The following is a 53,865-nucleotide window of genomic DNA, read 5'->3' as shown; positions in this document are numbered from 1 at the left end:
GTGCGACAACCGTGATGCCGAGTTCGCGCGCGAAGCCGATGCTCGAGAGCTCGTCCTGTTCGGGGCTGCCCTGGATGTAGCCGCCGCCGTGGACCCAGAACAGGGCCGGCGTCGCACCGGTCGCGGCCCGCGGCCGGTAGACGCGGAGGGAGACGGTGTCGGTCGTGACATCCTCAATCGACATGTCGTCGGGAGTGGCCGGGACCTTCGGTTTCGCGCCCGTCAGCAGCTTCGCGATGCGCGGACCAAAAGACAGCGGCGGGATGAACCGGCCGAGTGCGAGATCGGGATGAAACGCGGTCATGACTCCTCCTTGAATCGCCCCATCTTCGCAGGTGTCAACTAAGTTGACAAGCAGCCCGACGAGGCGCAGACTCATGCTGGATCGCCGCGGACCCGCCCGCGATCCTTCGTGGAAGGAACCCTCATGGCCAAGGCCGACAAGCCGCTCACCGGCAAGACCTCGATCGGCGACTGGCTCGCCCACCCGGTAGGCGGACCTCTGATCCGCGACATGCTGGCCGCCGCCGGACAGGACGAGAAGGCCCTCAAGCCGGTGCGCCTGTTCTCGCTGCAGCGCCTCGTCGCGCTCAGCCAGGGCCAGATGCCGCAGTCCCTCGTCGACGAGCTCGTGCTCAAGGCCAACGGTGGCGAGGTGCCCGTCGAGGAGGAGGACGAGGTCACCGAGACGAGCGCCTGGGTCGAGCGCATCACACCGGGCCGCTTCGACGGCCAGACGGTCATCGTGACCGGCGCAGGCTCGGGCATCGGCCGCGCAACGGCATCCCGAATCGCCCGCGAGGGAGGCACGGTCGTCGCCGTCGACATCTCGGACGAGCGCCTCGCCGACCTCTCCGCCGAATTCGACACTGTGGTCACCGTGAGCGCCGACATCACCAGCGTGGACGGCGTCGAACGCATCGTCGCTGCCGCGAACGGTCGCATCGACGCGCTCGCGAACGTCGCCGGCATCATGGACGACATGACCCCGCTGCACGAGGTCAGCGACGCGGTCTGGTCGCGCGTGTTCGCGGTCAATGTTGACGGGATGTTCCGGCTCACCCGCGCCGTCATCCCCGTGATGCTGGCTGCCGGCCGTGGGTCCATCGTGAACGTGGCCTCGGAGGCGGCGCTGCGCGGCTCCGCCGCCGGACTCGCCTACACGGCGTCCAAGAATGCCGTGATCGGCATGACGAAGAGCTCGGCGTTTATGTACACGCAGTCCGGGATCCGCGTGAACGCTGTCGCTCCAGGGCCGGTTGCGACCAACATTCAGGCCACCTTCGCCTCGGAGCTCGGACAGTCACGCATCGGCGCGCTGCTCGAGGTGATCCCGCCGGTCGCGGAGCCCGCGCAGCTCGCGGCGTCGATCACGTTCCTGCTGAGCGACGACGGCACGAACGTGTCGGGCGCGGTGCTCGCCTCGGACGGCGGCTGGAGCGCGCAGTAACCCTTACGGCGTGATCAACGCCTGGAGCAGTGCGCCGTAGCGGCGTACGATGTCGCGGTGGTCGGTGGCAGCGAGAATCTCGTCGCCGACCACCCATAGGCTGTAGAGCAGCCCGCCCACAAGGGCGGCGGCGAGGCGCGCGCGCAGCTCGGCGTCATCCCCTTCTAGACGGCCCTTGATGGGTTCAACGAACGAGTTTTCGTGGGCGGCGCGTAGCTGCGAACCGATCTCGCCGGAGTCGCTCGCGCGCATCAGCGCGATGAACACGGACCTGACCTGGTCGTCGGCGCTGAGCATCTCGTCGATGAAGCGTTCGCCGAGCGTCTCGATCGGACCCTCGAGCAGCGGGTTGTGGTCGAGCTGCATCGTGTCGATGAACAGCTGCTCCTTCGACCCGAAGTGCCGGATCACGAGCGACGGGTCGACACCTGCGAGCGCCCCGATATCGCGCACCGAGGTCGCGGCAAAGCCCTTCTCGGAGAACAGCTGCGTCGCGGCTGCCCAGATCGCCGAGTGGCTCGGGGGTTTACTCGGGGTCTTCATCGTTGACGAGCCTAGCTCGTTGTGCACTATGTAGACAGTGTCTACATTCGGGGCTATGGTTGCCGCATGCGAACCCTGATAGCGGTAGAGAACGTGTCCCTCGATGGCGTGATGCAGTCACCCGGTCGGCCCGATGAAGACACCCGCGATGGGTTCTCTCGCGGTGGGTGGGCCGCCGAGCTGCTCATGAAAGACCAGGAAGCGGCGATGGCCGCGATGAGCGGCCAGGGCAATGTGACCGGCATGGTCTTCGGCCGCCGCACCTACGACGACCTGGTCGGCTTCTGGCTGTCGAACCCGAATCCAAACCCATTCACGGAGATCCTGCGGAACACGCCCAAGCACGTGGCGACGTCCAACCCCGAGCTGCCGCATCCGAACTCGTTCGCCCTCGAAGGCGACCCCGTTGCCGCAGTCACCGCGCTCACAGCGTCGGACGAGGGTGAGTTGGTCATCCTGGGCAGCGGGATGCTCGTGCGCACGCTCGCGGACGCCGGGTTGATCGATCGCTACGTCCTGACGATCCTGCCGGTGGTGCTGGGCAGTGGAACGCGTCTCTTCGGCGAGACCTACGCGCCGATGAACGTGCTTTCGAGCTTTACGTCACCAACAGGGATAGTCGTGGCGACGTATGAGGTCACTCGCTGATTTCGATGCGGCCGCGGGCGGCCTACTCAATCAGCCCGGGGGCAGCACGCGGCGTAACACCAGAATGACGCCGCGATAAACTTGAGCCCTCCGCTTTCCTGCCCGAAAGGTTTTTCCCGTGGCGCTCACGTCTCTTCCCATTCTCGACATGTCGAAGTTGAAGGGCGGCGCTGAACAGGCGGCCGAGTTCCGCGCCGAGCTGCTGAAGGCCACCCACGAGGTCGGCTTCTTCTACCTCGTCGGGCACGGGGTCGACCAGCAGCTCGTGGACGACCTGCTCGCGACATCCCGACGCTTCTTCGAACTGCCGATCGCCGACAAGCTGGCCCTCGAGAACGTGCACAGCCCGCAGTTCCGCGGCTACACGCGCGTCGGCGGCGAACTGACCGCCAACGAGGTCGACCGGCGCGAACAGATCGACATCGGGCCCGAACGTGAAGCCGTCGACGGCGCGCGAGACAAAGCGGACTACTGGCGCCTCGAAGGCCCCAACCTATGGCCCGCGGCTCTGCCCGAACTGCAGGCGCTTGCCACGCGTTGGAACCAGGAACTCTCCACCGTCGCCCTCGAACTCATGCGCACCTGGGCCGTGGCCCTCGGCACGGCGGAGGACACGTTCGACGAGGCGTTCGCCGAGAAGCCCTTCCCGCTGATGAAGATCGTGCGCTACCCGGGCGAATCCAACCCGGATCCCGTGCAGGGCGTCGGCCAGCACCGCGACGGCGGCGTGCTGACCCTGCTGCTCGTCGAGCCCGGCAAGGGCGGACTGCAGGTCGAGTACGAGGGGGAGTGGATCGACGCCCCGCCCGTCGACGGTGCCTTCGTCGTCAACATCGGCGAGATGCTCGAACTCGCGACCGGCGGCTACCTCAAGGCCACCCTGCACCGCGTGCTCTCGCCGCTGGTCGGCACCGACCGCATCTCCGTGCCATTCTTCTTCAACCCCTCGCTCGACACGGTGATGCCCCGCCTAACCCTCAGCCCAGAGCTGGCTGCCGAAGCCCGCGGGGTCTCGTCCGACCCCGAGAACGCGCCCATCCTCGAGACCTACGGCGACAACGTGCTGCGCTACCGCCTGCGCGCGCACCCGAACGTCGCCGAGGCGCACCACAAGGACCTGCTGGCCTAACCGCCGCGCCTCTCGTCAGCGGCGGTAGGCGGCGACGAACAGCTCGCCGCGGATCTCGCCCAGCCGCTCCTCGATGCGGTCGATCAGCTTGTCGGTGACGCTCGCGGCGACGATGTCGTGCGGACCGAGCGGCTGCAGTTTGCCGATGCGGATGCGCACCACCTCCCATCCCGACGCGCGCAGGATGCGATCCTTGCGGCGGTCGATGGCCTCGCGACGACCGACGTGCTCGAGCCCGTGGCGACCGACGGTGTCGTATTCGAGGGCGACCCGCAGCTCGCCGATCACGATGTCGGGCCAGATCTCCATCCTCTCGAAGAAGGGCTGCGAGACCCGGATGGCGTTCGGCGTCAGGTCAAAGTCGAACCGCTGCGCGAGGCGGTGCCGCAGGTCGGCCTCTGCGGCCGACGCGGGTTTGGGCGCCCGCTCGCTGAGGAACGGCTCGCCGACGGTGCCGGGCTTATCAACGAGGGCTTTTGTCATCAGCGCGCGTCTGGGTCGCGGCGCACTGTTCGCAAAGTCGCGCGCTGATTCGCGAACCCGCATCGGCTTGGCGCCGGCGAGGCAGTCGGGGCACCAGCTGGACCGGCGCCGCTCGCGTCCGGGGCGCATCCGCTGCTCTTCGGGGGTCGCGACGAAGAGGTGTCCCACGTCACATTGCCACACAAGAAAGACCTCGGCGGCGGGCGGGATCTGCGTGAGCGTGATCATCGAGTTGAGGTCGGGGTGGTACTGCCGGATGAGGGCCGGGTACTGCGCCCAGTCGCTCCGAAAGGTGCCGATCGGGTAGGGCACCTCGCAGCCCTTGGACCACTGGCGTCTGGCCCACCACGCTCCGACTGTCTCCGGCACCTTTCAGAAGCTACGCGCCGCCACCGTCACGGAAGGATCGAGTCGACGTATCCGCCGTCCACCCGCAGCGCCCCGCCCGTGGTCGCCGAGGCCTGCTGTGAGCTCAGGTAGACGACCATGTTGGCGATCTCCTCTGGCTCGATGAGCCGCTGGAGCAGCGACTGCGGGCGGTGCTTCAGCATGAATTCGTGCTGCGCCTCATCCCAGGGCAGGTCGCGTGAGACCAACTCGTAGACGAAGTCCTCGACGCCCGCGGTGTGCGTGGGGCCGGCGATGACCGAGTTGACCGTGACGCCCGATCCCGCGGCCTCTTTGGCGAAGCCGCGTGAAACCGCGAGCAGGGCCGTCTTCGAAACGCCGTAGTGAATCATCTCGGTCGGGATGACGATCGCGGAGTCGCTCGCGATGTTCTGGATGCGCCCCCAGCCTCGCTCCATCATCTGCGGCAGGTACTGGCGCGTGAGTCGCACGGCGCTGAGAACGTTGACCTCTAAGTAGCGCCGCCACTCGTCGTCGTCCACCTCGAGGGCCGGCTTCGCGCCGAAGATACCGAGATTGTTGACCAGGATGTCGACCCGCGGCACCACCTCGAGCGCCTTCGCGGCGCCCTCTGCGGTGGTGACGTCGGCCGCAAGTTCCACGACGTCGGCACCGTCCACCGCAGCGCGGATCTCGCCCGCGGCGCGCTGCACCGACCCATCGCTGCGTCCATTGACCACAACGCGCGCACCCGATGCGGCCAGGCCCGTCGCGATGGCGAGCCCGATTCCCTGCGTGGATCCGGTAACAAGGGCGGTCGTTCCAGTCAGGTCGATTCTCATGTCTCCTCCAACGGTTGCGCCGGTGCGCGAATTCCGGCTAGCCGCGCAACGCGATCGCCTGGCTCACCCAGAAGCTGTACTGCTGCCACGGGTCATCCACCCCTTCGCGTAGTTCGGCGATATGTCTGTCGAGTGCGGGATGTGGTGCGAAGTACTCCGTGCGCGCGTGCCGGAACTCCCCGAACTGCTTGTGCCGACGCTGCTCCACGGGTCGCCCGCCCCGCTCGAACGCGAGCAGCTCGTCGTGCCACAGCTGGGTGAAGCGTCCCCTCGGGTTGCCGGATGTGCCGATCTTGATCGTCTCCCCGACCCGCAGGTAGTAGACGATGTCAACGCGCGGCGGCACCGGGTCGTCGTCGGGCATCTCGCCGACCCTCCAGTCGCAGATCGCGCACACCCACCCGCTCGGGTAGCGCACCCCGACCCGTGATCCGCAGGCAGCGCACGGCTGGGGCAGCACGTCGGTCACGCCGACCGCCCCTGACACCTGGTCGTACGCAGCGAACAGGTGCCGCGTGCAGAGCTGCAGTGACGATCCCGCCTCGGCGGGCACCTCGCATCCCGGCAGCGCGCATTCCATGCCCGCAGGCTACGCGCGACCGCCGACGCTGGGCCCGACCAGCCCCGCTGACACCCGGCTGAGAGCGCACGCGCAGCAAAATAGACTCGTTCCATGACCTCCCTGCTGTCCCCGCTCGGCCGGGAATTCGTCACCGAACGCCACCTCGCCACACTCTCCACGTTCGCGAAGGACGAGAGCCTGCACGTCGTGCCGGTCGGGTTCACCGTCGACGGCGACCTCGCCCGCGTGATCGCGAGTGGCACGTCGCAGAAGGTGCTCAATATCCGCCGAGACGGTCGCGCAACCATCTGCCAGGTCGAAGGCCGCAACTGGGTCACCCTGATCGGCACGGCAGAAATCCTCGAGGAGCAGGATGACGTCGCCCGCGCCGTCGAGCTCTACTCCCAGCGCTACAAGGCACCCCGCGAGAACCCGCTGCGGGTCGCCATCGCCCTGAGAATCACCAAGATGATGGGGTCCCCGGGCATGCTCGCTGGCTAGGCTGGCCCCATGTTCGGACGCAAGAAAGCCCCGCCGGAGTTCCTCAAACTCGACCCGTATGTCACCTTCATCGAGAACGCGGGTGGATCGGTAGTGACCAACAACATCCTGACCGGCGTCGGCAAGGTGCGCTGGGCATCCCGCGAAGAAAGCAACAACCCGGTCGACAACGGGTGGCGCTTCATCTCCGACATCGACGACCAGCAGTACCTCGACGACTCGAGCAACAGCAGCATCGCCGATTTCAACACCGTCGCCAACATCGAACCGGCCGTGTTGAAGCTGTACACCTATCCCGTCGGAACCGATGTCACCCTCGAGCGCGACGGCGACGCTGTGCGCTGGGTGCACAGCGACACCGGCCTCGAACTCGGCAACGAGAACTAGCGCCTCACCCTCAGTGCCCTCTCGATGAGCGTCGCGAGCACCGTCGGCAGGTCCATGCCGGTCGCGCGCAACATCGTCGGATACTGGCTGAGGGAGGAGAGTCCGGGCAGCGTGTTCACCTCGTTGACGACGGCCGAGCCATCCGGAGCCACAAAGAAGTCGACGCGCGCGAGCCCGTCACAGCCGAGGGCCTCGAATGCGCGTTTGGCAAGCAGTTCGAGGTGCGCGGCGACGCCGGGGGGAAGCACCGCCGGCACCTCGAACTGGGCTCCACCCACCGTGTACTTCGAGTCGTAGTCGAAGAACCCGAAGTCGTGCCGCACGCGCAGCGGCGCACCGGCACGCAGGGAGCCGTCGGGCAGCTGCAGAATGGCGATGTCGATCTCGACGCCGTCCATCACCGGCTGCACCAGGGCGGAGTCGTCGCACTCGAGCGCGTACGCCAGTGCCTCCGCCAGCTCGGCCGGCGTGGTCGCGAGCGATGCCCCGACGCTCGACCCCGACCGGTTCGGCTTCACGAACAGCGGCAGCGCGTGCTGCTCGAGAAGCGGCGAAGACCGAGTCACCACGACCGATTCGATGCTCGGGATGCCCGCTGCCGCGAGCAGCGCGCCCGCCCGGCCCTTATCCATCGCCAGTGCGCTCGCGAGAACACCGCAGCCCACGTAGGGAAGCCCCATCAGCTCGAGGAGTCCCTGAACCGTGCCGTCCTCGCCGAAGCGCCCGTGCAGCACGGGGATCACAACGTCCACGTTCTCGAGCGGCGGCAGGCGTGTGCCGAGGCTCGTGCCGGCGAGCTCATCGACTGACCCGACCCGACGCCAGAGTCCGTCGCGGGAGGCACCGATGAGGGTCACGTCGTACACGGACGGGTCGAGGGCCTCGACGACACCGAGCGCCGACTTGCACGAGACATCGTGCTCCGAGCTCGCGCCGCCGAACAGCACGGCGACCCGCATCACGAGCGCGCCTCGCTCTCGACAGCACCGATGCGCGCGCCGAGGCCGGTGAGGATCTCGTGCGGGATCGTGCCGGTGAGAGCCGCCCACTCCGCGGCGGTCGGCTCACCGTGCCGCCCGTCGCCGAGCAGCACCACCTCGTCGCCGAGTGCGACGGAGGCGTCGACCTCGACGACGAGCTGGTCCATGGAGATCGCACCACGAATGGGGAAGCGGTGACCGCCGATGCTGACCGATCCGCCTGTGGACAGCGCGCGGGGCAGACCGTCGCCGTAGCCGACCGGAACCAGCGCGAGTGTCGCGGCCGAGGGCGCGACCCAGGCGTGGAGGTAGCCGACGCCGGTCCCGGCCGGAACCTGCCGCAGCTGTGACACCCGGGAGGTGACGCGCAGCGCGGGCTCGAGCCCGAACTCCGCACCGGTCACCGTCTCGATGCCGTACAACGCTGCGCCGGATCGCACCATGGTGAGCGCCGTCGCGGGGTGCGCGAGGGCGCCTGCCGAGTTGGCGAGATGCACCCAGCGCGGGTCGAGGCCGGCGGCGTGGGCCGCGACGACCCCGTCGCGGAACGCCGATAGCGCGCCATCGACATTGCGGTCGCCGAGGAGGCTCGCGTCGGCGAGGTGGGACCAGACACCGGTGATGCGCGCGGGGGAGACGGCGGCCGCGGCGCAGAGCGCGCCCCACTCCAGAGGCGAGCAGCCGCCCCGGCTCATCCCGGTGTCCAGTTCGAGGTGCACGTCGATCGGGAAGTCGATCGCGGCAAGAGTATCGAGGTTCGCGACGGAGACCGTGATGCCGGCCGCTGCCGCCGCGCGCAGGTCGACCCACGGGTCGACGAGCCAGGCGAAGATCGGGGCCTCGATACCGGCCGCGCGCAGTTCGAGCGCCTCGTCGATCGTCGCGACGCCGAGCCAGGTCGCGCCGGCCGCGAGGGCCGTGCGCGAGACAGCGACCGCTCCGTGCCCGAACGCGTTCGCCTTGACCACGGCCATGAGCTCGGTGCCGCTGCCGTCGAGGATGCGTCGCGCGTTGTGTGCGATCGCCGCGTGGTCGACGACGCGGGTCGCGAGCGCGCGGGAGCGGGTGCCGATCATGCCGAGACCCCGGCGAGTCGGTCGCCGACGAAGCGCAGCCCGGCCGACTTGGACGACTTAACGAGCACCACGTCGCCGTCGCGCAACCAGGCGTCGAGCAGGTCGTGGGCGAGGTCCGGGGTGTCGACGAACGCCGTGTGACCGGTCCACTCGGACACAGCGGCCGCAGCGTCGTGCGCCGAGCGCGCCGCGGATCCGACGACGACGAGCTCATCGACGCCGAGGGCCGCGGCCAGCCGTCCGATGTCGGCGTGGTGCTCTGCGGACGCGTCACCCAGCTCCGTCATCTCCCCGAGCACGGCGATGGAGCGCCCGAGCGCCGGTCGCAGCTGCACAAGGGTGCGCAGCGCTGCAGCGGTGGAGTCGGGGCTCGCGTTGTACGCGTCGTTGATGATCACGGCACCGGATGGAGCGGGCAACACCTCCATGCGCCAGCGTTCGGCACGGTGCATCCCCTCGAGGGCTGCGACCGAGTCGGCAAGGTCCAGCCCGAGTTCGCGCGCAACGGTGAGCGCGGCGAGCGCGTTCATCACGTGGTGCTCGCCGACGATGCGCAGCTGCACGGTCATCTCGCGCTCGGGGGTGACGGCCGTGAAGCTCGTGCCGGTGGCCGAACCGCGCACGTGGGTTGCGCGTATGTCGGCCAGCGTGCCGAGTCCGAACCAGCGCACCGATGCCCGTGTCAATTGGGCCATGGATGCCACGCGTTCATCGTCAGCATTCAGCACAACGACGGCGTGCTCACCGAGGCCGGTGACAAGTTCGGACTTGGCGGCCTGAGTCGCCTCGACCCCACCGAACTCGCCGACGTGCGCGAGCCCGACCTTCAGCACAACGGCCAGGTCGGGGAGGGCGATGCCGGCGAGGTGGGCGATCTCGCCGCAGTGGCTGGCCCCCATCTCCACGACGAGGTAGCGGGTCTCGAAGGAGATGCGCAGCATCGAGATGGGGGCGCCGATGTGATTGTTAAAGGAGTCGTTGGGGGCGACCGTCGGGCCGACTCGAGAGAGGATCGCGCCGAGCATGTTCTTGGTGGTGGTCTTGCCGTTGGAACCGGTGATGGCGACCACGGTGAGGTCACCCGAGGATCGCACCCGGGTGACAACGGCCCGCGCAAGGTCAGCCAGGGCGGCCACCCCGTCGGACACAACGATGACCGGGGCGTCGAGCTCAATGGGCCGCTCGGCGATCACGAGCGCGGCACCGCGGACCACTGCGGCGGGGGCGTACAGGTAGCCGTCGGTCTCCTCGCCCTGCAGCGCGAAGAAGAGGGATCCCGCCTCCACCAGCCGCGAGTCGGTCTGCACGGAGCCGTCGATGACCAGGGTGGCGTCGACGCCGGGAGCGATCTCGCCTCCCACGATGGTGGCTATGTCGGCGATGGTCAGGGCGATCACGGGTACTCCTAGGTTTCGGGGTCGTCGACCCCTCACTTCGAAGGTATTCAGCCGCCCCGACCGCGACATCGGCCGCAAGCATGGGCCCGTGTCATCCCTCCGGACCAAAGTCCGCGGCAGACCGAACAGTTTTTTCGGACCTGTCAATAGGCTTGACGATTTTGACCTCCGCACAATTCGGTGCTTGGGTTGAACACGGCTCGTTAACTGATTCGCGTCGTATTCAGGAAAGAGCCAGTGCATGGACTGGGCGTTTGCGAACCGCGAGCTGATTCTTTCGCTCGCCCTTACCCACGTGTCGCTGTGCATCATCCCGATCGTGGCCAGCTTCGTGCTGTCGATTCCGATCGGCTGGCTGGCGAACCGCAGGCCGTGGGCGCGAACCCTGATCATCTCGGCCGGGAGCCTGCTGTACACGATCCCGTCGCTGCCGCTTTTTGTGATGCTGCCGTACCTGCTCGGCACCCGCATCACCGATGCGGCGAACATTCTCGTCGCGCTTACGATCTACGCGATCGCGATGATGGTGCGCTCGGCATCGGACGCGCTCGCCGCGGTTCCGGCCGACGCGATCAACGCGGCGACCGCCATGGGGTACTCCCGCTGGGGCCGGTTCTGGCGCGTCGAGTTCCCTCTCGCGGGACCGGTGCTGCTCGCCGGCGCCCGCGTCGTTTCCGTCTCGACGATCGCCCTGGCCTCGGTCGGCGCGATCATCGGATCCGCGAACCTCGGCTACCTGTTCACCAACGGCAAGCAGCGCGACTTTCTCGACGAGATTCTGGTCGGCATCGTCGCGACCCTCGTGATCGCACTCGTCTTCGACCTGATCCTCGTGCTGTTGGGCCGCATCCTCATGCCCTGGAATCGCGCGAAGCGCACCCGTCGCGCCCGAACGGCGGTGGCGTAACCGTGCAGTTCTTCCTCGACGCCATTGCCTGGCTCTTCAACCCGGCCAACTACATCCCGGGCACGCAGAGCCCGCTACCGATTCAGGACCGCATCGGCGAGCACCTGCTCTACACCGCGCTCTCGGTGCTGGGGGCGGCGATCATCGCCCTGCCGCTCGGCTTCTTCATCGGGCACACCGGCCGCGGCCGCCAGTTCGTCATCGCCTTCACCGGCGGTATGCGCGCCGTGCCGACGCTCGGTCTGCTCATGGCCCTGTTCCTGATCGTCGGCAGCACCGTGCCTTTCACGCAGGCCGCGTTCGTCGCCTCGATCATCGCGTTCGTGATCCTCGCGATCCCCTCGATCCTCGCGGGCGCGTACGCGGGCATCGAGTCGGTGTCGCCGGCCGCAGTCGACGCCGCGAGAGCGATCGGGATGACCGAGCTCCAGATCCTCTTCCGCGTCGAGATCCCGCTCTCGCTGCCCCTCATCATCGGCGGCATACGTGCCTCGGTGCTGCAGGTCATCGCGACCGCCGTCGTCGCCTCGTATATCTCCCTGGGCGGAATCGGCGCCATCATCTCCAGCGGCATCGGCCTCAACGACAACAACCGCATCCTGGGTGGCGCGATCCTCGTCACGGTTCTCGCCCTCGTGATCGACGGACTCTTCGCGCTCCTGCAGCGCTTCACCCGGACGCGCGGTCTCGACCCCGCGCCCATAGACCTCCGCGCCCAGCCAGTAGGGCTGGTCGCGGTGACGGGCGTCCCCGTCGACGAAGGGAAGAACAATGTTCACAGCTAGCAGCAAGGCACGTGGCGCCGTCGGCGTCATCGCGGTCGGGGCGATACTCGCCCTGGCAGGGTGTGCGACCACCGATCCGACCGGACCGGCCGAGGGCGGCGAAGCGAGCGGAGACACGATCAAGATCGGCTCGTTCCAGTTCCCCGAGAGCGAGATCCTCGGAAACATCTACGCGATCGCGCTCGAGGACGCCGGCTTCGACGTCGAGACCACGTTCAACATCGGACCGCGCCAGGCCACGATCCCCGCGCTCGACGATGGATCGATCAACCTCATCCCGGAGTACAACGGCAACCTGATGTTCTTCTACGACACCGAGGCCGAGGCTCGCTCGACCGAAGAGGTCGACGCCGCGCTCGAGGAGCTCGTGCCCGAGGGCTTCCAGGTGCTCGACTCGTCGGCCGCCGAGGACAAGGACGCCTACGTCGTCACCCAGGCCAAGGCCGAGGAGTTCGGTCTCAAGGAGATCGGCGACCTCAAGAAGCTCGAGCCGCTGACGCTCGGCGCGAACCCGCAGTTCGGTGAGCTCGGCTATGGCGTTCCCGGACTCGCGTCCGTCTACGGCGTGACCAAGGTCACCTTCCAGTCGATCGAGGACTACGGCGGACCCGACACGGTCAAGGCGCTCGTCGATGACGCGGTGCAGGTTGCCGACATCTACACGACCTCGCCCGACCTGGTCGCGAAGAAGCTCCTCGTTCTTGAGGACCCGGAGAACCTGATCGCCGCACAGAACGTGCTGCCGCTGCTCAACAGCGACATCTACAGCGACAAGCTCGCCGAGGTTCTCAACAAGATCTCGGCCGAGATGACTACCGATGATCTGATCGCCCTGCGCGACCGCGTCGAGGGAACGGAGAAGGCCCAGGCCTCCGCCGCCGCTCGTGACTGGCTCGTCGACAAAGGCCTGATTACCGAATAGGTCGATGGATGTCGCGGCGCCGGGACCACGCGCCGCGGCATCCCATCACCAGCTCAGCGCAGGGCCCACCGAATGGTGGATCTCACGAATAGCGCCGTGAACCCGAGGCCGAAGACGGCGAGGGCGGCGAGCCGGATGACCTCATCTTCATTCACCGCGACGATCGCGGCCCACGCATCGGGTTCTCCGAATGACAGCGGACCGAAGCCGAGGAGCATGGCTGCAACGAGATAGCCGGCGGGAGCGATGAACGCGTAGCGCCCAGCTCCCACAGCGAACGCGATCATGGCCAGCCCATAAGAGGCGGCGAGGTTGCGCGCGAAGATCTCCGACAGGGCCCCGGGCGCGATCAACCAGACGGCGATGGCCAGGACCGTACTGGCCAGCGGGATGAGCGCGTCCAGCCAGAAGAGCCGCCATGGCACGAGGGAAACGGATTCTCGTGAGCCGTCACCGCGCTGTCGCCCCCAGAGCCACACGAGCACGGGCGCGCAGGCGAGAACGTTGGCGAACTCCGTACTGCCCAGGCTCCCGCCCGCGCGCAGCGAGGGGAACAGGAATGTTGCGTTGCCGAGTGCTGCCGACAGTCCGATTGCAGCGACCAGAGTCACCAGATAGGCGGGGAGGGCGTGGGACCGCGCCCACCATCTCACGGGTTCGCCGCGCTCAGGTCTGACCCTCGCAGCACCGAGCGGTAGGCGTTCTCTGCGCGTGCCGCGGTGTCGACGCCCGCGTGATCGTGCGCCAGGAACTCGTCGACCGATCCGCAGAATCGTGAAGTGCCATCGGCGATGATCACCACCGACCGGTACACGGTCGCCAGATCCTCCGTTTGGTGAGTCGAGGCGATCACGGACGTGTCTTCGGCAAGCTCGGCAATCAAATGGCGGACGTGCCCGCGCTGTTCCGGATCCAGTCCGGCGTACGGTTCGTCGAGCAGCAGCGTCGACGGCGCATTGACGATCGCCTGCGCAATGCCCAGGCGACGGAGCTGGCCGCCCGAAAGCCGTCCCGCACCGACCTTCTCCTGATCCTGCAGGTCGACCCGGTGCAGCGCGACCTCCGCTGCGTCCCAGGCCGCACCACGTGACATCCCCTTCAGCCAGCCGGAGTAGGCGACCTGTTCCCTCGCGCGCAATCCGGGAATCGGGATGACGGTCTGCGGCAACCAGCCGATCTGCGAACGGAGCGCCCGGCGGCCGCCCCGAGTGGCGGTGGAGTCTCCGTCCAGGGTGATCGAGCCTCGGCGCGACAGCAGTTGCGTGGTGAGCAGTCGCAGGAAGGTGCTTTTGCCTGCACCGTTCGGCCCGAGGATGACCAACGGAAACGCATCGACGGAGAACGTGAGGTCGCGCAGCGCCTCGGTCAGGGGGAAGTAGGTGTATCGCAGGTCGCTCACGGTCAGATTCACGGTCATTCCTTCTTTCCGGGACAGTCGGACTGAGCCGTCGCCCATTCGGTATACACGGCAGCGGCTGAATCGGGCGAGACGTCGAGCGACGCGAGTATCTCCTCGGGGGACATCAGCTCCGGTTCCTCGTCGGCCGCGCTCACCACGTAGAGCTCGGGCAACACGTCGTTCGGCCCACCGCCCATCGTCAGCGCGAGAGCATAGGAGGCGCGCGTCAGGCGCTGATACCCCGCTTCGTCGAGGTTGTCGTACCCGCAGACGCGTGAACTGGTGATCGCATCGGCGTAGGCGACGATCACGGCGGGTGTGTCGGCGGGTCCGGTGTATCCGAAGTAGGTGATGTCGTCGCCGGAGGAGGGCTCTTCGGGTCGGATGGCCGCCGTCACGGTTGCGGGAAGCTCGATGCCTCGGGATGCGGCGCTCGCGAAGGCAGTTCGCAGAGTGTCGCTCACTGCAGCGCCATCCGCACCACCGGCCTGTTCTGGCCACGTGCAGATGATCGGGGAGTCGCCCGCGCAGACCAGATCGTTCACCGGTCGGCTTGCGGAGGAGTTGGCCGTCATCCCGGACGTCGTCACAAAGGCCCCGGCAACGAGGATCGTGCCTGCGACGAGCGCACCCAGTCGCACGACGACCTTGTTGCCCGCGGACAGGAAGGCGAGGGCCAGAAGCGCAAGGGCGAGAGCCACGAGCACGGGAGCGAGCCAGGCCTGCCAGGCGATCGTGTAAGCGAAGGTCTCGCAGCACTCGTGCAATCCGTACCCGGCCATGTGCCGCCAGCCCAGGTTGTAGCCGTCGGAGCGCGGAACCGTGACCCAGAGGAAGGTCAGCACGACCGCGAGCGGCACCGAGAAGATCACGTGCATGGTGAGGCCGAGAACGGCGCCGAACGCCAGCGCCGCGACGATCACGGCGAGCACGGCTGCGAGGAGCGCGGGGCTCGGATAACCCGCGGACGGAACCCCGCCGCGCACGACTTCCACGGCCACGAGGCTCAGGTATCCCACGGCGGCGATGGCGAATCCGGGTGCAGAATGCGCGACGAACAGGCGAAGGGCGGACCGCGTGATCACCACGGAGCGCAACACCCGACCGCTGCGCAGGCGGAAGAACTCAGCAGCGTTGACCGCAGCAACGAGGGGCAGCCCGAACCAGAAGGCGTTGGCCGGCCGCGAGAATGCGGCATCCCAGTAGGGCGCGCCCGGGCCGGTATAGAAGTTCAGGTATCCGAACCACATGATGAGAATGATCGGGACGAACGCCCACGTGGCGGGGCGCACGCGAAGGGGAAGCAGTTGTCGCATGGGTACTTTTCCGTGGGGAGAGGCAGCGCCGCCTGTGGCGCTGCCTCTCGGATGAGCAGGTTACGGGTTGGTCGCTACCACTGAATAGTCACAGGGTTGGCGGCGAAGCAACAGATGGTTGTGCTCGATGAGGTGGACGTGCTGGTGTAGTACACGTTCAGCTGGAACTTGTAGTCACCGGAACCCGGGTTGGCCCAGGTCGACCAGGATCCGCAGTTGGTGGTCTTGTTGCCGTAGCTGTCGTAGATGCCGATGATGTTGCGCTTCTGCAACTGGATGATCTGCTTCGGACTGTTGCCCGACAGGGTGGTTCCCACGAGCGTGTAGTGACAGTTTGAGAGCTTGACCCGGGTGGCATCGGTGTCATGGCCGCCATCCGCCCACGGCTTGCTCTTCGAGCCAGAAGCCCAGTCGCTCAGGGTCGTGGGCCTGGTCCCTTCGGCGTGGGCAGCGCCAATGCTGCCTCCGATGGCGAGGGCGAACGCGAGCATCGCCGTCGATAGTATTTTCATTCGCTTCACTGTTTCCTCCAGAGGGTCGAATAGGCCACCGTCCGTGGTCTGCTCGGAAGCTTAGGGCCCGAGAACAGCGCAAAATCGACTATTCCTTATTCCTTTGGAGTAGACCATAGTAGGAAGCTCGCGTCGGTGCACAGACAGTTCCGTCTACCCGACATCTGACGGCTTAAGTGGCCTGTCGCAGCCAGTCGAACGCTAGCGGAACGGCGCTCAGAACCGACACGTGGCCGTCGCGCGGGCGCGACCAGAGCTCGGCGGTCGGGATGTGCTTCGACATCCACTCGGCATGCGCGGCGGGAATCACGCGGTCGTCGCCGCCCTGTATGAGGAGGACGGGCCGATCGATCGCACCGAGGGTGAAACCCCAGGGGCTCGCGAACGCCACGTCGTCATCGATGAGACCGTCGTCGCCCCACTTTTCCGATCGGCCGACGTCGTCGCCGAGGGACTTCCACTCGCCGTCGAGAGCCGCGTAGTCGAGCGTGTTGAAGCTGTTCGGGTCGAACTCGTCCACCTCGCCGAAGGCTGCGCGGGCGCCTCGCGAGACAAAGGCGGAGCGCAGCCCGTCGGGTGCCGCCATGCCGTCGAACCAGTCAAACCCGGTCGTGAAGGGCGCGATGCCGGCAAGGGTGACCGCTGCTGTCGCCCGGCCCTTCAGGAGCGCGGCTGCGGCGAGAGCGTGCGGGCCGCCGCCGGACGCACCCATCGTGGCGAAGGTGTCGAGCCCCAGCGCATCCGCGACCGCGAGCGTGTCGACCGCCGCATCGGCGACCGTGCGGCCCGGCTGCGGGGACGAACCGCCGTAGCTCGGACGAGCGTAGGAGACGAGGCGTATGTCCCGGCTCTCGGCGGCCTTCGGTACCGGCTCGAGCGGAGCACCCGTCTGCGGTGACCCGTGGTGCCAGAAGACGGTCGTCGACCCTGCGCCGGTGTCGAACACGTGGACCGTGCGGCCGTCCGCGGTCGGGACGTCCCGCTCTATCACGGTCGCTCCACGGGCTGCAGCGTCGGGATCTTCGGCTCGCGGTTGTCTCCCGAGGAGCGACCGGTCAGTCGCCGACCGATCCACGGCAGCACGTACTCGCGGTAATAGGCCGCCGTCGGCTGTCTCGGGATGTGCGGGATCTCGGGGTCGTCCACGGCCGGTAATCCGAGCGCCGCCAGCACGTTGGCGGCCACCCTGGCGTGGCCGAGAGGGTTCAGGTGGAGTTTGTCGCGGGACCAGTAACGTGAGTCGCTCAGCTCGGTGTCGACCCAGTTGTTGACGTGCGTGACATCCAGAGTCTCGAAGCGCTTCTCGACCGCGTCTGCCAGCTGGTTGCCGCGCTTCTCGATGGCGGCACCGAGCGGCAGGTGGCGGGTCGGGTTGCCGCCGCTCACGAACAGCACGCGGGTGCCGGTGGAGGTTGCGCGATCCACTGCGGCCGCGATGCGATCGGCGACGCCCTCGATCGAGACCTTGGGGCGCATCACGTCGTTGCCGCCGCCGTTGATGCTCAGCAGCTCGGGTCCGAGCGCGAGGGCGGGCTCGAGCTGGGTGCCGACGATGGGGCCGAGCAGACGGCCGCGAATCGCGAGGTTGGCGTAGAGCACCGTGTCGTCGCTGCTCGCGGCGAGGCCGGCCGCGACGAAGTCCGCCCAGCCGCGCACGCGTCCGTCGGGGAGTTCGTCGCCGACGCCCTCCGTGAAACTATCGCCGATGGCCACGTAGCTGCCGAAGGTTTCCATCCGGATAGTCTGCCCCCTTTCGCCGGTCGGGGGCCGGGTCTAGCGTTGTTGCATGTGCCGAAACATCCACACCCTGCATAATTTCGAACCGGCCGCCACGAACGACGAGGTGCACGCTGCCGCGCTGCAGTACGTGCGCAAGATCAGCGGGTCGACGAAGCCGTCGAAGGCCAATGAGGAGGCGTTCAATCACGCCGTGGCCGAGATCGCCCACATCACGGGGCACCTGCTCGAAGACCTGGTCGCCTTCGGCCCGCCCAAGGACCGCGAGGTCGAGGCGGAGAAGGCGCGCGAGCGGTCGGCGAAACGCTTCGCTACTGCTTGAGTTTTTTAGGAACGCAGGCTGTACTCGAGCAATTTTTCGAGCGGCTTCGGGATGACGTCGAGCGCGTTCACGAGGGCCTCAGCGTAGAGCGACTTTCGGCCGCTCATGGTGCCCATGAACCGTCGCAGCTGCTGCTCGGCTGTGCGGCTGCGCTGGAAGGGCTGGTTCTTGAAGGTGCGCAGGGTCTGCAGCTGCCCGAGCTCCTCGACGACTCTCTCGACCCCCTCGACACCCAGCGCGCGGATGAACTCCTCCTCGAGGTCGCGCTCGCAGACGAAGAAGCCGAGTGGTTCCATCGCGGCGCGATCGGGCACGCCCAGGGCCTTCAGGAAGAAACGCTCCTCGCCGGAGTCGCACAGCCCGGCGACGTCGGTGTGGTTGTCGAGCGCCCTGCGGATGTTCGTCACCCCGCCGAGCGAGACCACCTGCCAGTGTGGGCTCACGCCGACCTTGCGCGCGAGGGTCTCGAGCGCGACCTTGTCGCTTTTGCCCTCCACCAGCACCGTCAGCACAGTGACAGTGTGCCACCGGGCGGGTAACGTGTGGCGTGCTCCTGCGTCGCGCGCTACTCAACCCGCGCTGGTTGGGTGCCCGCGGCCGTATCGAAACCGGTTCGAATTGCGGCAACTGGGGAGTTCGAGGCCCCGGATCGCCCAATCGCCGCAATTTGGGGATGCCTGATTGAGCCTATCGAAGTCAGATTGAGCTTGCCGGGATCCGGAGTCAGGCGCTCGTCCGCTCGAAGGTGCCCGTGAGCCGCCCGCGCCCGAGCACGGTGCCGGGGTCGCGCAGGCTCACCGGAACACGGTCGAGGGCAAAGATCTGAAAGACGTAGTCGTGCGGGCCGTGATCGACGATGGGCCGCGGGCCGGAGTAGCCGAGACCCTTGATGGAGCCGTCGAGCAGGGTGATACCGGGGGAGTCGTGGTCGAGCATCCCGAGCGGAATGCGGTCGAGAATCGGGGCGATCACGGCCGCCACGTGCAGGATCGGCCGGGGCAGCGGCACGGTCGGATCCTCCATGACGACCAGCAGGGCGGCGGTCTGGGCGGGTACACCCGTCCACGCGAGTTCGGGCGAGGTGTTGGCTCCGACGCCCTCCGCTGCATGCGCGCGCGGGATGACGCCGCCCGGCTCGAAGTCCGGGCTGGTCAGCGTGATGCTGTCCGGTCCTACGAGGCGCGCCCAGGCGAGGTGCGTGTCGCCCGCGTGGACGTTCCGCAGCATCCGTCCGAGCAGTCCCATGTTTCGAGACTAGGTTTTGGGGGCGGGCGCCCCCAGCCCCCTTACGGGAGCAGTGCGCTGATCGTCCAGCTCGCGGAGGTTGTGTCACCCGGCTCGAGGATGACGAGATCCGTGCCCGAGTTGAACGCGTCGGGCGGACAGGTCATCGGTTCGACCGCGAGCCCGAGCCGGTTCTCGGCGGGGATGGGGCGGTCGGCGGTGTGCACCTGCAGCCAGGGGCACGCGGCATCCCACTGCATGACCACACCGCTGCCGTCCGCGACAGTAAGGGTGGCCGAGCCGCCGAGGCCGGTGAAGGCGTGGTCGATGAACGTGTCACCGATGACACGCGGCGTGCGGAAGTCGAACTCGGTGTCCCCGATGTCCACCAGGCTGACCGGGATCAGCCGCTCCTCGGTGACGGCGAGAACCTGTGCGGCGTCGAGGCTGAGAGTCCAGTCGTCGACGCGGCCGGGCCCGGCCACGAGGTAGGGGTGTGGTCCGGTGCCGAAGGGAGCGGCATCCCGACCCTGATTGTCCGCGGTGACCGTCTCGCGCAGGCCTGTGGACGAGAGGACGTACTCGACCGTGACGAGCACGCGGTGCGGGTAGCCGACCTGCGCCTCGATCGTGGTGGAAAGAGTCACCGATGTGGCGGAGGACTCGACGACGTCGAACGACGTCCAGGCGACCAGCCCGTGAAGCGCATGCCCGCGACGGGGCTCGGTGAGTGCCAGCTCGTGTTCGACGCCGCCGAACGTGTAGCGCCCGTCGACAACGCGGTTCGGCCACGGCGCGAGTGTCGCACCACGGAACGCGGGGCGCACCTCGTCCGCGTCGAACGGAACAACGAGGTCCCGTCCGCTGTGGCGCAGCGCGCGCAGCGAGGCGCCGACGCTGGCGATCGTCGCGGTGTAAGCGCCCGAGACGAGCTCGTGCTGGGTTCCGGAGAGCGGGGAAGTCATCCGCCCATTCTGCACCCGGTCAGTGCCCCGCGTCGTAGCGGGCCAGGGCGTCGGCGTCGCGCAGGTGGGTGACGGCGCGGCGGGCCGCGTCGAGAGCCTCGACCGGGTCGGCCCCGGCGGCCTGCGCATCGATGAGCTCGCGCTCGGCCTGGGCGAGCCGGGTTCGCGCGTCCGCACCGACGCGACGACCGCCCACGGCGATGAACGCGCTGATGGCCGAGAACTGACTCTTCGCCGAGGCGAGGGTTCCGCCGAGGGCGCTCACCGCGTGATCGAGGCGCTGCTTCTGGTTGCGTGCGCTCGCGAGGGCGGCGTCGAGCACGGCGACCGCGGCACCGATCGCGTCGAGCGAGGTGATGGGGTCGGTCGGCGGCTTCGCCGAGGCGACCCCGGCCAGAGCCGCCTCGACCCCGGAGATCGCGTCGTTGATGGCCTCCGAGGTGGCGGGGTCCGGTGCCGCCTCGCGCTGCACCCGCGCTTCCGTGAGGTCGGCGCGCGCCGTGGCGACAAGAGTGCTGAGGGCGGCAGTCGCGGCGTCGAGCTCGGTGGCCCGGGCATCCACGGCGTCGAGCAGGCGCACCGCGCGGCGGACGGCGTCCTCCGCATCCACCAGAGAATCGTTCACCGCGTTCACCCCCGCGGGCGAGAGCTGGCCGGCGGCGGCATCCGCAACCCCTTCGGCCGTATCGAGGAGAGCCGTTGCATCCGCCACCGCCGTCTCATGGGCGCTGAGCAGTGAAGGCGCGTAGTCGTCGGCGAGGCGGGAGAGCGTGGCGAGGGAGGGTGTGAAACGTCGGCGGGTTGCAAGGATGCTGGACTGCACGTCGGCGAGACGCTCGGGGGCGGCCACTTCCTCGTCGCGCAGGGCTGTGAAGGAGTGGTCCTGGCCGGCGAGCAACGCGATGGCCGACTCGCAGAGGGCGACGATCTGCAGGGTCCACTCGCGCTGCTTCTGAATTGACTCGGGAAACGCGTCGTCGAGCTCGTGCCGCAGTTGGAACGCGCGGGTCACCTTCGATCGTGCCTCGGTGACCGCGGCACCGAACTCGCGCGAGCGCTCGCCGCCGAACTGGGCGATCGCGAAGCCGAGCTCGTCGTCGCCCGCCTTGACCGCCTCGTCGGCGCGTACCAGCAGAACATTGGCCTGCGTGCGCAGTGTGGTGAGACCGGATGCCGCACTGGGGCGAGCCCCGTCGCGTCGCCGGAACAGCAGGACCAGGCCGCCGCCGACGAGCACCGCTACGGCGAGAACCGCCGTCACGCCCCCCGCCACGAGACCGCCAACGAGGTCCCCTGCCGCCTGAATGGACGAGAAAGCGACATCGAGGCGGGGCATGCCCAATATTTTACGGTGTCGCGACTCGCCCAAACCCGGCGTATCCTCCACGGTTTCTGCAGGTTTCGCCTTTACTGTTGCCCTGTGTGGCGTGCCGATAGAACTGACGACGACTTCCCCGGGGGAGCCGAGGACAGCCATGTCCTCGTCGAACCCCAGGTGACCGCTCCCCATGTCGTGAGCGTTGGCGACCCGAGAGTCGAGGCGGTGAACGTGGCAGAGCCGGTGTGGTCCGAGTGGCGCGACGAGCTTGCCCGCGTCGGTGGTCGGTCCTCGCTGCTGCACTTCATCGATACCCCGCGCACGCGCATCGAACTGTCGACCACGCACCCGGGCGGTCTCGCGACCTTCATCACCGGAAAGTCGACCCTTCTCTCCAACCTCATCCGTGACGACCTCGCGCTCCGCTCCGCCAAAGTCGCGGCCGGCCTCATCGCGTCGAAGGGCGTCGAGCTGTCGACAGCCCGCGGCATCGACGCGGTACACCTCGGCATCGGCATGGCCGAGTGGCAGTTCGAGGGCGAGGACTTCTGCGGCCCCGTGCTGCTGCGCCCCCTCGCGATCCGCCGTCACGGTCGTGACTTCGAGGTCAAGCTGCTCGGCGCAGCCTTCCTCAACCCCGAGCTGGCCCGTGCCCTGCGCGCGCAGTTCGGTGTCGAACTCGACGCCGAGGCGTTCGTGCGCCTCACCGATGACGATGGAACCTTCAAGCCCAACCCTGTGATCGACCGCCTGCGCGGCCTCACCGGTCACCTCGACTGGTTCAATGTGAGCCCCCGCCTCGTCGTGTCGACCTTCGTCGATGTTGCGACCGGGCTTCGGGATGACGCCAACGACCTCGAGCACCCCGTGCTGGACGCGCTCGCCGGCAACAGCAGCGCAAAGTGGAACGTCCAGGAGAGCTTCGCTCCCGTCGAAGCGCAGAACGCCGACGCCCGCCCGCCGCAGACCGACACCCTGCTTCTCGACGCGGACGCCGAGCAGGAGAACGTGATCGCCCAGATCGCCTCCGGCAACTCGGTGGTCGTCAAGACCCTCCCCGGCACCGGCGGAACCCAGACGATCGTGAACGCGATCGGCTCCCTCGTCGGACAGAACAAGCGAGTTCTCGTTGTGGGTGCGCGCCGCGCCTCGCTGCAGGGCATCTCGCAGCGCCTGAGCGATGTCGGCCTCGCCGGTGTCGCCGTCGCTCCGCGGTCGATGCGCCGCGACATCATCCGCTCCATCTCCCGCAACGAGAAGGCGAAGCAGCCCCTCGTCGCCGAGGTGGATGAGGCCCTCGTGCGCCTGCGCAAGGTGCTGCTCGACTACCGCGGTGCGCTCGGGCGCCCCGACCCCATCCTCGGCATCTCGGTTCTCGAATGCGTCACCGAACTCTCGCGCCTGTCGCTGCTGCCGGTGCCGCCGACCACTACCGCCCGCCTCACCCGCAGCGCCGTCGAGTCGCTCGCGCACGACCGTCACGTCGCCGCGCAGACCATGGTCGCGGCCGCCAACCTCGGCGAGTTCAAGTACGGACCCGGTGACTCGCCCTGGTACGGCGCACAGTTCCTCACGAGCGAAGACGCGAACAAGGCGCACGAGCTCGCCAAGTACCTGTCGAACGAGTCGGTTCCCGCCCTCCTCGATCGCGCCAACATCCTCGTCGGCTCGACGCACATGCGCCCGTTCTCGACGATCCGCGAGCTGGGCACCTACCTGCGCCTGCTCACCGACCTGCGCGATACGCTCGACCGCTTCCTTCCCGTCGTCTTCGACCGCTCGATCAGCGAGCTCGTCAACGCCACCGCCTCACGTCGCGACAACCCCGAGATGTCCGGCGCCAACCGTCGCCGCCTGCGCAAGCTCGCCCGCGAGTACGTGCGCCCCGGTGTGCACGTGAGCGACATGCACGAAGCGCTTACCCGCATCCAGGCCCAGCGCGTGCTCTGGCAGCGCTTCGTCGCCGAGGGTGCGACCCCCGAGGTCCCCGTCGGCATCGCCGACGTCCAGGTCGCGTACCAGCAGGTCGAACAGGACCTCTCCGAACTCGACCAGCCGCTCGGCTCGTTCAGCCAGGACACCCAGCTCGGTTCGCAGCCGATCCCGATCATGGTGGAGAAGCTGCGCGACCTCGCCGCCGAGTCGGACGTGCTGCACAACCTGCAGGAGCGCACCGCCCTCGTCACGACCCTGCGCGACCTCGAACTCGACCCGCTCATCGCGGACCTGGCCCAGCGCCACGTGCCCGAGCAGCAGGTTGCCGCAGAGCTCGAACTGGCCTGGTGGAAGTCGGCGCTCAGCTCGCTGCTCGAAGCCGACCGTGCTCTCCTCGGTGCGAACACCTCGGTGCTCGATCGTCTCGAGGCCGATTTCCGATTGGTGGACGAAGCGCACGCGGCCGGAAGCGCGCAGCTCCTCGCATGGCAGCTCGCCGAGAACTGGAAGATCGGGCTCGTCGACTGGCCGGATGAAGCACAGCTGCTCAAAAACCTGCTGCGCCGCCAGCACCTCGACGCGTTCGACCTGCAGACCACCGCGCCTCACCTGTCGCGCTCGGTTGCACCGGTCTGGCTCGCGTCGCCCTACGAGGTCTCGACCATCTCGGACAGCCTGCCGTTCGACGCGGTCATCCTCGTCGACGCGGGAGCCACGACCCTCGCGGAGAACGTCGGCGCGATCCGGCGTGCGCGCCAGGTCATCGTCTTCGGTGACCCGGTCACCCAGACCCCGGCAGCCTTCAGTGTGTCGATCGATCCGGGGGAGAGCGCGCCATCCCCTGAAGAAATCGACGACGACTGGCTCGATGGACTGCACGACCAGTCGGCACTCGCGCGCCTCGGCTCGCTGCTGCCCACCTTCTCGCTCACCCGCAGCTACCGCCCGGGCGGCGAGGACCTCGCCGAGCTGGTCAACCGCCGCTTCTACGGCGGTCGCATCGAGTCCCTGCCGTGGGCGGGCAGCTTCCTCGGGCACGGCAGCCTCGCCATCGACTATGTCGAGGCCGGGCACGGAATGCCCGACAGCTACACCGGCGCCGTCGAGAGCGTCGACGCCGAGGTGGCCCGCATCGTCGAGCTGGTGCTTGCGCACGCGGCCGACCGTCCGCGCGAATCGCTCATGGTGATCACCGCCTCCGCCCTGCACGCCGTGCGGGTGCAGCAGGCGGTGCTGACCGCCGTTGCCTCGCGCCCCGAGCTCAGTGACTTCATCATCGGCGACCGTCCTGAGCCGTTCGCGGTCATGACGATCGACCAGGCCGTCGCCGAGAGCCGCGACCGCGTACTGTTCTCGATCGGCTTCGGCCGCACGCCGCACGGTCGGGTGCTGTCCAACTTCGGTGTACTCGGTCAGCCCGGCGGGGAGCGCCTGCTCGCCGTCGCCATGACCCGCGCCCGCCGCTCGATGGTGATCGTGACCTGCTTCAAGCCGGAGGACATCGACGACTCCCGCATGAGCCACGGCGCCGTCGCGCTTGCCGAACTGCTGTCCGAGGCGGATGCCCGGCTCGCCGTCATCCCGCTGCCCGACGACAGCGATCCCATGCTGGTCGACCTGGCTCGCCGTCTCGAGGGTCGCGGAATCAACGTCGCCCTCGGTCACCGCGGCAAGCTCGGTCTGGTCGCCTCGCACGGCGGTGTCTGCCTCACGATCGAGACGGATTCGCTGCTGCACCGCGGCACCCTGCGCGAGTCGCTGCGCCTGCGTCCGGAACTGCTGCGCCGCCTCGGCTGGCACTACCTGCGCGTGCACTCGTTCGAGCTGTTCAGCGACCCGGATGCCGTCGCATCCCGCGTCATCACGATGCTGGGCGCCGACCGCACGGCCCAGGTCACCGAGCCGATCACGGTCATCACGCGCTAGTGACTTCGTCAGATGTGCGGGATGACACGGCTCCCGAGCCGCGTCGCCGAAAGCACCGCCGCGTGACAACCTCACCGGTTCCGGGCTCCGACCCGAACCCGACCCCGGAGCCGCCGCGCAGCTCGGGCACCGAGAACGACGCGCAGCTCAAGCAGGACGTCCCGCCGCACTGGGGTTGAGCGCGCGGTGGAGCCGAGCTGGTTGAGTAGGCCGACCGCGGCCGTATCGAAACCCGGTCCGCAGATTTCGATACGCGTGCTCCTTCGTCGCGCGCTACTCAATCAGCTCGGAACAGTGATCCACGTTCTCCGTATCCCAACTCCAGTTGGGATACGGAGAACGGGATCGCCGAGTGTGGCGCAGCGTCATCCCGAATCAGCGCGCGCTTGTGCTAACAGGGCGCACTCGCGCGAGGCCGCGCGGATAGCAAACGACCGCGCGGATAAGGGTTACGGCGTGTGCTTGCCGTGACCGTCGGAGGGCTGCACCTTGGCCCCGCCCGCGAGCAGGTCACGGATCTCGACCAGCATCTCGAGCTCGGTCGGCGGCGAGGGCTCCTCGGGGGAGGGCTGGGCCGGAGCCTTGAACGCCTTCTTCTTGAGGTAGTTGATGGGCACGATGAGGGCGAAGTAGACGACAGCCGCGACCAGCACGAACTGGATGATCGAGGAGGCGATGATGCCCCACTGCAGCACGATGGCGTCGTCGGCACCCGGGGCGGATGCTTCGCGGATGGTCGTACCCACGCCGGCGAGCGAGTCCGCGTCGAAGAGCAGCGCGATGACCGGGTTGAACAGTCCGGTGACGAGCGCGTTGACGATGGCGGTGAACGCCGCGCCGATGACAACGGCGACCGCGAGGTCGATGACGTTTCCGCGGAGGATGAACTCCTTGAATCCCTTGAGCATCAGAACTCCTAACTAGCTGGTCGCTGCCGGCTTTGCGGGTGCGGGGGCCGGTGAAGCTGCGGGGGCGGATGGGGTCGACGTCGTGGAGGTGCTGGACTTCCCGGCGGACTCAGAAGACGACGTCGTCGAGCGGGAATCGTTGCGGTAGAAACCGGAACCCGTGAATGTCACGCCGACGGGGGAGAAGATCTTGCGCAGCACGCCACCGCAGTTCGGGCACACGGTGAGGGTGTCATCCGTGAAGGCCTGGTGAATGTCGAACGCCTTCTCGCACTCGGTGCACCGGTAGGAATAGGTGGGCACAATCTCTCCAATGGGCTGCGTCAGGCAGCGGAATTCGGCTGGGTCGAGGGGAGGGCTGTAATGCCGCTCGGGGTCACAACGCCGTTGACTTTCTGGTCGTGCACCTCGCTGGGCACGGAGTCGACGAACTCGTTGTCGAATATCACAGCATAGACCGGGGGGCAGCGCTCCATGCTGCCGAGGGTCTTGTCGAAGTAGCCGCGACCCCAGCCCATGCGCATGCCCGTGCGGTCGACGGATGCCGCGGGCACAACGATGAGGTCGACCGAGTTGATCGCAATCGGTCCGAGAACTTCTGTGGTCGGGGTCGGCATCCCGAGCAGGTCTTCGTCTTCATCGGTGCCGTCGTAGGGCGCCCAGTCGAGCAGGCCGTCTTCACGGGAGATCGGCAGCAGCACGCGGATGCCCGAGTCGCAGGCCCAGTGCAGGAACTCGCGAGTGCTCGGCTCATCAGGCGTGGAGAGGTAGGCGGCGATCGATTTCACGCCAAGGCCCGAGGTCAGTTCGATGAGATTCGCAGTGACCGATTGTGTGGATGCCGCGCGCTCAGCGGCCGTGATGGTGCGGCGTCTTTCGCGCAGTTCCGCTCGCAACGCACGTTTCTCACTCGTTACGTCTGGGCTCATACCCCCAATTGTAGGAGTGATGGCGGTTACCCTTGTCCTATGGCACTCAGGATCACAAAGGCAGTAATACCCGCGGCGGGACTCGGAACCAGATTCCTTCCCGCAACCAAGGCGATGCCCAAGGAGATGCTCCCGGTCGTCGACAAGCCCGCGATCCAGTACGTGGTGGAGGAGGCGGTCGACGCCGGCCTCACCGACGTGCTGCTCATCACCGGCCGCAACAAGACCGCCCTCGAGAACCACTTCGACCGCATGACCGAGCTCGAGGCGACGCTCGAGGAGAAGGGCGATGTCGATCGCTTGAAGAAGGTCGAGTACTCGAATGATCTCGCCGATGTGCACTACGTGCGCCAGGGTGATCCCCGCGGTCTCGGTCACGCCGTGCTGCGAGCCAAGGCGCACGTCGGTAACCAGGCATTCGCGGTGCTGCTCGGTGACGACCTCATCGATGCTCGGGATGTGCTCCTCAGCCGCATGATCTCGGAGGCGAAGAAGCGGGGCGCGAGCGTCGTCGCCCTGCTCGAGGTGGACCCCTCGGTCGCCCACCTCTACGGTGTCGCCACCGTGGAAGCCACTGACGTGGACGACGTTGTGCGCATCACGGGTCTCGTCGAGAAGCCCGCGAAGGGCACGGCGCCATCCAACCTCGCCATCATCGGCCGCTACGTGCTGCAGCCCGAGGTGTTCGAGGTGCTCGAGACGACCGAACCCGGCAAGGGCAACGAGATCCAGCTGACCGACGCGCTGCTCACGATGGCGGAGGGCGACATCGCCGGGGGAGTCTTCGGACTCATCTTCCGCGGACGCCGCTACGACACCGGCGACCGTGTCGACTACATCAAGGCGATCGTGCAGCTTGCCGTCGACCGTGAAGACCTCGGTCCGGAGCTGCGCCCGTGGCTCAAGGAGTTCTCGGCGAACTTAGACTAGGCGCATGGCCGTCATCCCGACCCTCCGCGAGGGGGATATCGCTATCCGCCCGATTCGGGGCCGGGACGCGCGAGTGCTCGAACGTGAGCTGCTCGCCAACCGTGGATGGCTGCGCAAGTGGGAGGCGACCAACCCCGTCGGACCAATGAGCTTCGACGTGCGCGGCAGCATCCGTCACCTGGAGTCGAACGCACGCGCCGGTCTCGGCCTTCCGTTCATCATCGAGTACCAGGGCGAGCTGGCGGGCCAGCTCAACGTGTCGTCGATCAGTTACGGCTCGCTGTCGTCGGCGACGATCGGCTACTGGGTGAGCGAACGGTTCGCCGGCCTCGGCCTCACCCCGACTGCCGTCGCCCTCGCGACCGATCACTGCTTCTTCAACGTGGGCCTGCACCGCATGGAGATCTGCATCCGCCCCGAGAACGAGCCGTCGCTGCGTGTGGTCGAGAAGCTGGGCTTCCGTTATGAGGGGCTGAGGCGCCGCTACATCCACATCAATGGGGATTGGCGCGACCACTTCTGCTTCGGACTCACGGTGGAAGAGCTGCCGACCGGGGTTCTGCGGCGCTGGCTCGACGGCAAGGCGCCGGCGGATGCGGCGTTCATCCCCGAGCAGGATCGCGTCGCCGCGGCCAGGCCGTTGCTGCCCGGTCGTTAGGTCTTCCCTCTGGCTCAATGCCCGAACACACCCGCGCCGCTGACGGGCAATCCGGTGCCGCTCTCGTACCTTTAGGGACATGGATATCGGAGGCTCAGCCGGCGGCGGAATCATGCTCGCGCTTGCGGCCGGGCTCTGGCTCGCCTACCTCGTTCCGAGCTGGCTGCGCAATCGCGAGTACGTCGCGACCGAGCGCAACGCCGTGCGGCTGCAGCAGACCCTGAGGGTGCTCGCCGAGACCGCCGAAGTGCCCGCGGCCGTGCGCGCCGAGACCACAGCTCGCAGCGTTGCGGCCCACCAGCGAACCCTGCGCCAGCAGCGTGCGATCGAGGATGCCGCGGCGCGCGCCCGCGAAGTCGCCGCCGCCCGCACTGCCGCCCGTCAGCTCGCGGCCGTCCAGCCGGCGATCGCTGCAGTCGTGGCGGTGCGGAGCCGTGCGGCCCTGCGGTTGCGTCGTACGCGCGCCGTGACCTCCGTCGTCCTGCTCGGAGCTCTCGCCATCGTCGTCGCCCAGGGCGTGCTCATGGCGACCACCGGAATCGCCCCCGCCGCCCCCTTCGTGCTGGGCCTGGGTGGAGCGGTCGTCGTCTCCAGCCTCGCCATGCTGGGTCGCCTGGGCGCGGTCAGCCGCGCCCGTGCCGCCGTCGGAGTCGTGCAGCCCGCAGCGGCGAAGCGTCGCACCTCACTGGATCCGTACGAGCAGCAGGCGGCTCCCGCCGTGCCGCGTCGCGACTGGACGCCGGTGCCGGTTCCCAAGCCGCTCTACCTCTCGCGCACGAGCATCGAGCAGCCGGTGTTCGACGTCAGGTCGGCCGTCGCCGACCTGCAGGCCGCTGCCGCGCGTTCTGACTCGGCGCTGCGTGCAGCACAGGCGGCCCCCGAGGTGGTGCCGTTCCTGCGCAAGGTTGAGCCGGTGAACCCTCCCGCCGCTTCGGCCCCGACGAGCCGCTTCGCCCGCATGGGAATCGTGGATGCCGACGAGCAGTCCGCACCCGACGTGGACGCCATGCTGCGTCGCCGTCGCGCAGCCGGCTAGCGATGTCGAGCTTCCGCCGGAAGTGATAACGTAGCTACGCAACATACGGGCCCTTGGCGCAGTTGGTAGCGCGCCTCGTTCGCATCGAGGAGGTCAGGAGTTCAAATCTCCTAGGGTCCACAGTTGTGAGAATGCCGCCAGAGATGGCGGCATTCTCTGTTTAAGGGCAGTTCTTCCCCTCCCGAACACGACTTGCGCTGCGTCATCCACAGCGATCGCCGGAATGTCGCCGCACCCCGCTACCTTTCCTGAACGCGACACCGGTTCGGTGCTGCGGAGGGAGGTGAGCATGGGCAGGCGGGTGGCACGCCACGCGTGTCCGCGGTGGTGTGTGGCCGATCACGCCAGCGAAGACGAGTTCGGTGAGGTGCGGCATCGCAGCGCGACCGTCACGGTGCCGGTGGTCGCCCGGGCACGCGCCGGGCCGACCGCAACCGACATGATGATCGAGCTGTGGTCGCGAGAGCGGGATGCAACGGTCTGGCTGTACCTCGGCGACGGCTCCGACCAGCGGCTTGAGGTCACGCTCGAGAGCGCCGGGTTGCTCGCGGCCGCCCTCGCGCGGCAGCTCAGGACTGCAGCAGGGTGACGGCGTCCACCCCGAGTTTCTCCGCAATGCGCTCGACCGACTTCAGCGTCAGGTTGCGCTCGCCGCGCTCGATGCCGCCCATGTAGGTGCGATGTACCTCGAGCAGCTCGGCGAAGTCCTCCTGGCTGAGGCCACGCGCCTGGCGGTAGGCGCGAAGGTTGCGTCCAAGGAGCTTCTGCAGGTCACCTTCCACAGTTCCCAACGGTTGTGGAATGATACTTCCCAGTCTACAGACTTATGAGTATCATCCTTCCAACACCCCACGAAGGAGGAAGTAACCATGAACGAACCCATCCCCAACCGCATCCCCGAACCCGTGCGTCCGTCGGTGACGATTCCGCCGGTCGCCATCCCGGCGGCGTCGCCCCGCAGGAGGCGCGATGTCGCGCTTGTCGCGGTCGGCGCGACGGCCCTGGTCTTCGGGGCGGCACTGCCGACCACCCCGGCTGCCGCTGCGCCAAACGACTGGCTCGCAGAGATCCCACTGTCGTCGGAGCTCAGCACACCGACCGTCGCGAGCGGTGAACTCGCCGCCGCCTCTGGTGCACCCGCTGCGGCGGGCCTGCCGGTTGTGCTCTACGGCTGGCCGAGCACCGACGTGCTCGGCGCCATGCAGGAGGGCGACACCGTCAAGCTCACGCCCGTGGGCAAAGCGGTGACCGACGCGTCCGGTCGATTCGACCTGCGCATCGAGAATCCCGCCGAGGCCGCCCGACTCGCCGGAGCTGACGGCCTCGTCAACCTCGAGATCCAGGCGTTCTCGCCCGAAGGCATCGCATCCCACTCCTTCTCGAAGCGCGTGACGACCGGGGGCGACCTTGCTCCGGTGGACGAGGATGAACCCGGCACCACAGTGAACGAGGCGACCGCGACGAAGCTCGAGTTGGTGACAGAGAGCCACATTGGCGCCGGAGTCGCGGCCGGTACATCCGCACCGAGTGAGATCCAGGCCGTGTTCGACAAGACCGATATCTGCGGTGCGACCCTGCTCAAGCGCTACCCGGGCATCGATGCGATCGTCGGGCGCATGTACTCGTCGACCTCCGGCATCCAGTCCTCGTTCTCCATCGCCTCGAATGCCACAGCCACGGTCGGCGTTGCCAAATCGGTAAGCGGCAAGTACGCGACCTTCTCGCAGACGGGGACCTCGAGCGTGACCTCGGGCGACTCGTTCTCGTGGAATAAGTCGACGCTCTCCGGCGGACGCCAGTTCCGCACCGACTTCACTTACGGCCGATTCTCCAACTGGTGCTATCCGATCGGCGGCACCAAGAAGGTCTCGAGCTACAGCGTGCGGCCCGTCTCGTGGGACGGCGGCGGCTACTACGGCACGGAGGCGGTGCCCTCGGTGCCCGCAGCCAACTGCCGCCCCTTCGGCGCGAACACCTCGCAGACCCGCAGCACCTCGGCGGCGACCAAGACGACCAACGGCATCAAGATCTCCAGCGTCATCGGGATCGACCTGTCGTCGTCGGCGGGCTACACGGCGGCGGTCAAGGCGGGCATCCACAACGTCGGCTCCGTGACGCGCAAACTGTGCGGCACCAACGGCGTGCCCACCTCGCCCGGCCGCTACCTCGCGAAAGCCTGACGATGCGAGCGGATGACCGGCGCCCCGCCCGGCTGACCACCCTGGCCCTGGCGGCTCTCGCGGCAGGGTTCGTACTGGGCGGCTGTGCCCCGCCCGGCACGAGGGGCCCACTCGCCGTGCCGGAGGACACCGACGAGACCTGCATGCCCACGACGCAGTACCCGAGCGCGGCCATCGGCACCATCCTCACCAACAAGTCGAGTGGTGAGCTGCACATCACCCGGGTCGAGCTGCGCGGCGCAGACAACCTCGACCTGGGCGACAGCAGCCTCATGCCGTCGCCGGGCGACCTGCTGCTGGCCGACAAGTATCCGCCCACCGACCAGTTTCCCGACGACTGGCCGAACGCTGAGCCCATCGCCGACGCGACCGTCGCCGGCAACGAGAACCAGCTCGTGCTGGTCACCCAGGTCACGCCGGCCGATCCCGACCGCACGGGCAGCTTCGCGGGTCTCGACATCTATTACACAGACAGCAGAGGAAAGGAGTACCTCGAACCCACCCAGCACTCGCTGCGGATGACCCCCGGTAGCTGCAAGCCCGGTCAGTAGCGCAGGTACAGCCCCACATCCGAAGGGGCGCAACCGCGGCCGGCGAGCGTGATGCCCACCAGCATCCGCTCGCCGGCCCGCCACGCGAACACCGGTCCGCCGCTGTCACCCACGCAGGTGTTGCGCCCACCCGTCGGCACCGCGCACAGGTAGTCGCCGGCCGGCTGTAGGGCGAGCTCCGCCGCGCAGCGCTCCACGGGCTCCGTCCGCAGTGGCTTGCGTTGCACCCCGCACGAACTCGCACCGCCCAGCGATTCCGCACCCCAGCCCCAGGCCTCGAACGTGCTCGGTGCGACCTGCACCGAGCGCACCGGGGAGTGCGGTCGGCGCGGCCGCTCCAGCTCGAGCAGCACCGCATCCACCCCGCCGGGCAGGGGAGTCGCCCGCAGCACCCCGACCCGCTCCCCGTCGATCGGGCCCGTCGAGCACAGGTTGTCCGCGTCGAGGATCGCATCCACCCGGGTGGGGTCGCGACCCTCGAGGCAGTGGCGAGCCGTGAGAACCTCGCGAGGCGTGACCAGCACGCCGGTGCAAAACTGGTTGGCCGAGACATCCACATTCGGAGCAGAGGATGTCACGAGCGCCACCACGCCCGTCGGCTCGGGCACGGCCGCCGCAAGCCCGTACCCGACCCCGCCGATCGGGAGTGCGACAAGCAGCGCGGCAAGGGCAGCACGATCCCGGGTGGACGCCATGTGCACGAGGCTAGCGACGTCCGGGATCTCGGTAGGTTATTCGTGCACAGGCCGGGAATATGCGCTGCGGCATCCGGTTGGATAGATTGATACGTCTGCATACATAAAGGAGCACGCCATGACCGGCCACGTCGAATTCGGACTCGATACCTTCGGAGACGTCACCGTCGATGCCGAGGGCAAGAATCTCAGCTACGCGCAGGTGATCCGTGATGTCGTTGAGGAGGCCGTTGTGGCCGACGAGACCGGGGTCGACTTCATCGGCGTGGGGGAGCACCACCGCGATGACTTCGCCGTGTCGTCACCCGAGATGGTGCTCGCGGCGATCGCCGGCCAGACGAAGCGCATCCACCTCGGCTCGGCCGTGACCGTGCTCAGCTCCGACGACCCGGTCCGAGTGTTCCAGCGCTTCGCGACCCTCGACGCGGTGTCCAACGGTCGCGCCGAGGTCATCCTCGGCCGGGGCTCGTTCACCGAGTCCTTCCCGTTGTTCGGCTTCGAGCTCAGCGATTACAACCAGCTGTTCGAGGAGAAGCTTGAGCTGTTCACCGAGCTGCTCAAGGAGCAGCCCGTCACCTGGTCGGGTGGAACCCGTGCGGCCCTGACCAACCAGAGTGTGTTCCCGACCACCGAGGGCGGCTCGATCAAGACCTGGATCGGCGTCGGCGGAAGCCCCGAGTCCGTTGTGCGCGCGGCCAGCTACGGCCTGCCGCTGATGCTCGCGATCATCGGTGGCGAGCCCGCCCGGTTCGCGCCCTACGTCGACCTCTACCACCGCGCCCTCGCCCAGCTCGGAAAGCCGACCCTGCCGATCGGCGTGCACTCGCCTGGCTTCATCGCCGACACCGACGAGGAGGCCCGCGAGATCCTCTGGCCGCACTACAGCGTGATGCGCGACCGAATCGGCAAGGAGCGCGGCTGGCCGACGATGACCCGTGCAGAGTTCGACGAAGAGGCCGAGCACGGCTCGCTCTACGTCGGCTCGCCCGACACCGTCGCCGCGAAGATCGCGAAGACGGTCGGAGCCCTCGGTGTGCAGCGCTTCGACCTCAAGTACAGCGCCGGCCCGCTGCCCCACGGAGCGCTGATGCGCGCCGTGGAGCTCTACGGCACGAAGGTCATTCCGCAGGTGCGGGAGCGACTGGCGTCGCAGGGCTGACCGAGGGGCGACGGGCGCGGCGGCGCAGGATGACGAGTACCGCCAGCCCGATCAACCCCAGGAATACCAGCCACGGCAGCAGCACTCCGAGCGTGACGAGCACGGCACTCACGAACGCGACGAAGCTGTCCCAGCCGGTCTGAAGCCCAGAGAAGAAGGTGCTCGGCGTCTCGATGGGAGCATCCGCTTCGGACCCGAGGAACAGGTCGATCGTCGAGAGGCTGACCTGATCTTCGAGCGAGCGCTGTTCGCCCTGCATCGCTTCGAGGTTGCCCTGCCGCTCGGTGATCGACGTCTCGAGCGTGATGAGGTCATTGACGGTCTTCGCGGACTTCATAAAACTCTGAAGGCGCGCGATGGACGCGGCGAGAGCGTCGATGCGAGAGTCGAGGTCACGGGTCTGGTCCGTGACATCAGTCGTCGCAATATCGACGGTCTGAACCTTGCCGAGCTTCTTGATCTTCTCGAGCGTGGGGGTGAGGGTCTTGGAGGGGAGACGCAGGGTGAGCGTCGCGCGGCCCTTGTCGCCGTCGACGGCAGCCTCCTCGCTGCGCGCGTCGACGCGACCACCGGCGGCCTCGGCGATGCGCGCTGCCTCCGTCGCGGCCTTCGCGGGGCTGACGACGGTGAGGCTCACGGAGCCGTTGGTGATGATCTCCCGGTCGGCCGCCACGAAGCCGTCGGCGAGACCTCCCGCCTCCTGCGGCGCGGCCTGGTCGGACGCCCTCTCCGGGGCGGAGGACATTCCTGCCGAGCACCCGCTCAGGGCGAGAATCGCAAGGACAACAATTGCGGGAACACTCGTCATTCGTCTCATGTGGTCACCGTAACGACGCGGGGGAGGGCGCCGCTACCCAACGTTCGTCACGATCTGAGCGTCACATCTATGAGATTTCTGGGAGCCCTCTGAGTGAAGCATCACAATCAGGGAACATAGATATCGAAGTCGTAACGTCGCCATAACAGATCACTACAAAGGAGCAATCATGGGATTCCTTGACAACGCAAAAGACGCGGCCGAGGCAACCGGCAAGAAGGTCGGCGAGTGGGCTGACGACACCAAGGAGCGCCTCAGCGACAAGGTGGACGAGGTCCAGGCCGACGCCGAAGTGAAGAAGGCCGAAGCCGACGTAAAGCGTGCTGAGGCCGAGCGCGATTCCACCAAGGCCAAGAACGAGTACAAGGAAGACCTGCGCGACTGATCCTCCCGCGATCGGAAAAGGGGACGCCTCGGTGTCCCCTTTTTCGTGCCCCGCTGCGCCTCTGAGATAATCGGGCATGAGTTGGCGCGAGTGGTTCACCCGGAAGCGCACACCGTTGCTGCACATCGCCGACGATTCGGGGAGCGGGCCGGTCGTCATCCTCATTCATGGCATCGCGTCGTCGTCGGTGACCTTCTCCGAGCTGGTGCCCCGCCTCGTCGACAAGCACCGCTGCATCTCGATCGACCTGCTCGGCTTCGGGGAATCAACCGCGCCCGAGACGGCGACCTTCACCATCGAGGAGCACGTCGAATCGGTGCGGGCGACGATCGCCTCGCTCGCGCTGCGGGCTCCGTTCGAGTTGGTCGGACACTCGATGGGCAGCCTGATCGCTGCACGCTACGCGGCCATGTACCCGGGCAAGGTGTCGAAGCTCGTGCTCGTGAGCCCGCCGATCTACGTCGCGCCGACCGAGATCGGCGACCCGATGCAGCGCGCCACGATGAGCGCCTATCTGCGCGCGTACGAATTCCTGCGCGGCAACAAGGGCTTCACGACGCGCACCGCCGCCATGCTGTCCCGGATGTCGCCCATCAAAAACGTGCTCGAGGTCTCCGAACGCAACTGGAACGCCTTTGTGCTCTCCCTGCAGAACTCGATCGAGTCGCAGACGGCGGTCAGCGACATCGCCTCGGTGCGGGTTCCGGTGGAGGTCGTGTACGGAACCCTCGACCCGTTCGTGATGACCGGCGGCCTGCGCATCGTCGAGCAGTTGCGGCACGTGACGGTGCACCGTGTCGACGCGAACGACCACCTGGTGCGCAAGAGGCTGGCAAAAGCTGTGGCGAAGGCGATCGGTTAGTCGCCCGGTCTAGGCTTCGAGGATGGAATCCCACACAACCTCACGCCTCGGCGTTCCCGTTTCCGCGATCGGCCTCGGCACCTGGCAGCTCGGTGCCGACTGGGGCGACGTGAGCGAGGCGGACGCCCGCGCCGTGCTCGACGCCTCGGTCGAAGCCGGTGTCACCCTGTTCGACACCGCGGACGTCTACGGTGACGGACGCAGCGAGCAGGTCATCGGTGACTACCTCGCGGACAACCCCGAGCTCGACGTGTTCGTCGCGACGAAGATGGGTCGCCGCGAGGCCCAGGATCCGGCCAACTTCACCCTCGCGAAGTTCCGCGAGTGGACCGATCGCTCGCGCGCCAACCTGCGCACCGACACCCTCGACCTGGTTCAGCTGCACTGCCCACCGACTCCCGTGTTCTCGACCGATGCGGTCTACGACGCGCTCGACGAGCTGGTTCAGGATGGCGTTATCGCCCGCTACGGCGTCAGCGTCGAGACGGTGGATGAGGCGCTCGCCGCCATCGCCCGTCCGGGCATCACGAGTGTGCAGATCATCCTCAATGCCTTCCGCCTGAAGCCGCTCGAGCGTGTGCTGCCCGCGGCTATCGGCGCCGGGGTGGCGATCATCGCGCGCGTGCCGCTCGCCTCAGGCCTGCTCACCGGCAAGTACACCGAGCAGACCACGTTCGCCGAGAACGACCACCGCACCTTCAACCGTCACGGCGAGGCCTTCGACGTGGGCGAGACGTTCTCCGGTGTCGACTTCGAGCAGGGTGTCGCGGCCGCGCGCGAGTTCTCGGCCGCGGCCTCTGAGCTCGGGCTCACGCCGTCGGTCGCAGCTCTCGCCTGGCTCGCCCAGTTGGATGGCGTGACCACGGTCATCCCCGGTGCGCGCAACGTCGCGCAGGCGCAGTCCAACGCTTCGGCCGGCTCCGTGCCGCCGCTCGGCGCGGACTTCACGTCCGACATCGAGGCCCGCTACGACCGCTACTTCCGCGCTGCGGTGCACGGGCGCTGGTAGCGGTCTCTTCTCCGGCGATTCCGTCGCGGGGAGCTGCGACTTCTGAATGCCAACTGCGCCTTAGGTAAAGCAGAGTTGGGATCGGGATTCCGGGCTTGTCAGGGGATCTGGTGCTCGCGATTTCTGTATCCCGACTCCAGTCTGAATAGAGGGGCTTCGGGATACGAAAATCGCGGACTCCGCGGATCGAGGCGGCCGCTCGGCTCAGGTGAGCGAGACAGCCAATCCCACAGCACAGCCATCGTCGCGTCGAAGTCATCGCGCTGTGGCGAGTGTCCGGTGCCGGGTATCACGCGGTACTCGAGTGCGGGCCGCGTGATCGCGGCAACCGTCGCGGTGCCGAGCATCGTGTAGACGGCGGGGTCTCCGCTGAGCACCAGCGTCGGAATCTCCAGCCCGGCAACCGCCGTCACCGCATCCCAGGCGGGGTTGTCGTCGAAGGATCCACGGGCGGTACCGGGCGACGAGAGCCGCGCGGCCGCAACCTTGGTCGCGACGTCCCGCGGGTGCCAGTGCGGTTTCTCGGCGGTGAGCGAATCGACGGTGAGCTCCAGCTCGGCCAGCTGGTCGGCGATGATCGCATCACGGGAGGCCGGGTCGATCTCCAGCACGGGGTCGAGCAGGGCGAGACGTCGCGCGAAACCGGGAGTCGTCGCAGCTATCGAGGCCGTTGCGGCACCCAGCGAGTGGCCCAGCACGAGATCCCAGTCGGTGCCGGGCAGGTCTGCCGCGTAACTCGCGAGAGCGAGGTCGTCATCCCGAGCCGCCGCACCATGACCCCGCAGGTCGACGGAGTGCACGTGACATCCCGAAGCCTCGAAAGCGTCGGCGACCCGCCACCAGGTCGCGGCGTCGCCGTTCAGGCCGTGCACGAGCAGAACGCGGGGGCCGCCCGGGGTGCCGGACGAGTACAGGGGAAGCTCCATGGGACGACCCTACTGAACTCCATGCGCGGGAATGGAAAACCACGGACCCGCGTTGCAGGAAAGGTGAACACGCTTATGATCGTCGTCGCCTCTGTCCGTCCCGGCCGTGCAGGCCTTCCCGTCGCGCAGTGGGTCAACTCCGCCGTCGCCGAACGTGGTGGCTTCGAGATCGACTTCGTCGACCTCGCCGAGCTCGCGCTTCCGTTCATGGACGAGCCGAATCATCCCGCCAAGCGCGCCTACACGAAGCCGCACACCTTCGCCTGGTCGGAGCGGGTCGAGGCCGCCGACGCCTTCATCTTCGTGACCCCCGAGTACAACCACTCCTACGCGCCGGCGCTCGGCAACGCCATCGACTTCCTCTCGCAGGAGTGGTGGCGCAAGCCGGTCGGCTTCGTCAGCTACGGCGGCGTCGCTGCGGGTGCCCGCGGTGTGTCGGCGATCGAGCCCGTGCTGACGACCGTCGGCCTGATCAAGACCGGCGCGAATGTCGAGATCCCCTTCATCGGCACGAGGGTTCAGGATGACGCCTTCCAGCCCAACGAGAAGGAGAGCGCCATCCTCGGCAAGCTCGTCACCGAACTCGAGACGCTTGCAGGCGCGCTCAAGCCCCTGCGCTAGCTAGCTCGGCTGGATCGGCACCGGCGCTGTGTCGGGAATCGACGAGAGCTCTCGACCGCGCAGGTCGGGATGCCAGCTGCGCAGGATCGTGGGGATCAGGAAGCCGACGAAGGCGAACGCCGCGGCGGCCCAGAACCCGCCGACGGCCCCGTTCGCGTCGATGAGGAATCCGGCGGCGGCCGAGCCGAGCGCGGCGCCGATGAGCTGCCCGGTGCCCACCCAGCCGTAGGCCTCTGCGGTGTCGCTGAACTTCACCGTCGCTGAGACGATCGCGAACATCACGGCCAGAGCGGGAGCGATGCCGATGCCGGCGATCAGCAGGGTGACGCCCAGCCACCAGAAGTTGAGCGAGAACATCGCGAGTGCCATGCCCACGAAGACGCCGAGCATACGACGGGACAACGCCCACGGCCCGACGGGCACGTGCCCGAACGACAGGCCGCCGGCGAGGGAACCGATCGCGAAGACGGCGAGCACGATTCCGGCCTCGGGCCCGCCGTGCCCGAACGCCGCGACGACTCCCGCCTCGACCGCAGCGCACGCACCGACGAGCAGGAAGCCGACGATCGTGGAGAGCAGCACCGCGGGCTTGGAGAGCACCACCCCGAGCTTGCGCTTGCTGCGTGGGATGCGCACGCGCCCGACCTCGGGGGAGAGGATGAACCACAGCCCGCCGCCGACGAGGAACACTCCCGCGATGACGATCGCGAGGGTCGTCGAGATCTGCGTCGCGACGAAGGTCGTGATGACCGGGCCGGCGACCCAGATGATCTCCTGGGCCGAGGCGTCGAGCGAGAACAGCGCGGTCAGCTGCTTCGAGTTGACCATCTTGGGGTAGATGGTGCGCACCGCGGGCTGGATCGGCGGCATGCTCAGCCCGCCGATGAAACCGATGATCATGTAGACCGGCACGCTCGCGTCGACGATGAAGGCGATCAGGCCGATCGAGGTCGCGCAGACGATCATCGTGAGGGTAAGCACGCGGCGCATTCCCCAGACGCCCATCCAGCGACTTGTGAGTGGTCCGGCGATGGCCTGGCCGATGCTCGTCGCGGCGAGCACAAGGCCCGCGGCGCCGTAGGAACCGGTGATCTGCTCGATGTGCAGCAGGTACGCGAGCGAGAGCATGCCGAAGGGGAACCGCGCCGTGAGCTGCGCGGCAATGATGCGGGCGACTCCGGGGGTTTTCAGCAGGCTGGAATAAGTACTCACAAGACACCCAGCTTAGCGTCGAGGTCGCGCGTGATTCCGTGGTGAACGCCCTGTCGGAGGGGCCCTTTACCCTGTGTATAAGTCATACAAGTTATCCACAGCTGTGGATGACACGCCCACTACATGTGGTGTTCGCCAAGCGTCGGTGGCACGATATATAGTGGTGAAACCGCCGGGCCGAGCATGCGGGTAAAAGGCCAATTTCAGTAGTTTTGAGGGAGCATTTGTGGGAATCACGGTAGTTAAGCGCGATGGCGAGCGCGAGCCATACGACGCGAACAAGATCAACCTCGCGATCGAGCACGCGAGTGCCGGTCTTGACGAGAACATCACCTGGGTCACCCAGATCGCCTCGGAGCTCGAGCTCACGCTCTTCGACGGCATCACGACCCAGCAGCTCGACGAGGCAGTCATCCAGGTGGCCCTCCAGAACGTGAAGGACGACCCGGCCTTCGACATCGTCGCCGCCCGTCTCCTGCTCAAGACGATCTACAAGCGCGTGCTCGGTGACTACGAGACCGCCGACGAGCTGAAGTCGCTGCACAAGCAGCACTTCGCCGCTAACGTCACCCGCGGCGTCGACGAGAAGCTGCTCGACCCGCGCCTGACCGAGCTCTTCGACCTCGAGTTCCTCGCCGGCCACCTCGAGCCGGCCCACGATGAGCTGCTCAAGTACATCGGTGTCGTCACCCTCAACAACCGCTACGGCATCAAGGGCCGCAACGGCGATGCCCTCGAGGTTCCCCAGTACTTCTGGATGCGTATCGCGATGGGACTCTCGCTCAACGAGCAGAACCCCAACGAGGCGGCCATCGCCTTCTACGAGAAGATGTCCAAGCTCGAGTACCTCGCGGCCGGCTCCACCCTCGTCAACGCCGGAACGATTTACCCGCAGCTCGCGAACTGCTTCGTCATGGAGATGCAGGACGACATGGAGCACATCGCGAAGACCACGCGCGATGTCATGTGGCTGACCAAGGGCACCGGCGGAATCGGCCTCTCGGTCACGAAGCTCCGTGCGCAGGGTTCGCCCATCCGCTCGAACAACACGACGTCGACCGGACCCATCCCGTTTATGCACACCATCGACTCGATTCTTCGGGCGGTGAGCCGGGGAGGCAAGAAGTTCGGCGCCCTCTGTTTCTACATGGAGAACTGGCACATGGACTTCCCGGAGTTCCTGGAGCTGCGCAACAACTCCGGTGACCCGTACCGCCGCACCCGCACCGCGAACACCGCGGTCTGGATCAGCGACGAGTTCATGAAGCGCGTGCAGAACGACGACGACTGGTACCTCTTCGACCCGCTCGAGGTCGCAGACCTCAACGAGCTCTACGGTGCCGCGTTCAGCGCGAAGTACCAGGAGTACGTCGCGAAGGCCGAAGCCGGCGAGATGCACATGTTCAAGAAGATCACGGCTCGCGAGCAGTTCAAGTCGATCCTGATCTCCCTCCAGACCACGAGCCACCCGTGGCTCACCTGGAAGGACACGATCAACAACCGTGCGCTCAACAACAACACGGGAACGATCCACCTCTCGAACCTCTGCACCGAGATCACGCTTCCGCAGGACGAAGACAACGTCTCCGTCTGCAACCTCGCGTCGATCAACCTGTCGCAGCACATGCTCGACGTCGAGAACGCCGGCCTGAGTGTCGACTTCAAGAAGATCGAGGAGAGCGCTCGCCTCGCGGTGCGCCAGCTCGACAACCTGATCGACATCACGCGCTCCTCGGTCAAGGAGGCGGACTTCTCGAACAGCGAGAACCGCGCCGTCGGCCTGGGAGTTATGGGCTTCACCGACATCATCGAGCGCCTCGGCATCAGCTACGAGAGCGAAGCGGCCTACGACCTGATCGACGAGATCATGGAGCACGTCTCCTACGCGGCGATCGACGAGAGCGCGAACCTCGCGCAGCTGCGTGGCTCCTACCCGAACTTCCAGGGCAGCCGCTGGTCGGAGGGCCTCGTGCCCCTCGACTCGATCGCGCTGACCGAGGCGGACCGTGGCATGGAGATCAAGGTCAACCGCAAGACCCGCCTCGACTGGGACGCCCTGCGTCTCAAGGTCAAGGGGGGAATGCGCAACGCGACGCTCATGGCGATCGCGCCCACCGCATCCATCGGTCTCGTGGCGGGAACGACCCCGGGTCTCGACCCGCAGTTCTCGCAGATCTTCAGCCGCGCAACCTCGAACGGCAAGTTCCTCGAGGTCAACCGCAACCTGGTCGTCGACCTGCAGAAGCTCGGCATCTGGGACTCCACGAAGGAGTCGATCCTGCGCAGCCAGGGCGACATCCAGAACGTGGCCGCCATCCCGGACCACCTCAAGGAGGTGTACAAGACGAGCTTCCAGCTGTCGCCGTACGCGTTCCTCGAGGTCGCCGCTCGCGCCCAGAAGTGGATCGACCAGGCCATCAGCCGCAACATGTACCTCGAGACGCGTGACCTCGGCGACATGATGGACATCTACTTCGCAGCATGGGAGCGCGGCGTGAAGACGACGTACTACCTGCACATGAAGCCGCGCCACACCGCCGAGCAGTCCACCGTCAAGGTGAACAAGTCCGAGGAGATCGGGTCGGGCGCCAAGAAGGGCTTCGGCGCGGCTGCCGCATCGGGCGCTCCGGTCGAGGCCGCGGTCTCCGCCGCTCCCGCCCGTCGTGGCTTCGGTGGACTCGCGAAGGGTGACGCGTAATCATGGACCGCACCTTCGAAGAATATTCAGTCCCGGTCGATCCCATGGACGACCTCCAGTGCGAAAGTTGCCAGTAGTACTAATGAAAGACGCAAAATGGGCATTTTAGGAACAGGGCTTCAGGACGGACTCCTCCTCAAGCCGATCAAGTACCAGTGGGCCATGGACCTGTACGACCAGGCCGTCGCGAACACGTGGTTCCCCAACGAGATCCAGCTCGGTGAGGACATCGCGGACTTCAAGAAGATGACGGACGAAGAGCGCCACGCGGTGACCTTCCTGATGTCGTACTTCAACCCGAACGAGCTGCTCGTCAACAAGGCACTCGCGTTCGGCGTCTACCCCTACGTCTCCGCGGCAGAGTGCAGCCTGTACCTCGCCAAGCAGATGTGGGAAGAGGCGAACCACTGCATGTCGTTCGAGTACGTGCTCGAGACCTTCCCGATCGACCGGGAAGCCGCGTACAACTCGCATGTCGACATCCCGTCGATGGCGCGCAAGGAGGAGTTCGAGCTCAAGTTCATCCGTCGTATGACGGAGCAGACGCTCGACATCACCACCACCGAGGGCAAAAAGGACTTCGTTCGCAACCTGGTTGCGTACAACGTTGTGCTCGAGGGCATCTGGTTCTACTCGGGCTTTATGGTCGCCCTGTCGTTCCGCCAGCGAAACCTGCTGCGCAACTTCGGTTCGCTCATGGACTGGGTGGTTCGGGATGAGAGCCTGCACCTCAAGTTCGGCATCAACCTGATCCTGACCGTGCTCGAGGAGAACCCCGACCTGCAGACGGAGGAGTTCGCCGCCGAGATCAAGCAGATGATCCTGGATGCGGTCGAGATGGAAGAGGCCTACAACCATGACCTGCTCCCGAACGGGATCCTCGGCCTCAACGCCACGTACATCAACCAGTACGTGAAGTACCTGGCCGACCGCCGTCTCGAGGAGCTCGGTTTCGACGCGCACTACAACGTGTCGAACCCCGCCAAGTGGATGGCTGCCGCCAACGACACCCTCCAGCTCGTCAACTTCTTCGAGTCGACGAACACCTCGTACGAGTCGAACGCTTCGGCGACGACGAAGGCCAAGGTCGAGTAGTTTCACCTAGCGACAGGAGGGCATCGGCTTCGGCCGGTGCCCTCTCGTCATTGAGGATCATCATGAATTTTGAAACAGTGGCGTGGGATGACGCCCGCGCGCTCGCCCTGCGCGCCGCCATGGACGTCGAGACGAGCGCGATGTACGCGGACCGCTCGGCCGCCCAGACTCCCGACGAGCAGGCTGCGGTGGACCGATCCCTCGCGATCGACCCGGCGACCATGGTCCACACGGTGATCGCGATCGACGACGGGGTGCCCGTGGGGCACGCCGCCCTGCGCCCGTGGAACGAGGAACTCGAGGTGAAGAAGGTGTTCATCGCCGCGAACGCCCGAGGGCGGGGACTGTCACGCGCGCTGATGACCGAGTTGGAGCGGGTGGCGGGGGAGCGGGGCATCCCGTCTCTCGTTCTGCAGACGGGGGATCGCCAGCTCGCGGCGATCGCGCTGTACGAGTCGATGGGCTACCGGCCGATCGAGGTCTATGGACTGTACAACGCCATCCCGCGCGCGCTCTGCTACCGCAAGAACCTCTAGAGGTTACGGGCGAGCCCTGCGTAGTACGGCGCCATGCTCGGGTCGTAGTCCCCGAAGCGTGGCAGCGGGCGACCGTCGCGCGCGGCAAGCAGGGCGTCGAGGTAGAACTCCCAGCCGGGGCCGTAGCTCTCGGCGAGTGACGGGTCGTCGAGCGTCTGGCTGAGGATCAGCTCGGTGCCGTTGTCGAGCGGGAAGAGCCGCACCTCGAGCACAAAGGAGTCGGTGGTGAAGGCCACGTGGTACGGCTCGTCGCACGCGTCGATGCGCACCGGCACGGTGGGGGAGCCGTCCTCGAGCACCATCGTGAGCTCGATGGTGCCGCCCACACGCGCCTCTCCCGACCAGGGACCGATCCACGCGGCGGTGCGATCGGATGCCGTGAGGCTGGCCCAGACGTCATCCGCCTCTGCGGTGATCACGCGGGAGAGGGCGAGCTCGACCTCGGTGGGGGAGATGCGGGAGACGGTTCCGGTCGGCGTTGACATGAGTTCACGCTAGAACGTTGCAGCGGCGAGCGGAAGTACTGCGAGACTTCACAGGTGCCCCAACTCAGCAGGAAACCGATCGGCGTCGCGGATGTCACGGCCGTCGCCCGCGCAGGCGAACCGGTCTCGCTCACGAGTGTCGTCGAGCGTGATCTCGCGGCCTCGTACTCCCTGCTCGAGGCGGCGCGCGCGGAGGGGATGACGCTGCCATCGACCGCCCGCGTTCCGGCCGCGCACCTCAGCGAGGAGGAGACCCGCGCCGCGGTGTTCGCGCGCCTCGTCGGGATCAGCCGCGGGGGATCGGGAACGGACCCGGCGCTCGCGCACGAGATCGTCTCGGCCCTGAACCGGGGCATCAGCCTGCCGGTGGACGTGAGTTCGGCGGCCATCGGAGTGGGCGCGCTCGTCGTCGACCAGTTGGCACGACTCGTGAATGCGAGCGACTTCGCCGTGGCGCTGTCGGTGAGCGCGCTGCGGGCGACCGGCGCCGGCGGAAGCGCTGCGCCCTTCTCCGCGCAGGTGCAGTCGGCGCACCGCTCCGTCGGGCAGGCCGCCTCCGCTGCGCGCATAGGCTCGCTACTCACCGATCTGGATGCCGCGACCACCGACCCCATCGCCTTCCGCTCGGCGCCGCAGGTGAATGGCGCGCTCGCCGAGGCGGTGACCGCGCTTGCCGCCGCCGTCACCCTGGAGCTCAACTCCCGCGCCGACGATCCGCTCGTCGATCTGGATACCGGGAGCGTCGTCCGTGGCGGCAACAGCGAACTCGTCGGCCTGACCCTCGCCTTCGAGCGGGTGCGTCTTGCTCTCGCTCATGTCGCCGCGGCGAGTGAGGCGCGAGCGAGCGTTGTGCAGTCCGCGCTCGTCGAGGCGCCCGTCGTGTATTCGGTGCACGTGGGCGGTCGGGAGAACGCCGTGGATCCACTCGGCACCCTGCATCTGCTGCAGCTCTCGCTGACGGTAACGCTCGACCTGCTCAGTGACGAGGCCGAGGTCGCCGCAGGTGTCGCTCAGGCTTCGGTGCTGTCCCCGCCGCTGGCCGCGTACGCCGAGGCGCTCGCCGGCAGCTACGCACCCGACACGCTGCTGGCGGCGGCGAACCCGGTGCGCTCGGAGGAGCCGACCATCGAGGCCCTCGACGACGAGATCTAGGCGAGCTCGAGGGCCGGCACCCCCAACCGGATCTCTTCGAGGAACAGCACGATGGTGGCGGCGACGCTGCGGTGGCTCACGTCGTTGAGGATGTCGTGGCGTCCGTCGTGCACGACCGCAACCCGCGCGTGGGGCAGCTGCCGGTAGTACGACTGCACCTCCGCGATGCTTGCGATCGAGTCGATGTTGCCGTGGATGGCGAGCACGGGGATCCGCACGGAGGCTGGGGCCGGCAGCCGTAGCTCGCGAGGCAGGTCGCGGGCGAGCGCCAGCGGGTCGACGGCAAGGGCATCCTCGAGCACCTTGCGGTGCACGGGGCAGGCCGACCGCGCGTCGAGCTGTGTCTGGGCGTCGGCGAGCAGGCCGTGGGCGCTCGGCAGCCCGGCCGATACGACTGCGGCAACACCGGACCGCGCGTCGCTCGCGATGTCGAGCGCGAGCACGCTGCCCGCGTCCGAGCCGATGAGCACAACCGGCAGGATCTCGCTCTCGGCGATGAGCCCGCGCACCGTCGCCGTGGACGCCTTCGGGTCGTCGGTCACGTCGCGCACCACGCGTACGCGGTACGCATCCGCCGACAGTCGGCGCGCGAAGCGGGTGTAGACGGAGGCCGCCTCGCCCCGCCCGGCCAGCAGAATGAGAGTTCCGCGGGGAGTTGCGCCGAGAGGCTCATCCCATCGCTCGATGCTCGGGGGTGTGCTCATCGAGCAACCTCCAGCACCGGAGCCGCGCCGACGAGTGGGAACAGCTGCTCGGCGATGCGGTCGAGCTCGTTGTGCAGCGGCGAGGACTGCACGAGCAGCAGGTCGACGCCGGCCGCCTCGAGGTCGGCGATGCGTTCGGCGACCTGCTCGGCCGTGCCGACCAGGTTGGGGCGCAGCCCACGGGTGCCGACCGAGTACTCGCGCTTGGTGAGCTCGACGTCGAGGTTGGAGTGCTTCTGGAATTCCTCGAACGAGGCGAAGCCCGGGGAGCCCGGGTCGAAGGTCGTGATGCGCTCGAGCTCGGCAAGGGCCTCGCGCTCGGTGTCGCGGATGATGACGTAGGCCGCCATGCCGACCTCCTCGAAAGGCGCACCCTGCAGCCGGGTGCGCCGGTTGTGCACGTCGGCGACCTTGGGCGCGACCTCTTCGGGAGTCCCGCCGTGCATGACGTACGCGTCGGCGAAGGCTGAGATCGCCTCACGCCCCGACTCGCTCTCGCCACCCGCGAAGATGCGCGGGGCCACGCGCGGCTTGGGGCTCAACACCGCCTGTGGCACGTCGTAGAACTGTCCCTGCAGGGTGAACCGCTCATCGCGCCACATGCCCTTCAGCACGTTCACGAATTCCGTCGACTGGATGTACCGCTCATCGTGTGACGCGAAGACACCCCCGTACTGCTTCGCCTCTTCAGCCCACCACGCCGAGACGACGTTGAGCGAGAAGCGGTCGGAGCTGATGTCGGAGAGCGTTGCCGCCGTCTTGGCGATGACGGTCGGCAGGTGGAAGCCGGGGCGCACGGCCGTCATGATGCGCAGGTCGGTGGTGACCGCGGCGATCGCGCTGGAGAGCGACCACGCTTCGAGGCTGGGCGCATCCACCCCCTTGCGGTCATTGAGGTAGAGCTCGGGAACAAGTGTGATGTCCCAGCCGAGCGCGTCGGCCTGCTGCGAGACGCGCTTCACGTAGTCCCAGGTGGCCGCCATGCCGCCCTCGTCGCCGACGTTGCGCAGGAAGCCGCCGTAGACGGGTGTCCAGTAACCGAATTTCATGATGTCTCCGTCGAACGAGTGGTGAGCCGGGCGAACGCCTGCTCGAGGTCGGCGAGCAGGTCGGCCGGATCCTCGAGTCCGACCGAGAGCCGGATGGTCGTGAGCGTGATGCCCGCCGCGTCCCGCTGTTCGGCGGTGAAGCGGCTGTGGGTGGTGGTTGCGGGGTGCACAACGAGGCTGCGCACATCGCCGATGTTGGCGACGAGCTTGAACAACCCGAGGCTGTCGATGAACGAGCCGACCGCGGCATCCGGAGCATTCAGGTCGAAGGAGAACACCGCGCCCGTACCGCGCGGCAGGTACTTGCCGGCCAGGGCATGGTCGGGGTGCCCTGCCAGGCCGGCGTGGTGCACGCGGCGCACGAGCGGTTGGTCGTCGAGGTAGCGGGCGAGGGCGAGGGCCGTGTCGGTCTGCTTGCGCAGCCGCACGTCGAGGGTCTCGATGCCCTGCAGGATCAGGAAGGCGTTGAACGGCGAGAGCGACGGCCCGAGGTCGTGGCTCAGCTTGACCTTCGCGTAGGAGAGGTAGGCGCTCTTGGCCGCGCCGAAGTGATCCCAGAAGACGATGCCGCCGAAGCGCTTGCTCACGCTCGTGAACTGGGGCCAACGGTCGGGTCGCGCACCGTAGTTAAAGGTGCCCGCGTCGACGATCACGCCGGCGAGCGCGTTGCCGTGACCGCCCAGGAACTTTGTGGCCGAGTAGACGACGATGTCGGCGCCGAACTCGATCGGGCGCTGCAGGTACGGCGTTGCGATCGTGTTGTCGACGACGAGCGGGATGTCGTTCTCGTGCGCGACCTCGGCGAGTGCCTCCAGGTCGGGCACGGAGGCGATCGGGTTGCCGATGCTCTCCACGAAGAAGGCCCGCGTACCGGGCTGGATCGCATCCGCCCAGGCCGACGGATCGTGGGGATCGACGAAGGTGACCCCGATGCCGAAGTCGGCGAAGGTGTCTTCCAGCAGGTCGACGGATCCGCCGTACAGCTGGCTGGACGCCACGATGTGCTGGCCGTTCTTCGCGAGGGCGAGCAGGGCGATCGCGACGGCGGATTGGCCGGAGCCGGTGGCGAGTGCGGCAACGCCGCCGTCGAGGGCAGCGACCCGCGTCTCGAGCGTCGCGTTGGTGGGGTTGCCGGTGCGGCCGTACAGGTTTCCGGAGGCGCGCAGCGCGAAGATGTCGGCCGCCGAGTTGAAGTCGGCGAACTCGTACGCGGTCGACTGGTAGATCGGAACAACGGCGGTGTTCTGCGGCACGCCTGCCGTATAGCCGGCGTGTACCTGCTTCGTGGCCTCGGCCCAGGTCGTCTGGTCGGTCATCGCCCGTCCTTTCGTGGGTAGCAACAGGGACGACGGTAACCCCGTATGACGAATGCTGCGAGAAGCTGCTCAACGCAGCGATATATGACGTCACATTCGGCCGATCGGCGACACATTACGCAAGATTCTTTGCCGCTCTTGACGGGGGCGTCGCATCGTGGGGCACCGCACAAACCACCACGGAGGATCCCATGACGTCATCCACTTCACGCCAGCTCAAGCTCGGCGCCGTTCTCGTCGGCGTCGGCGGGCCCGGCCAGCACGATGTGTGGCTCGACCCGGAGATCCCCGGTGACGCGAGCGTCGACATCGACTGGTACATCGCTCGCGCCCGGCAGGCTGAGGCCGCCAAGTTCGACCTGGTCTTCATCGTCGACAGCCAGTTCATCACCCCGGACTCGCCCAACCACTACCTCAACAGGCTCGAGCCGTTCACCCTGCTCTCCGCGCTCGCCGTCTCGACAACCCACATCGGTCTCGTCGGTACCGTGACCACCTCGTACAACGAGCCGTTCAACGTCGCCCGCAAGTTCGCCTCGCTCGACCTGATCAGCCGGGGCCGAGCCGGCTGGAACGTCGTCGCGACCGGCGACGGCGGCACCGCCGGCAACTACAGCCGCGAGGAGCACTACGACTACGACACCCGCTACGGCCGCGCGCTCGAGCACGTTCGTGTTGCGCAGGGTCTCTGGGACTCCTATGAGGATGACGCCTTCCCGCGCGACAGGGCCGCCGGTGTCTTCTTCGACAAGGAGCGCCAGCACCGGCTGAACCACACGGGGGAGTTCTTCTCCGTCGTCGGCCCGCTCAACATCGAGCGCTCGAAGCAGGGCCAGCCGGTGATCTTCCAGGCCGGTGACTCCAACGAGGGCCGTAACCTCGGCGCCGAGATCGGCGAGGGCATCTTCACGTTCGCGTTCAATCTCGAAGCGGGCCAGGCCTTCTACTCCGATATCAAGGCGCGCGCCGCCGCCAAGGGACGCAACCCCGACGAGGTGCTCGTGCTGCCCGGCCTGCTGCCGATCATCACCGACACCGACGCCGAAGCGCGGGAGATCGAGATCAGCACCCACTGGGCGAAGGACTTCGACCGGGTGCTCGCCGAGTTCGGCCGACCATTCGGCTGGCACGATTTCAGCCAGTACGACCTCGACGCGCCGTTCCCCGAGCTGGGTTCGCTCGGCGACACGAGCTTCCGCACCCAGGCCGACAACATCAAGCTCACCGCCCGCACCAACGGGCTCACGCTGCGCGAGACCGTCGAGCACTTCAACCCCGTGCGGCACTCGCCGTTCGCCGGCACCGCGCTCACCGTCGCCAACGAGATCGAGCGCTGGTTCGTCGGCCGAGCGATCGACGGCTTCAACGTGCACGTCACGGTGCCGAGCCAGTTCGCGCGGTTCACCGACGAGGTGCTGCCGATCCTGCGCGAGCGCGGCATCTTCCGCGAGGAGTACGAGTCGGATACCCTGCGCGGCAACCTCGGCCTCCCCGTTCCCGCCAACCGCAACAGCGCGGTTCGAGATGCAGCCGCCCGGCTCGTCTCTGCTTAGTCCACCGAAAAACAGGAGCACAGCAATGCCATCCCTCACCAAGCCCACAGCCTTCGTCGCGCTCGCCGCAGCAGCAGCCCTCGTGCTGTCGGCGTGCAGCGCGCCGGCCGACGCGGGCGAGACCGTGCCCTCCGTGCTCAAGTGGGGATTCGGCCTGCCCACCTCGTGGGACCCGGTCACCTCCAGCACCGGCAACGACATCAACACGATCAGCCTCGTCTACGCCTCGCTCACCCAGCTCGACGAGAAGGGCAACGCCGGCCCGGGCCTCGCCGAGAAGTGGGAGTACAACGAGACCGGCGACGAGGTCACCTTCACCCTGCGTGACGGGCTCACCTTCAGCGATGGCACGGCGATCGACGCCGAGGCCGTCAAGGCGAGCCTGCTGCGCGGCAAGACGCAGGAGAACTCCCTGCTCAAGGACCAGCTCTCGACCATCGACGACGTGACGGCCGACAGTGAGCTCGAGGTGACACTCGAGCTGGTGCATCCCGACTACCAGGTCCCGAACCTGCTGGCTGGCAAGACCGGTGCGATCGTGAGCCCGACGGCGTTTGAGAAGGATGCGGCAGCCATCCCGACCGCACCCGTCGGCGCCGGCCCGTTCACAATTGAGAGCTTTGTGCCCGAGTCGAACGCCGTGCTCGTGAAGAACCCTGACTACTGGAATGCCGAGAACGTGAAGATCGACCGCCTCGAGCTGTCGACCGGCACCGACCCCGCCACGGTGATCGCCGCCGTGCAGAGTGGTGCGCTCGACGTGGCCTCACTGCCTGCCTCGAAGATCGAGGAGGCGAAGGCTGCGGGCCTCGAGGTCGACGTGATCGACAGCCTCACGGTGAGCCAGGTCGATATTCACAATGCGATCGCCCCGCTCGACGACCCGAAGGTGGTCGAGGCGCTGAAGTACGCCGTGGACCGTCAGGAGATAGTGGATGTCGCGGGCTTCGGCATCGGCGAGGTGACCTACCAGCCATTCCCGAAGGGCTACGTCGCCTACAACCCGGAGCTCGATGACCTCTTCGCCTATGACCCCGAGAAGACGAAGCAGCTGCTCGCGGACGCGGGCTACGAGCCGAACGAACTCTCGATCGAGATCACTGCGGCCTCCTACTCGGAGAACATCGCGGTGCTCGTGCAGGAGCAGCTGAAGAAGGTGGGCGTGAAGTCGACCATCAACCTCGTGGCGCCCGGCTCATCCACCTGGCAGCAGCAGGTCTACATCAACCGCACGGCACAATTCGCCCTCGACGGCACGGTCGGTCGCGAGTCGCCGGTGCAGAACCTCACGGTCGTCTACGGCCCCGAGGGTCTGATGAACCCGAGCCGTACCGCGTCGCCGGAGTTCCTCGCGGCGCTCGACGAGGTGCGGAACACCCCGCTCGACGACCCGAACTACGAGTCGGTGCTTCAAGAGGCCGTGAAGATCGGCGTGCTGCAGGCCTCGAGCTTCTCCACCGTTGCCAGCCCGCGCATCTTCGTGCGCAGCCCCAGAGTTTCCGCCCTCCCGCACTTCCTCTCGCAGGTGCGCTGGGAAGGCGTGACCGTCGGGTCCGAGTAGAACGACAGCGGAGAGGAAGACCATGAACATCATCGCGACACGTGCTCTTGCCGGTTTCGGCTGGCTGCTGCGCTCTGCCGCGATCATCGTTCCGGTCTTCCTCTTCGCCACGTTCATCACGTTCGGGCTCGGTGCCGTCAGCGGCCTGAGCCCGGCCGGTCTCAAGCTCGGTGACTCGGCGACCGACGCCGACGTCGCCCGGGTCAACGCCCAGTTCGGCCTCGACCAGCCGCTCGCCGTTCGCTACCTGACCTGGCTCGGTGGCATCCTGCGCGGCGACCTCGGGGTGTCCTGGTTCAACGACCTGCCGGTCGCGCCGCAGATCTTCCAGCGTCTCGAGATCAGCGTCTCGGTCGCCGGGCTCGCGCTGCTCATCGGCATCGTGTTCGGCTTCACGCTCGGCATCCTCGCCGCCGTGCACCGCGGCTCGTGGATCGACCGGGCCGTCACCGTCTTCTCGACGGTTATCTCCACGCTTCCGCCGTTCGTCATCGCTATCGCCCTGATTGTGGTGTTCAGCGTAACGCTGCACCTGCTGCCCTCGGCCGGCTACGTGTCGCCGAGCGTCGACCCCGGCAAGTGGCTCGCCCTCATCACCCTGCCCGCGATAGCCCTCAGCCTGGACACCGTAGCTGACCTCGCCCGCCAGCTACGCACCGGGCTCACCTCGGCCTACGCCGAGAACTATGTGACCGGAGCAATCGTGCGGGGACTCAGTCGCCGCCGCATCCTGCTCGTGCACGTGCTGCGCAACGGTGCCGGCCCCGCTCTCACCGTGCTCGGGATGCGTGTGCCCGCCCTGCTCGGAGGTGCCGTCGTGACTGAGAGCATCTTCGGCATGGCCGGGTTCGGCCGCTTCGCGAGTGAATCCGCGCTGCGCGGGGACGTGCCCGTTGTGCAGGGCACCCTCGTCGTCGCTATCGTGCTGGTGCTCGCCTTCAACCTGCTCGTCAACGGGCTGCTCACGAGACTGCGCCCCGGCGCCGAGCGGGCGGCGTGATGTTCCGTCGCGCCATCCGTCGGCCGCTCGGGCTGGTCTCGGTCTCCGTCCTCGGGGCCGTGCTGCTGCTCGCCGTTCTCGGACCGCTGCTCGCCCCTTTCGACCCGCTCGTGGGCGACGCCCGTGCGATCCTCGCCGGCCCCTCCGCCGAGCACTGGCTCGGTACCGATCCGCTCGGCCGCGACGTGCTGAGCCGACTCCTCGCCGGGTCGACGCTCTCGCTG

The 53,865-nt window shown here is 67.4% G+C and carries 60 protein-coding genes, 1 tRNA gene and 1 pseudogene (2 of these 62 cut by a window edge); 31 read left to right on the top strand and 31 right to left on the bottom strand.

Going from position 1 to position 53,865, the window contains the following annotated elements:
- Nucleotides 1–9: the 5' end (the start) of an alpha/beta hydrolase fold domain-containing protein gene (locus EYE40_RS09290; protein ID WP_240034859.1), read on the bottom strand. 594 nt of this gene lie to the left of the window's left edge; 9 of the gene's 603 nt are visible here — the first part of the coding sequence; its start codon is at nt 7–9; the stop codon falls past the left edge of the window.
- 19 nt (nt 10–28) lie between these two features.
- Nucleotides 29–184, bottom strand: a pseudogene (locus EYE40_RS15620) (hypothetical protein); the annotation flags it as partial.
- A gap of 243 nt (nt 185–427) precedes the next feature.
- Between EYE40_RS15620 and EYE40_RS09285 the strand changes: the two are divergent.
- Nucleotides 428–1,450, top strand: a complete 1,023-nt coding sequence (locus EYE40_RS09285; protein ID WP_130981677.1) for an SDR family NAD(P)-dependent oxidoreductase — start codon at nt 428–430, stop codon at nt 1,448–1,450.
- A 3-nt stretch (nt 1,451–1,453) separates the two neighbouring features.
- Here EYE40_RS09285 and EYE40_RS15730 read toward each other — a convergent pair whose 3' ends face one another.
- Nucleotides 1,454–1,993, bottom strand: a complete 540-nt coding sequence (locus tag EYE40_RS15730; RefSeq protein WP_130981676.1) for a TetR/AcrR family transcriptional regulator — start codon at nt 1,991–1,993, stop codon at nt 1,454–1,456.
- Between the two features lie 66 nt (nt 1,994–2,059).
- Here EYE40_RS15730 and EYE40_RS09275 point away from each other — a divergent pair, with 66 nt between their 5' ends.
- Nucleotides 2,060–2,641 (top strand): dihydrofolate reductase family protein, encoded by a 582-nt coding sequence (locus tag EYE40_RS09275; protein WP_130981675.1) that lies wholly within the window; start codon nt 2,060–2,062, stop codon nt 2,639–2,641.
- Between the two features lie 118 nt (nt 2,642–2,759).
- Nucleotides 2,760–3,770, top strand: a complete 1,011-nt coding sequence (locus EYE40_RS09270) for an isopenicillin N synthase family dioxygenase (RefSeq protein ID WP_193554499.1) — start codon at nt 2,760–2,762, stop codon at nt 3,768–3,770.
- A gap of 15 nt (nt 3,771–3,785) precedes the next feature.
- Here EYE40_RS09270 and EYE40_RS09265 read toward each other — a convergent pair whose 3' ends face one another.
- From EYE40_RS09265 to EYE40_RS09255, 3 genes are read right to left on the bottom strand one after another with little or no spacing between them, the layout of a single operon-like run.
- Complete coding sequence (locus tag EYE40_RS09265) at nt 3,786–4,622, bottom strand: zinc-ribbon domain-containing protein (protein ID WP_130981673.1); 837 nt, start codon at nt 4,620–4,622, stop codon at nt 3,786–3,788.
- Between the two features lie 26 nt (nt 4,623–4,648).
- Nucleotides 4,649–5,443 (bottom strand): SDR family NAD(P)-dependent oxidoreductase, encoded by a 795-nt coding sequence (locus tag EYE40_RS09260; RefSeq protein WP_130981672.1) that lies wholly within the window; start codon nt 5,441–5,443, stop codon nt 4,649–4,651.
- 37 nt (nt 5,444–5,480) lie between these two features.
- Entirely contained in the window at nt 5,481–6,023 is a 543-nt protein-coding gene (locus EYE40_RS09255; RefSeq protein ID WP_130981671.1) for a GIY-YIG nuclease family protein, read from the bottom strand.
- A 93-nt stretch (nt 6,024–6,116) separates the two neighbouring features.
- On the opposite strand from EYE40_RS09255, the gene EYE40_RS09250 reads away from it, so the two are divergent.
- On the top strand, nt 6,117–6,506 hold the full coding sequence (locus EYE40_RS09250; RefSeq protein WP_130981670.1) for a PPOX class F420-dependent oxidoreductase: 390 nt from the start codon (nt 6,117–6,119) through the stop codon (nt 6,504–6,506).
- A 9-nt stretch (nt 6,507–6,515) separates the two neighbouring features.
- On the top strand, nt 6,516–6,893 hold the full coding sequence (locus EYE40_RS09245; RefSeq protein ID WP_130981669.1) for a DUF2185 domain-containing protein: 378 nt from the start codon (nt 6,516–6,518) through the stop codon (nt 6,891–6,893).
- Here EYE40_RS09245 and EYE40_RS09240 read toward each other — a convergent pair.
- From EYE40_RS09240 to EYE40_RS09230, 3 genes are read right to left on the bottom strand one after another with little or no spacing between them, the layout of a single operon-like run.
- Nucleotides 6,890–7,852: a D-alanine--D-alanine ligase family protein gene (locus EYE40_RS09240; protein WP_130982872.1), complete on the bottom strand. Its 963-nt coding sequence runs from the start codon at nt 7,850–7,852 to the stop codon at nt 6,890–6,892. The genes EYE40_RS09245 and EYE40_RS09240 overlap by 4 nt on opposite strands.
- Nucleotides 7,852–8,949, bottom strand: coding sequence for an alanine racemase (gene alr, locus EYE40_RS09235; protein ID WP_130981668.1), 1,098 nt, complete (start codon nt 8,947–8,949; stop codon nt 7,852–7,854). The genes EYE40_RS09240 and alr overlap by 1 nt, the downstream gene beginning before the upstream one ends.
- Nucleotides 8,946–10,346, bottom strand: coding sequence for a UDP-N-acetylmuramoyl-tripeptide--D-alanyl-D-alanine ligase (locus EYE40_RS09230; protein WP_130981667.1), 1,401 nt, complete (start codon nt 10,344–10,346; stop codon nt 8,946–8,948). The genes alr and EYE40_RS09230 overlap by 4 nt, the downstream gene beginning before the upstream one ends.
- Before the next feature lie 241 nt (nt 10,347–10,587).
- On the opposite strand from EYE40_RS09230, the gene EYE40_RS09225 reads away from it, so the two are divergent.
- Genes EYE40_RS09225 through EYE40_RS09215 form a run of 3 tightly spaced genes read left to right on the top strand, consistent with a single transcriptional unit; the run spans nt 10,588 to nt 12,960 of the window.
- Complete coding sequence (locus EYE40_RS09225; protein ID WP_130981666.1) at nt 10,588–11,253, top strand: ABC transporter permease; 666 nt, start codon at nt 10,588–10,590, stop codon at nt 11,251–11,253.
- Between the two features lie 2 nt (nt 11,254–11,255).
- A complete protein-coding gene (locus EYE40_RS09220; protein WP_130981665.1) occupies nt 11,256–12,038 on the top strand; it encodes an ABC transporter permease in 783 nt (260 codons plus the stop codon).
- Entirely contained in the window at nt 12,025–12,960 is a 936-nt protein-coding gene (locus EYE40_RS09215) for an ABC transporter substrate-binding protein (RefSeq protein WP_130981664.1), read from the top strand. Before EYE40_RS09220 ends, EYE40_RS09215 begins: the two co-directional genes overlap by 14 nt.
- Nucleotides 12,961–13,013: 53 nt before the next feature.
- On the opposite strand, the gene EYE40_RS15395 is transcribed toward EYE40_RS09215, so the two are convergent.
- The 6 genes from EYE40_RS15395 to EYE40_RS09180 form a co-directional block, all read right to left on the bottom strand.
- Nucleotides 13,014–13,571 (bottom strand): hypothetical protein, encoded by a 558-nt coding sequence (locus EYE40_RS15395; protein WP_161972368.1) that lies wholly within the window; start codon nt 13,569–13,571, stop codon nt 13,014–13,016.
- Between the two features lie 38 nt (nt 13,572–13,609).
- A complete protein-coding gene (locus tag EYE40_RS09200; RefSeq protein WP_161972367.1) occupies nt 13,610–14,377 on the bottom strand; it encodes an ATP-binding cassette domain-containing protein in 768 nt (255 codons plus the stop codon).
- Entirely contained in the window at nt 14,374–15,675 is a 1,302-nt protein-coding gene (locus tag EYE40_RS09195) for a hypothetical protein (RefSeq protein WP_130981660.1), read from the bottom strand. The genes EYE40_RS09200 and EYE40_RS09195 overlap by 4 nt, the downstream gene beginning before the upstream one ends.
- 74 nt (nt 15,676–15,749) lie before the next feature.
- Nucleotides 15,750–16,187 (bottom strand): hypothetical protein, encoded by a 438-nt coding sequence (locus EYE40_RS09190; protein WP_130981659.1) that lies wholly within the window; start codon nt 16,185–16,187, stop codon nt 15,750–15,752.
- A 172-nt stretch (nt 16,188–16,359) separates the two neighbouring features.
- Entirely contained in the window at nt 16,360–17,178 is an 819-nt protein-coding gene (locus EYE40_RS09185; protein WP_130981658.1) for an alpha/beta fold hydrolase, read from the bottom strand.
- Entirely contained in the window at nt 17,175–17,921 is a 747-nt protein-coding gene (locus tag EYE40_RS09180) for an SGNH/GDSL hydrolase family protein (RefSeq protein WP_130981657.1), read from the bottom strand. The genes EYE40_RS09185 and EYE40_RS09180 overlap by 4 nt, the downstream gene beginning before the upstream one ends.
- Before the next feature lie 52 nt (nt 17,922–17,973).
- Between EYE40_RS09180 and EYE40_RS09175 the strand changes: the two genes are divergently transcribed.
- Nucleotides 17,974–18,246 carry a DUF2277 domain-containing protein gene (locus EYE40_RS09175; RefSeq protein WP_130981656.1) on the top strand — a complete coding sequence of 91 codons (273 nt, stop codon included), beginning with the start codon at nt 17,974–17,976 and terminating at the stop codon, nt 18,244–18,246.
- Between the two features lie 5 nt (nt 18,247–18,251).
- Here the strand turns inward: EYE40_RS09175 and EYE40_RS09170 are convergent, their stop codons facing one another.
- The 4 genes from EYE40_RS09170 to EYE40_RS09155 all read right to left on the bottom strand — a co-directional run bounded on the left by EYE40_RS09170 (nt 18,252) and on the right by EYE40_RS09155 (nt 21,771).
- Nucleotides 18,252–18,758, bottom strand: coding sequence for an ATP-dependent endonuclease (locus EYE40_RS09170; RefSeq protein WP_130981655.1), 507 nt, complete (start codon nt 18,756–18,758; stop codon nt 18,252–18,254).
- Nucleotides 18,759–18,969: 211 nt separating this feature from the next.
- Entirely contained in the window at nt 18,970–19,491 is a 522-nt protein-coding gene (locus EYE40_RS09165) for a YbhB/YbcL family Raf kinase inhibitor-like protein (RefSeq protein ID WP_130981654.1), read from the bottom strand.
- A gap of 41 nt (nt 19,492–19,532) precedes the next feature.
- Complete coding sequence (locus tag EYE40_RS09160; protein WP_130981653.1) at nt 19,533–20,435, bottom strand: aldose 1-epimerase family protein; 903 nt, start codon at nt 20,433–20,435, stop codon at nt 19,533–19,535.
- 19 nt (nt 20,436–20,454) lie between these two features.
- Nucleotides 20,455–21,771, bottom strand: coding sequence for a coiled-coil domain-containing protein (locus EYE40_RS09155; protein WP_130981652.1), 1,317 nt, complete (start codon nt 21,769–21,771; stop codon nt 20,455–20,457).
- 84 nt (nt 21,772–21,855) lie between these two features.
- Between EYE40_RS09155 and EYE40_RS09150 the strand changes: the two genes are divergently transcribed.
- Nucleotides 21,856–25,614 (top strand): DEAD/DEAH box helicase, encoded by a 3,759-nt coding sequence (locus EYE40_RS09150; RefSeq protein WP_420810040.1) that lies wholly within the window; start codon nt 21,856–21,858, stop codon nt 25,612–25,614.
- A complete protein-coding gene (locus EYE40_RS09145) occupies nt 25,614–25,793 on the top strand; it encodes a hypothetical protein (protein ID WP_130981651.1) in 180 nt (59 codons plus the stop codon). Before EYE40_RS09150 ends, EYE40_RS09145 begins: the two co-directional genes overlap by 1 nt.
- 270 nt (nt 25,794–26,063) lie before the next feature.
- Here EYE40_RS09145 and mscL read toward each other — a convergent pair whose 3' ends face one another.
- From mscL to EYE40_RS09130, 3 genes are read right to left on the bottom strand one after another with little or no spacing between them, the layout of a single operon-like run.
- On the bottom strand, nt 26,064–26,522 hold the full coding sequence (gene mscL / locus EYE40_RS09140) for a large conductance mechanosensitive channel protein MscL (protein WP_130981650.1): 459 nt from the start codon (nt 26,520–26,522) through the stop codon (nt 26,064–26,066).
- 12 nt (nt 26,523–26,534) lie between these two features.
- Nucleotides 26,535–26,825 (bottom strand): FmdB family zinc ribbon protein, encoded by a 291-nt coding sequence (locus EYE40_RS09135; RefSeq protein WP_130981649.1) that lies wholly within the window; start codon nt 26,823–26,825, stop codon nt 26,535–26,537.
- 20 nt (nt 26,826–26,845) lie between these two features.
- Nucleotides 26,846–27,451: a 5-formyltetrahydrofolate cyclo-ligase gene (locus EYE40_RS09130; RefSeq protein ID WP_130981648.1), complete on the bottom strand. Its 606-nt coding sequence runs from the start codon at nt 27,449–27,451 to the stop codon at nt 26,846–26,848.
- A gap of 39 nt (nt 27,452–27,490) precedes the next feature.
- Here EYE40_RS09130 and galU point away from each other — a divergent pair, with 39 nt between their 5' ends.
- The 5 genes from galU (at nt 27,491) to EYE40_RS09105 (ending at nt 30,664) form a co-directional block, all read left to right on the top strand.
- On the top strand, nt 27,491–28,381 hold the full coding sequence (galU, locus tag EYE40_RS09125) for a UTP--glucose-1-phosphate uridylyltransferase GalU (protein ID WP_130981647.1): 891 nt from the start codon (nt 27,491–27,493) through the stop codon (nt 28,379–28,381).
- A gap of 4 nt (nt 28,382–28,385) precedes the next feature.
- A complete protein-coding gene (locus EYE40_RS09120; protein ID WP_130981646.1) occupies nt 28,386–29,039 on the top strand; it encodes a GNAT family N-acetyltransferase in 654 nt (217 codons plus the stop codon).
- A gap of 79 nt (nt 29,040–29,118) precedes the next feature.
- Complete coding sequence (locus EYE40_RS09115) at nt 29,119–30,075, top strand: hypothetical protein (protein WP_130981645.1); 957 nt, start codon at nt 29,119–29,121, stop codon at nt 30,073–30,075.
- Nucleotides 30,076–30,122: 47 nt separating this feature from the next.
- Nucleotides 30,123–30,195: transfer RNA gene (locus EYE40_RS09110), tRNA-Ala, on the top strand.
- A 211-nt stretch (nt 30,196–30,406) separates the two neighbouring features.
- Complete coding sequence (locus EYE40_RS09105; protein ID WP_130981644.1) at nt 30,407–30,664, top strand: hypothetical protein; 258 nt, start codon at nt 30,407–30,409, stop codon at nt 30,662–30,664.
- Here EYE40_RS09105 and EYE40_RS09100 read toward each other — a convergent pair.
- On the bottom strand, nt 30,645–30,857 hold the full coding sequence (locus EYE40_RS09100; RefSeq protein ID WP_130982870.1) for a helix-turn-helix domain-containing protein: 213 nt from the start codon (nt 30,855–30,857) through the stop codon (nt 30,645–30,647). The genes EYE40_RS09105 and EYE40_RS09100 overlap by 20 nt on opposite strands.
- 87 nt (nt 30,858–30,944) lie before the next feature.
- Between EYE40_RS09100 and EYE40_RS09095 the strand changes: the two genes are divergently transcribed.
- Both EYE40_RS09095 and EYE40_RS09090 read left to right on the top strand, forming a co-directional pair.
- Nucleotides 30,945–32,255: a hypothetical protein gene (locus tag EYE40_RS09095; RefSeq protein WP_130981643.1), complete on the top strand. Its 1,311-nt coding sequence runs from the start codon at nt 30,945–30,947 to the stop codon at nt 32,253–32,255.
- Nucleotides 32,256–32,257: 2 nt separating this feature from the next.
- Complete coding sequence (locus EYE40_RS09090) at nt 32,258–32,806, top strand: hypothetical protein (protein WP_130981642.1); 549 nt, start codon at nt 32,258–32,260, stop codon at nt 32,804–32,806.
- On the opposite strand, the gene EYE40_RS09085 is transcribed toward EYE40_RS09090, so the two are convergent.
- Nucleotides 32,800–33,501, bottom strand: a complete 702-nt coding sequence (locus EYE40_RS09085; RefSeq protein WP_130981641.1) for a S1 family peptidase — start codon at nt 33,499–33,501, stop codon at nt 32,800–32,802. The two genes, EYE40_RS09090 and EYE40_RS09085, sit on opposite strands and share 7 nt — an antisense overlap.
- 118 nt (nt 33,502–33,619) lie before the next feature.
- Between EYE40_RS09085 and EYE40_RS09080 the strand changes: the two genes are divergently transcribed.
- The gene (locus EYE40_RS09080; protein WP_130981640.1) at nt 33,620–34,660 is read left to right on the top strand and encodes an LLM class flavin-dependent oxidoreductase; all 1,041 of its coding nucleotides are present in this window, start codon (nt 33,620–33,622) and stop codon (nt 34,658–34,660) included.
- On the opposite strand, the gene EYE40_RS09075 is transcribed toward EYE40_RS09080, so the two are convergent.
- Nucleotides 34,620–35,477 (bottom strand): DUF4349 domain-containing protein, encoded by an 858-nt coding sequence (locus EYE40_RS09075; protein ID WP_130981639.1) that lies wholly within the window; start codon nt 35,475–35,477, stop codon nt 34,620–34,622. The genes EYE40_RS09080 and EYE40_RS09075 overlap by 41 nt on opposite strands.
- 169 nt (nt 35,478–35,646) lie before the next feature.
- Between EYE40_RS09075 and EYE40_RS09070 the strand changes: the two genes are divergently transcribed.
- From EYE40_RS09070 to EYE40_RS09060, 3 genes are all read left to right on the top strand, one after another.
- Entirely contained in the window at nt 35,647–35,862 is a 216-nt protein-coding gene (locus EYE40_RS09070; protein WP_130981638.1) for a hypothetical protein, read from the top strand.
- A gap of 76 nt (nt 35,863–35,938) precedes the next feature.
- Entirely contained in the window at nt 35,939–36,724 is a 786-nt protein-coding gene (locus EYE40_RS09065; RefSeq protein WP_130981637.1) for an alpha/beta fold hydrolase, read from the top strand.
- Nucleotides 36,725–36,746: 22 nt separating this feature from the next.
- A complete protein-coding gene (locus EYE40_RS09060; protein WP_130981636.1) occupies nt 36,747–37,733 on the top strand; it encodes an aldo/keto reductase in 987 nt (328 codons plus the stop codon).
- A 98-nt stretch (nt 37,734–37,831) separates the two neighbouring features.
- Here the strand turns inward: EYE40_RS09060 and EYE40_RS09055 are convergent, their stop codons facing one another.
- A complete protein-coding gene (locus EYE40_RS09055; protein WP_130981635.1) occupies nt 37,832–38,659 on the bottom strand; it encodes an alpha/beta fold hydrolase in 828 nt (275 codons plus the stop codon).
- Nucleotides 38,660–38,722: 63 nt separating this feature from the next.
- Here EYE40_RS09055 and EYE40_RS09050 point away from each other — a divergent pair, with 63 nt between their 5' ends.
- Nucleotides 38,723–39,280 carry an NADPH-dependent FMN reductase gene (locus tag EYE40_RS09050; protein ID WP_130981634.1) on the top strand — a complete coding sequence of 186 codons (558 nt, stop codon included), beginning with the start codon at nt 38,723–38,725 and terminating at the stop codon, nt 39,278–39,280.
- Here EYE40_RS09050 and EYE40_RS09045 read toward each other — a convergent pair whose 3' ends face one another.
- Entirely contained in the window at nt 39,281–40,492 is a 1,212-nt protein-coding gene (locus tag EYE40_RS09045) for an MFS transporter (RefSeq protein WP_130981633.1), read from the bottom strand.
- 226 nt (nt 40,493–40,718) lie between these two features.
- Here EYE40_RS09045 and EYE40_RS09040 point away from each other — a divergent pair, with 226 nt between their 5' ends.
- The 3 genes from EYE40_RS09040 (at nt 40,719) to EYE40_RS09025 (ending at nt 44,821) form a co-directional block, all read left to right on the top strand.
- Nucleotides 40,719–43,190 (top strand): ribonucleoside-diphosphate reductase subunit alpha, encoded by a 2,472-nt coding sequence (locus tag EYE40_RS09040; RefSeq protein WP_130981632.1) that lies wholly within the window; start codon nt 40,719–40,721, stop codon nt 43,188–43,190.
- A 96-nt stretch (nt 43,191–43,286) separates the two neighbouring features.
- A complete protein-coding gene (locus EYE40_RS09030; RefSeq protein ID WP_130981631.1) occupies nt 43,287–44,285 on the top strand; it encodes a ribonucleotide-diphosphate reductase subunit beta in 999 nt (332 codons plus the stop codon).
- Between the two features lie 62 nt (nt 44,286–44,347).
- A complete protein-coding gene (locus EYE40_RS09025) occupies nt 44,348–44,821 on the top strand; it encodes a GNAT family N-acetyltransferase (protein WP_130981630.1) in 474 nt (157 codons plus the stop codon).
- Here EYE40_RS09025 and EYE40_RS09020 read toward each other — a convergent pair.
- Nucleotides 44,818–45,306: an SRPBCC family protein gene (locus EYE40_RS09020; RefSeq protein WP_130981629.1), complete on the bottom strand. Its 489-nt coding sequence runs from the start codon at nt 45,304–45,306 to the stop codon at nt 44,818–44,820. The genes EYE40_RS09025 and EYE40_RS09020 overlap by 4 nt on opposite strands.
- Nucleotides 45,307–45,360: 54 nt before the next feature.
- Between EYE40_RS09020 and EYE40_RS09015 the strand changes: the two genes are divergently transcribed.
- The gene (locus EYE40_RS09015) at nt 45,361–46,458 is read left to right on the top strand and encodes an aromatic amino acid lyase (RefSeq protein WP_130981628.1); all 1,098 of its coding nucleotides are present in this window, start codon (nt 45,361–45,363) and stop codon (nt 46,456–46,458) included.
- On the opposite strand, the gene EYE40_RS09010 is transcribed toward EYE40_RS09015, so the two are convergent.
- From EYE40_RS09010 to EYE40_RS09000, 3 genes are read right to left on the bottom strand one after another with little or no spacing between them, the layout of a single operon-like run.
- Nucleotides 46,455–47,162 carry an alpha/beta hydrolase gene (locus EYE40_RS09010; RefSeq protein WP_130981627.1) on the bottom strand — a complete coding sequence of 236 codons (708 nt, stop codon included), beginning with the start codon at nt 47,160–47,162 and terminating at the stop codon, nt 46,455–46,457. The two genes, EYE40_RS09015 and EYE40_RS09010, sit on opposite strands and share 4 nt — an antisense overlap.
- Nucleotides 47,159–48,211, bottom strand: coding sequence for an LLM class flavin-dependent oxidoreductase (locus EYE40_RS09005; protein ID WP_130981626.1), 1,053 nt, complete (start codon nt 48,209–48,211; stop codon nt 47,159–47,161). The genes EYE40_RS09010 and EYE40_RS09005 overlap by 4 nt, the downstream gene beginning before the upstream one ends.
- Entirely contained in the window at nt 48,208–49,527 is a 1,320-nt protein-coding gene (locus tag EYE40_RS09000) for an O-acetylhomoserine aminocarboxypropyltransferase/cysteine synthase family protein (protein ID WP_130981625.1), read from the bottom strand. Before EYE40_RS09000 ends, EYE40_RS09005 begins: the two co-directional genes overlap by 4 nt.
- 191 nt (nt 49,528–49,718) lie before the next feature.
- Between EYE40_RS09000 and EYE40_RS08995 the strand changes: the two genes are divergently transcribed.
- The 4 genes in view from EYE40_RS08995 to EYE40_RS08980 are tightly spaced (at most 25 nt apart) and all read left to right on the top strand, a layout consistent with a single transcriptional unit that may run on beyond the window.
- The gene (locus EYE40_RS08995; RefSeq protein ID WP_130981624.1) at nt 49,719–51,080 is read left to right on the top strand and encodes an LLM class flavin-dependent oxidoreductase; all 1,362 of its coding nucleotides are present in this window, start codon (nt 49,719–49,721) and stop codon (nt 51,078–51,080) included.
- Nucleotides 51,081–51,105: 25 nt separating this feature from the next.
- The gene (locus EYE40_RS08990; protein WP_130981623.1) at nt 51,106–52,641 is read left to right on the top strand and encodes an ABC transporter substrate-binding protein; all 1,536 of its coding nucleotides are present in this window, start codon (nt 51,106–51,108) and stop codon (nt 52,639–52,641) included.
- 22 nt (nt 52,642–52,663) lie between these two features.
- The gene (locus EYE40_RS08985) at nt 52,664–53,641 is read left to right on the top strand and encodes an ABC transporter permease (RefSeq protein WP_130981622.1); all 978 of its coding nucleotides are present in this window, start codon (nt 52,664–52,666) and stop codon (nt 53,639–53,641) included.
- Nucleotides 53,641–53,865, top strand: the beginning of a protein-coding gene (locus EYE40_RS08980) for an ABC transporter permease (RefSeq protein ID WP_130982868.1). The gene runs 639 nt beyond the window's last position; the window shows 225 of its 864 coding nt (coding positions 1–225); it begins with the start codon at nt 53,641–53,643; its stop codon lies off the right edge, out of view. The genes EYE40_RS08985 and EYE40_RS08980 overlap by 1 nt, the downstream gene beginning before the upstream one ends.

The sequence above is a fragment of the Glaciihabitans arcticus genome (assembly GCF_004310685.1).
Classification (GTDB): Bacteria; Actinomycetota; Actinomycetes; order Actinomycetales; family Microbacteriaceae; genus Conyzicola; species Conyzicola arctica.
The sequence above is the reverse complement of the archived record's forward strand: the minus strand, read 5'-3'. Positions and strand labels throughout refer to the sequence as shown.

Bases quoted from the DNA above. Each gene is read 5' to 3' on its own strand.
- EYE40_RS09285 (WP_130981677.1), top strand. From the start codon at position 428: ATGGCCAAGGCCGACAAGCCGCTCACCGGCAAGACCTCGATCGGCGAC.
- EYE40_RS15730 (WP_130981676.1), bottom strand. From the start codon at position 1,993: ATGAAGACCCCGAGTAAACCCCCGAGCCACTCGGCGATCTGGGCAGCC.
- EYE40_RS09275 (WP_130981675.1), top strand. From the start codon at position 2,060: ATGCGAACCCTGATAGCGGTAGAGAACGTGTCCCTCGATGGCGTGATG.
- EYE40_RS09260 (WP_130981672.1), bottom strand. From the start codon at position 5,443: ATGAGAATCGACCTGACTGGAACGACCGCCCTTGTTACCGGATCCACG.
- EYE40_RS09255 (WP_130981671.1), bottom strand. From the start codon at position 6,023: ATGGAATGCGCGCTGCCGGGATGCGAGGTGCCCGCCGAGGCGGGATCG.
- EYE40_RS09250 (WP_130981670.1), top strand. From the start codon at position 6,117: ATGACCTCCCTGCTGTCCCCGCTCGGCCGGGAATTCGTCACCGAACGC.
- EYE40_RS09245 (WP_130981669.1), top strand. From the start codon at position 6,516: ATGTTCGGACGCAAGAAAGCCCCGCCGGAGTTCCTCAAACTCGACCCG.
- EYE40_RS09240 (WP_130982872.1), bottom strand. From the start codon at position 7,852: ATGCGGGTCGCCGTGCTGTTCGGCGGCGCGAGCTCGGAGCACGATGTC.
- alr (WP_130981668.1), bottom strand. From the start codon at position 8,949: ATGATCGGCACCCGCTCCCGCGCGCTCGCGACCCGCGTCGTCGACCAC.
- EYE40_RS09225 (WP_130981666.1), top strand. From the start codon at position 10,588: ATGGACTGGGCGTTTGCGAACCGCGAGCTGATTCTTTCGCTCGCCCTT.
- EYE40_RS09215 (WP_130981664.1), top strand. From the start codon at position 12,025: ATGTTCACAGCTAGCAGCAAGGCACGTGGCGCCGTCGGCGTCATCGCG.
- EYE40_RS09200 (WP_161972367.1), bottom strand. From the start codon at position 14,377: ATGACCGTGAATCTGACCGTGAGCGACCTGCGATACACCTACTTCCCC.
- EYE40_RS09195 (WP_130981660.1), bottom strand. From the start codon at position 15,675: ATGCGACAACTGCTTCCCCTTCGCGTGCGCCCCGCCACGTGGGCGTTC.
- EYE40_RS09190 (WP_130981659.1), bottom strand. From the start codon at position 16,187: ATGAAAATACTATCGACGGCGATGCTCGCGTTCGCCCTCGCCATCGGA.
- EYE40_RS09180 (WP_130981657.1), bottom strand. From the start codon at position 17,921: ATGGAAACCTTCGGCAGCTACGTGGCCATCGGCGATAGTTTCACGGAG.
- EYE40_RS09175 (WP_130981656.1), top strand. From the start codon at position 17,974: ATGTGCCGAAACATCCACACCCTGCATAATTTCGAACCGGCCGCCACG.
- EYE40_RS09165 (WP_130981654.1), bottom strand. From the start codon at position 19,491: ATGGGACTGCTCGGACGGATGCTGCGGAACGTCCACGCGGGCGACACG.
- EYE40_RS09160 (WP_130981653.1), bottom strand. From the start codon at position 20,435: ATGACTTCCCCGCTCTCCGGAACCCAGCACGAGCTCGTCTCGGGCGCT.
- EYE40_RS09155 (WP_130981652.1), bottom strand. From the start codon at position 21,771: ATGCCCCGCCTCGATGTCGCTTTCTCGTCCATTCAGGCGGCAGGGGAC.
- mscL (WP_130981650.1), bottom strand. From the start codon at position 26,522: ATGCTCAAGGGATTCAAGGAGTTCATCCTCCGCGGAAACGTCATCGAC.
- EYE40_RS09130 (WP_130981648.1), bottom strand. From the start codon at position 27,451: ATGAGCCCAGACGTAACGAGTGAGAAACGTGCGTTGCGAGCGGAACTG.
- galU (WP_130981647.1), top strand. From the start codon at position 27,491: ATGGCACTCAGGATCACAAAGGCAGTAATACCCGCGGCGGGACTCGGA.
- EYE40_RS09120 (WP_130981646.1), top strand. From the start codon at position 28,386: ATGGCCGTCATCCCGACCCTCCGCGAGGGGGATATCGCTATCCGCCCG.
- EYE40_RS09115 (WP_130981645.1), top strand. From the start codon at position 29,119: ATGGATATCGGAGGCTCAGCCGGCGGCGGAATCATGCTCGCGCTTGCG.
- EYE40_RS09095 (WP_130981643.1), top strand. From the start codon at position 30,945: ATGAACGAACCCATCCCCAACCGCATCCCCGAACCCGTGCGTCCGTCG.
- EYE40_RS09090 (WP_130981642.1), top strand. From the start codon at position 32,258: ATGCGAGCGGATGACCGGCGCCCCGCCCGGCTGACCACCCTGGCCCTG.
- EYE40_RS09085 (WP_130981641.1), bottom strand. From the start codon at position 33,501: ATGGCGTCCACCCGGGATCGTGCTGCCCTTGCCGCGCTGCTTGTCGCA.
- EYE40_RS09080 (WP_130981640.1), top strand. From the start codon at position 33,620: ATGACCGGCCACGTCGAATTCGGACTCGATACCTTCGGAGACGTCACC.
- EYE40_RS09075 (WP_130981639.1), bottom strand. From the start codon at position 35,477: ATGAGACGAATGACGAGTGTTCCCGCAATTGTTGTCCTTGCGATTCTC.
- EYE40_RS09070 (WP_130981638.1), top strand. From the start codon at position 35,647: ATGGGATTCCTTGACAACGCAAAAGACGCGGCCGAGGCAACCGGCAAG.
- EYE40_RS09065 (WP_130981637.1), top strand. From the start codon at position 35,939: ATGAGTTGGCGCGAGTGGTTCACCCGGAAGCGCACACCGTTGCTGCAC.
- EYE40_RS09060 (WP_130981636.1), top strand. From the start codon at position 36,747: ATGGAATCCCACACAACCTCACGCCTCGGCGTTCCCGTTTCCGCGATC.
- EYE40_RS09055 (WP_130981635.1), bottom strand. From the start codon at position 38,659: ATGGAGCTTCCCCTGTACTCGTCCGGCACCCCGGGCGGCCCCCGCGTT.
- EYE40_RS09030 (WP_130981631.1), top strand. From the start codon at position 43,287: ATGGGCATTTTAGGAACAGGGCTTCAGGACGGACTCCTCCTCAAGCCG.
- EYE40_RS09025 (WP_130981630.1), top strand. From the start codon at position 44,348: ATGAATTTTGAAACAGTGGCGTGGGATGACGCCCGCGCGCTCGCCCTG.
- EYE40_RS09020 (WP_130981629.1), bottom strand. From the start codon at position 45,306: ATGTCAACGCCGACCGGAACCGTCTCCCGCATCTCCCCCACCGAGGTC.
- EYE40_RS09010 (WP_130981627.1), bottom strand. From the start codon at position 47,162: ATGAGCACACCCCCGAGCATCGAGCGATGGGATGAGCCTCTCGGCGCA.
- EYE40_RS09005 (WP_130981626.1), bottom strand. From the start codon at position 48,211: ATGAAATTCGGTTACTGGACACCCGTCTACGGCGGCTTCCTGCGCAAC.
- EYE40_RS09000 (WP_130981625.1), bottom strand. From the start codon at position 49,527: ATGACCGACCAGACGACCTGGGCCGAGGCCACGAAGCAGGTACACGCC.
- EYE40_RS08995 (WP_130981624.1), top strand. From the start codon at position 49,719: ATGACGTCATCCACTTCACGCCAGCTCAAGCTCGGCGCCGTTCTCGTC.
- EYE40_RS08990 (WP_130981623.1), top strand. From the start codon at position 51,106: ATGCCATCCCTCACCAAGCCCACAGCCTTCGTCGCGCTCGCCGCAGCA.
- EYE40_RS08985 (WP_130981622.1), top strand. From the start codon at position 52,664: ATGAACATCATCGCGACACGTGCTCTTGCCGGTTTCGGCTGGCTGCTG.